Here is a 57,671-nt window from a genome sequence, read left to right on the forward strand (position 1 = left end):
TCTTTTCAGCATATGGGTTATTAAATCCCACGGCTGAAAAAATCAAATATTCACCTTTTTAAAGTTTATGAATTATTCAGGTTAGGCTAAAGTCTGGAATTTATGAGTTACTTAAAATTCGACAAAAGTAGTTTGGTTAACCTGGAGTATTCCCTTTCGCGCGAGGTGCTCCGGTCGAACAGGGCTGGTTCGTACATCAGTACCACCATTTCCGGCTGTAATACCCGAAAGTACCACGGGCTGCTTATTTGCCCTGTACCCGAATTGGGTGGAAAACATGTGCTCCTTTCGTCACTTGATGAAACCGTTGTTCAGCATGGGGCCGAATTTAACCTGGGAATCCATAAATACGAAGGCGATTATTATGAGCCCAAAGGCCATAAATATATCCGCGACTTTGATGCTGAAATGGTGCCTAAAACAACCTGGCGGGTTGGAGGGGTTATTTTGAGCAAAGAACGTTTGCTGGTTGAAAATGAAGAACAGGCACTGGCCCGCTACACGCTTGTTGACGCACATTCGCCAACGGTATTGCGTTTTAAACCGTTTCTGGCGTTTCGCAGCGTACATGCTTTAAGTAAAGCAAACATGTATGCCAACACAAAATATGTCCCCGTGCAAAACGGGATAAAGATGAGGATCTACGACGGTTACCCGTTTTTACATATGCAATTTTCAAAGGAGGCCGAGTTTGTTCCGGTCCCCGATTGGTACAAAAACATCGAGTATCTGAAAGAGAAGGAACGGGGCTATGATTATCAGGAAGACCTGTTTGTACCCGGCTATTTTGAAGTGCCGATAGAAAAAGGGGAAAGTATCGTTTTCTCGGCCTCAACATTTGAGGTAAAACCAGCTTCGTTAAAGACAAAATTTACGAAAGAATGTAACAAGCGCATTCCCCGGATTTCGTTTCTGAATTGTTTATCCAATTCAGCCCGGCAGTTTGTGATGCGGAAGGGAAAAGAAACGGATATTATTGCCGGCTTTCCGTGGTATAACGGAAATACCCGTCAGGCCTTTGTTGCTTTGCCTGGTTTGACCTTGGCGTTGAATGACCGGCAAACATTCGAAGATGTGGCAGATACCCAGTTAAGGCGATTGAAACATGGCTTGTTCCCAAAATCAAACGATGCAGGCGGAAGTTACGCGACAATTGATACGTCTTTGTGGTTTTTTTGGGTCATCCAGCAGCTTTCACACGAAGTAAAAAGCAGTAAATACATTTGGGAGAAGTATGGCCCGGGCATGAAGCAAATTTTATCGGCATATAAGATCGGAGCCAATTACGGGATCAGGATGATGGATGACGGTCTGGTTTATGGTAACGGGGAGACGATTGCTTTGAGTTGGATGGATTCTTTTCTGGACGGCAAACCGGTTGTGAGACGGACAGGCGCCATGGTGGAGGTAAACGCCCTTTGGTATAACGCGATCTGTTTTGCGCTGGAGTTGGCACATGCTGAATCAGACAAGGACTTCATTGCCGAATGGGATCAATGGCCGTCGGTGGTTGCCCAATCGTTTAACCGGGAATTTTGGTCTGATGAGCATGGCTATCTGGCCGACTGGGTGAACGAAACGGAAAAAGACTGGACCGTAAGGCCCAATATGGTGATTGCCACGGCGATGGAATACAGCCCGCTCGACCGGGAAAGGCAAAAGTTAGTACTGAGTGTCGTAAAAAAACAACTGCTGACGCCACGGGGTTTGCGGAGCTTGTCTCCCGAGGATCCACGCTACGAAGGAATGTGTAAGGGGAATGTTTCTCTTCGCGAAAAGGCCGTTCACCAGGGAACAGCCTGGCCCTGGTTGATCCAGTTTTTTGTGGAAGGATACCTGAAAGTACATAAACAAGGGGGCCTGCCCTTTGTGAAGAGCATCGTTGAAGGCTTTGAAGAAGATATGTCGGAGCATTGTATCGGCTCCATTGCAGAAATGTATAACGGTAATCCGCCGCATAGCGCAAAAGGCGCTATTTCGCAAGCCTGGAGCATTGGCTCGGTGTTGAGGGCTTTGAAAATTTTGATGAGTTTTGGTGAATAGAATGTTCAACGAGATAGAACGCTGTATATGAAAGTATTAATGTTTGGTTGGGAATTTCCGCCCCATATTTCCGGCGGATTGGGGACAGCCTGTTACGGTCTGACCAGGGGAATGGCAGAATTCAACGATATGGAGGTCATTTTTGTCGTGCCTAAAGCTTATGGAGACGAAGATCAATCAAACATGCAACTGATCGGGGCAAATAACGTCCCGATAACCAGTAAGGTTGTTCATTTCACTGATCTTCAGCGAAAAATCGAATATTACGAAGTTGAATCCGGCATGGTGCCTTATGTCGATCCGGAAGAATTCTGGAAACTGAGCAGCAAAAAGTATTCGGAAAAAACCAGGTTTATCGAAACCGATGAAGAAGGCAAACTGGAGTTTTCGGGGAAATATGGTAACGATTTGTTGCATGAGATTTATAAATATTCGTTGGTCGCCGAGGTGATTGCCCGCGATAATGAATTCGACCTGATTCATGCCCACGACTGGTTAGCCTATCCGGCGGGGATTGCTGCAAAAGAAATTTCGGGCAAGCCCCTGGTCATTCATGTGCATGCCACCGATTTCGACCGCAGCGGCGGAAGCGTAAACCCGCAGGTATATGAGATTGAAAAACGCGGGATGGATGCCGCCGACCAGATCATCACCGTGAGCAACCTCACCCGGAAGATTGTGATTGAACGTTACGGAATTGATTCGGCGAAAGTAACAACGGTATACAATGCCGTTGAACCGCTCAGCCAGGAAGAAAAGATCAGGCTTAAAAAGGGAGTGAACGAAAAAATTGTGACCTTTTTGGGGCGTATTACCATGCAAAAAGGGCCGGAGTATTTTGTCGAGGCAGCCAACCTGGTTCTTAAAAAAATGAAAAATGTACGTTTCGTGATGGCCGGCAGCGGAGATATGATGAACGCGATGATCAAACGGGCTGCTACGCTTAAAATCACCGACCGTTTTCACTTTACCGGCTTTCTGAAAGGCGACGACGTATTTGATATGTTCCGGATGAGTGATGTTTTCGTGATGCCATCGGTGTCTGAACCCTTTGGCATCGTGCCGCTCGAAGCTATGCAAACCAATGTGCCGGTGATTATTTCCAATCAGTCGGGCGTGTCAGAAATTCTGAAATACGCGGTAAAAATCGACTATTGGGATACGCACGCGATGGCCGATGCCATTTACGGCTTGTTAAATTACCCCTCGATGTGGAATTTGTTTATGAAACACGGAAAAGCCGAAGTAGACAGCCTCCAATGGAAGAACTCGGCTAAAAATGTGCGTGATGTTTATTTAAAAGCTTTGATTAACCAGTAAAAAATGCGAACGATATGAGAGCCATTTGTTTTAATTTCCAGGTACATCAACCTTTTCGTTTCCGCAGGTATCGTTTTTTTGATATTGGTAACGACCACTATTATTACGATGATTATACAAATGAAACCATTTTGCGAAAAGTGGCCGATCATTGTTATTTGCCGGCGAATAAGCTCCTGCTTGAGCTGATAAAAAAATATAAAGGAAAATTTAAAGTCAGTTTTTCAATTACCGGCATTGCCCTCGAACAGTTTGAACTGTACGCCCCCGAAGTGCTCGACTCGTTCAAGGCTTTGGCCGAAACCGGACAGGTAGAGTTTTTGTCAGAAACATACGCCCATTCGCTGGTTGCACTCAAATGCAATGAACTGTTTGCTCAACAGATCAAAAAACACGACGAGCTGATTGAACGTTATTTCGGCCAACAGCCCAAAGTATTCCGAAATACCGAAATGGTTTATTCCGACGAAATTGGGGCCACTATCGCCGGTTTAGGCTTCAAGGCCATGCTGACCGAAGGAGCCAAACATATTTTGGGCTGGAAATCGCCCAATTACCTGTATTGTAATGCAATCAATCCCCGGTTGAAGGTGTTGATGCGTAATTTCCGGCTGAGCGACGACCTGTCATTCCGGTTTTCAAACCAAAACTGGAGCGAATATCCCCTAACTCCGAAAAAATTTGTCGATTGGATGAATACCAATCCCAAAGATGAAATCATTAACCTGTTTTTGGATTACGAAACATTTGGCGAACACCAGCGTGCCGAGACCGGAATCTTTAAATTTATGGAAGAGCTTCCGGCCGCGGTATTCAAACATTCCGATTTTCAATTTGCCACCCCTTCCGAAATCGCCGATCAGTTTCAGCCCATCTCGGCCGTTAGCGTACCTCATCCCATCTCGTGGGCCGATGAGGAGCGCGACCTGACAGCCTGGTTGGGTAACGAAATGCAGCAGGAAGCATTTAATAAACTCTATGAACTGCAAAACCGGATGGAGCGGGTCGACGATCGGGCGCTGAACGAAGATTGGAATCACTTGCAGGTGAGCGACCATTTTTACTACATGTGTACCAAGTTTTTCTCCGATGGAGAAGTGCACAAACACTTTAACCCGTTCGAGAGTCCGTACGAAGCATTTATAAATTACATGAATGTTTTAAGCGACTTTGAACTTCGCCTGAATAGTTTTGTTCCTGAAAGTAAAATTGAAAAAGAGATTGCTGCCCTGACCAGTTTGCTTAAAGAAAAGGATGAAAAACTGAAAAAATACGAAAACGAACTTGTGAGCCTGAAAACGAAAAATACGAAAAAGACTGCTGTCGCCGCTAAACGAAAAACTACCGTAACTAAATCTGCTAAAAAGGATTAAGTTAAACCGGAATCTGACATTGTTTTTGTGTAAAACTTACAATGAGTCGCGATCTTTTGTTTTCTTTGCACTTCTTTGTGTAATGAATGGTGGTCCATCGTAAAGTGGATTATACTCCTAAAAGATGTGTGAATGGAAGGGATAAAAGATGATGTCAGGTTTATAAAACAACTTGTTGTGGAAATGCCAAATTGGAAAAAACTGTTTGTTGAATCAAACATACCTGAGAAATTAGCTCCTCTGAAAGAGTTAAGTAAAAATTTGTGGTGGGTCTGGAATACCGAAGCCCGGGAATTGTTTCAACAGATTGATCCGGAGATTTGGGAAGAAAGCGCCCATAACCCGGTGGTCTTACTGGAAAAAGTGAGCTATCAGCGTTTTTTGGAGCTCGAAAACGATAAATCGTTCATGACCCGGATGACTGAGGTGCTTGCCAGGCTGAAGAAATACCTGGACGCTCGTTCCGCCTTGTCAGGTCCGCAAATCGCGTATTTCAGTATGGAATACGGAGTACACGACAGCCTGAAGATTTTCTCCGGAGGTTTGGGCGTTTTGGCCGGCGATTACCTGAAAGAAGCCAGTGACTCGAAAGTGAATCTGGTGGCTGTTGGCCTGTTGTACCGGTACGGCTATTTCAAACAGACCGTTTCGGCGCAGGGCGATCAGTTGGCCAACTACGAGGCCGAGCAGTTCTCGAAAATTCCGGTACAACCCGCCTTCGATCAGGACGGAAACTGGGTGACGATTGAGGTTGAATACCCCGGACGGGCCCTTGCAGCCCGTGTTTGGGAAGCCAAAGTCGGAGCTGTCAGCCTGTATTTGTTGGATGCCGATTTTGAAGAGAACCGCGATGACGACCGCTTTGTGACTCACCATCTTTACGGAGGAGATAACGAAAACCGGCTGAAACAGGAAATGTTGCTTGGCCTTGGTGGTATTCGTGCCTTGCGCAAGCTGGGATACCAGTCAGATATTTACCATTGCAACGAAGGACATGCGGCCATGATTGGCCTCGAACGGATCAAAGACTATATCGCCGAAGACAGGCTAACCTATGCCGAAGCGCAGGAAGTTGTTCGCGCGTCTACTTTGTTTACCACACATACGCCGGTTCCTGCCGGTCACGATTCTTTTCATCAGGATTTGTTTTTTACCTATATGAGCAAGTTTCCCAAGCAGCTAAGCATGGATTGGGATGAATTTGTGATGCTGGGTAAAACCGCCCGGCACGAAGATCATTTCAATATGAGTTATCTGGCCGCCAACCTGTCGCAGGGAATAAACGGAGTAAGTATGTTGCACGGCGAAGTTTCCAAAGATATCCTGAAACACCTGTATGAAGGTTTCTTTCCCGAAGAACTCAATATCGGTTACGTGACGAACGGGGTACACTATCCTACCTGGGCGGCAAAAGAGTGGAAAGAACTTCATCTGAAATATTTTGGGGCTGATTTTATCGACAACGAACTGGATTTTGATTTATGGGACAAAATTTACAAAGTACCCGATGAGGAAATCTGGACCCTGAAAAAACAGCTGAAGGTAAAACTGATCGATTACATTAAGCAACGCTTTGCCGATACCTGGATCCAACGGCATGAAAACCCGAAACTGATCAACGAGGTTTTGAGCAAGCTCAATCCCAATGCACTGACTATCGGTTTTGCCCGGCGTTTTGCCACCTATAAAAGGGCTCACCTTTTGTTCCGAAACCTCGACCGCCTGTCCCGGATTGTGAATAACCCGAATCGCCCGGTGCAATTCATTTTTGCAGGCAAGGCGCATCCTGCCGACAAAGCAGGGCAGGATTTGATTAAATACATTGTCGAAATATCCAGACGACCTGAGTTTCTTGGGAAGATCCTGTTTGTTCAAAATTACGACATGAACCTGGCCAAAATGCTGCTTCAGGGGGTCGATATCTGGCTAAACACACCGACCCGTCCGTTGGAAGCCTCGGGGACAAGCGGAGAGAAAGGCGTCATGAACGGCACCATTCATTTCTCGGTGCTCGACGGATGGTGGGTTGAAGGTTATAAGGAAAATGCAGGCTGGGCGCTCCCGCTTGAACGGGCTTACGATGTGCAGGACTTTCAGGATGAGCTGGATGCTGAGTCCATCTATAATATTTTCGAGGAAGAAATTATCCCGACGTACTTCAGCCGCAACGAAAAGGGTGTTTCCGAAGGTTGGGTTTCGGTGGTTAAAAATACCATCGCCCAGGTGGCGCCAAACTTTACAACCAGTCGGATGATCCGCGATTACCAGGACCGCTTTTACAAGCCACAGGCTGCTCGGAAAGCCAAGCTGGCTGAAAATGATTATTCGATGGCGCGCGAGCTGGCTGCCTGGAAAAATAAGATTATCGGTGTCTGGGATGCCATTGATGTGAAAGAAATTCAGATTACTGATGGCATTGCCAACGTGTTGCGTATTGGCGAAGAATATCCGGCAAAGGTGGTGCTTGACCTGAATGGCCTTTCGCCCGATGAAATCGGCCTGGAAATGGTGATCACCGAAACATCGCCCGAGGGTAACCACGAGTTTGTGAATGCGATCGAATTTCGTGTCGACCAGGTAAACGGATCGGAATGTACTTACCTGTTAAACCTGCATCTGATGGATCCGGGCGCTTATAACTACGGGTTGCGCTTATACCCGAAAAATGAGAAACTGCCACACCGTCAGGATTTTAAATACCTGCGCTGGATATAGTTAGCATAACAATAATACAAAGCAGCTTTCGGGCTGCTTTTTTTATGCCTGTACTTTCGGATTCCCCGGTATTTAAAACCATTCTTTTCTGGCAGTTACCACTCAAAAGCCCTGCTCCTGAATTTGTGCTGTTTCAAAATAAATTTAAATTTGTGGCTCATCTTAAGAAAAAACCAACATGGCTGAAGAGAAAAACCTTGGATCGAAAATTAAACAAATCAGAACATCGCGGCAAGTAAGTCTGGAAGAATTGGCCGAACGGGCCAACCTGGAAGTTTCGTTGATTAAAAAGATAGAAGATGAAAAAGTAGTGCCTTCACTGGCGCCCTGTTTTCGTCAATGGGACACCTAAATTTCAATTTACAGTTTTGGATTGGATTATAATATCATATAGTTCCTGTTGCTCGCTATCCATTCTTAACATTCGAGCTTTGGTATCTTTCGAGTAGGGTAATTGATAAAGGATTTGGTACATATTGTGCGTTATTTCTTGTGCCCTTTTCAAACTAATGACCGATTTTTTGGCCTTGAGCAATCTTTCCAATTCGAGCATTACCGTATATGCAGTGAAACAGATGCAAATGTGGGCTTCGATCCTGTTATATAGCCGATGGTATATTGGACGTACCCTAAGATCGGTTTTGTTCATACGAAAAGCACGTTCAATAAACCATAAGTTCCTGTAATTTGCGATCACCTGTTTTGCCTGAAGGGCAGTGTTGGTCAAGTATCCTTTTATGCCATCCCAGGCGGCATCGGCATTGAACTTTTCCAAATCAATAGAGATGGTAACTATCCCTTCCATCTTTAAATACTTGTTGTATCCCTTGTTGTTGATGTTTGATTTGGTCAGTTTTCCGCTGTTCAGGCGCTTGGTCAGCCTGTCCAATCCACGTTTGCGGTTATGGGCATCTTTGGACATCCGCTTGTTTGTCCGGGACAAAACCAACCGGGTGGCCCCTGTTTTCTTTATCGTCCGCACATCACCGTCTTTTAAATCAAAGGCAAGAATCTTTTGCTTGATCAAGTCGTTTTCGTTTTTGGGGCGTGCCCCAAGGATATATTCATACCCGTTCTCTTCCAATGCCAAGATGTTTTTCTTAGACAAAAGGCCAGAATCGGCAATGACAACGGGTTTTCCAAGGTTATACCGCTCTTCCATGCGTTGCAGTACCGGGATAAAAGTATTTCCCTCGAAAATATTCCCTTCAAACAGTTCATAACCGATGGGGTTCCCGCCCTGGCCAACCAACAAGCCAAGAAAAATCTGGGGGCATTGATGTTTGCCGTCCTTTGAGAAACCGGTTTTCCGAAGATCGTCTTCGTCGCTTGATTCAAAATAGAGCGTGGTCATGTCGTAGAAAACCACATCGATCTTCCCTCCCAGCACACGAAGCGTATGGGAATAGGAGATATCTTCCACCTGCTTTTTTATGTCGGGGATCCCATCTGGTTGGCTTTCCACTGCCTCCCTGCGGAAGCACAGGTTGTCCAGAAACCGGTAAATCTTACTGATGTTATAGACAACGCCTTGATAACGGAAAAGGTAATCGATCGTTTTCAGCTTGCTGCCCGGATTAAACAGCCGGGTTATAACCAGGTGCCGGAACAACTCATTGTGGATACGGCCATAGCCGATCCGGTCATAAAGTGTCCCAAATATGATTTCAGGGCCTATGACTTGTATCTGTGAGTTGGAAATGGTTGATAGGAAGTCCTCCAGCTTGATTTCATCTTCATCCTCAAAAAGAGACCTGTTTGTTCCGGTAAGTTCGCGTACATGTTGGCGAGCTTTCTCTTCTAAACGGACAACTTCCGCCTCGGTCCTCCCTGCACCCAAACTTTTGATTACCCGGTAACGCCCATGGCTCTTGTCAACAACCTGGACACTGACCGATCCCGTTTTATTTGCTTTGCGACGAACAAACATGCAACAAAAATAGCCATGAGACACCCAAAATCAAAATAAAACAAGCCTATTTTATTCTGCTTCAATTAGATATAAATTATCGGAAAAAAAGTGACGAAAACAGGAAAACCATTCTTTTCTGGCAGTTACCACTCAAAAGCCCTGCTCCTGAATTTGTGCTGTTTCAAAATAAATTTAAATTTGTGGCTCATCTTAAGAAAAAACCAACATGGCTGAAGAGAAAAACCTTGGATCGAAAATTAAACAAATCAGAACATCGCGGCAAGTAAGTCTGGAAGAATTGGCCGAACGGGCCAACCTGGAAGTTTCGTTGATTAAAAAGATAGAAGATGAAAAAGTAGTGCCTTCACTGGCGCCGTTAATTAAAATTGCCAGGTCTCTTGGCGTTCGGTTGGGGACCTTTCTGGATGATGCCGATCATTTTGGGCCGGCGGTAGTCCGGGCCGGCGGGCAGGAACAAGGCATCCGGTTTACTACGCAAGGCAACGGGGCGCGGCAGCACCTCAACTTCTTTTCGCTGGCTTTCGACAAGGCCGGCCGTAACATGGAACCCTTTATTGTTGATATTGAACCCTCGGAACAGTCCGATTACATGCTCTCGTCGCACGAAGGCGAGGAGTTTATCTATGTGCTTGACGGACAGGTTGAAATCAACTACGGAAAGGATGTTTACCTGCTGAATCCAGGCGACAGCATTTACATGGATTCAATCGTTTCGCATAATGTGCATGCAGCCAATAAGCAGACGGCAAAAATTCTGGCTGTTATTTATGCTCCGTTCTGATTGTCAATGAATACAAACAAAAAATCATGCAACTAATTGATTTTACATTTGGAAGCATCCTTGAAAAATATGCTTTTGAAACGCCCGACCAGGAATTTATGGTTTATCCCGACCGGAACCTGCGTTTTACCTACAGCCAGTTTAACGAACGGGTAGACAAACTGGCCAAAGGCCTGATGTATATTGGTGTGGGTGAAGGAAGCAAAGTTGGTATCTGGGCAAACAATGTTCCCGACTGGTTAACCTTTATGTTCGCCTCGGCCAAAATCGGGGCCGTTTTGGTGACCATAAATACCAATTACAAACTGGCAGAGCTGGAATACCTGCTTCATAACGCCGATATCCATACCTTGTGCCTGATTGACAGCTTCCGCGACAGCGATTACGTGAACATGATTTTTGAACTGGTTCCCGAGCTGAAAATACATCCGCGCGGAAACCTGCAATCGGCTAAATTTCCCGAATTGAAGAATGTTGTCTTCATTGGCCCTGAAAAGCACCGGGGGATGTACAACACGTCGGAACTGATCTTGTTGGGCTCACACCTCGACGACCTGGAACTGGAAGAAGCCAAAAACAAAGTAAATACCCACGATGTCGTGAATATGCAATACACATCGGGGACAACGGGCTTCCCGAAAGGGGTGATGCTCTCGCACCACAACATCCTGAACAACGGGTACGCTACCGGCGAGTGCCTGCGTTACACGGCCGCCGATCGCCTGCTGGTCTGTGTTCCTTTTTTTCATTGTTTTGGTTGCGTGCTGGCGCTTTGCGCCATTGTAACACACGGGGCCACCATGGTTATTACCGAAGATTTTGACCCCTTGATGGTGCTGGCTTCCGTTGAAAAAGAAAAATGTACGGCCTTGTATGGTGTTCCCACCATGTTTATTGCCGAGCTCAACCACCCGATGTTCGACCTGTTCGACCTGACCAGCTTGCGCACGGGGATCATGGCCGGAGCGCTCTGCCCCATCGAGACGATGAAACAGGTGATGACCAAAATGCACAGCAAAGACATCATCAGCGTGTACGGGTTAACCGAAACATCGCCGGGGATGACAGCCACCCGTACGCATAACCCGCCCGAGGTACGCGCCACAACGGTTGGTTTTGAATACCCCAACGTGGAAGTGAAAATTTTTGATCCCGAAACCGGCGAAGAATGCCCCGATAATGTGCAGGGCGAAGTATGTTGTCGCGGTTACAACGTGATGAAAGGTTATTATAAAAACGAAGAAGCTACCCGTAAGGCTATCGATGCTGATGGTTGGCTGCATTCGGGCGACCTGGGCGTTCGCAACGAAGACGGCTTTTACCGGATCACCGGCCGGATCAAGGATATGATTATCCGCGGAGGCGAAAACATTTACCCGCGCGAGATTGAAAACTACCTTTTTCAACTGCCGCAAATCGAAGCCGTGGAAGTGGCCGGCATCCCCAGCCCGAAATACGGCGAACAGGTAGGCGTCTTTATTAAATTGAAAAAGGGACAAAGCCTCACGGAAGAAGAAGTTCAGGAGTTCTGCCGCGGACAGATTGCCCGCTATAAAATTCCGAAATACGTCTTTTTTGTCGATGGTTTCCCGATGACGGCCAGCGGCAAAATCCAGAAATACAAGCTGAAAGATATTGGCCTGCAATTGCTGGGGGAAAAAGGCATCGAGGTGGTCTGATACGCGACACCCCGGACCCTACAAGGTATTCCGGGGCGCCTTTCCCCCGGGTGTAATTGGCTATCGTTATACCTGATTTTGAATTACATTCATCTACCTTGTTTCGTTTGGCTTTTTTGATTGCTTTTTGTTTCTTTTTGTGTTTTGCTGTGTTTCGGTTTTTTGTTGTAGCTTCTGCTTTTCGTTTTCCGTTTGCTGGACGTTCGGCTTCGAGGGCAGAGTTTTCATTCTATCGTTCTTAGGCTCTACAACAACCTGTTTCGCTTTATTATCGTCGTTGTTTCGTGGAATCGCCTGTTGTTGTTGTTGTTGTTGCTCACGTTTGTTATCCGGAGAGTTTTCATTCATTCGCTGTCGTGCAGGTGGTTCAATTTCCTTTTTATTTTGTTGTTTGGCATTATTCGGCATATTGTCTCTATGGCTGTCATTTGCAGGGCTTACCTTCCGTTGTTGAATGGTTTTGTTTTGTTCGGGGCTCCGTTTCATATCATCGATGTTGGTGACCTTGCTCGGAGTAGGTTTCCTGCCCTGATCATTGGAGTTTTTCACCTGAGGCCGGTATATTCGTAATTGTCCGTTTCTCAAATCCTGTCCTGGCCGGTTGTTTTCCTGAATAGCAACCTTGCTGACGTTTCGACCGGTCGATCGTTGTACATCGTCCCTGCCTGGTCCCGATATGTAAGTTGTATTTCGGCTGTTATCAACATAGGTGTTGTTGATCACCGTTGAATTCCGGATAATCCGGTCCCGATTCGTCCCGCTGATATGATAACGGCTAATATTTGACCTTTGAAAATCCCTGTCCCTTACAAACATCCAGTGATCGCGGTAATTATTGTAATAGTCATTGCCAAAGCTAAAACTGATGCTAATACCCGGTCGCATGGGTTGCCAGCCATAATAACCATTGGATCTTCGCCAGGTGACCCATGAAGGTCCCCATTCATAATCTGGAATCCAAAGCCAACCGTAATAACCATCGTAGTCCCAACGTCCATAATGGAAAGGAGCCCATCCCCATTCGTATTGAGAGACCCATGTCCAGCCATAGTCAGTATAAATCCACTGGCCTCGGCTGGAGTAAGGCATAAAATCGGATTCTGCATCTGGAATCCAGACATACCCGTAATTAGGATATTCAACCCATTGACCGTAAGGGCTTAATTCGTCATAGAATACTTGCAAGCTCACAGCACCTTGCTGTGCCAATGATTGTTTGGGGCAAATTACTGTTGCCGTAACCAGAATAAACAGCAGTCCAAAAAGTTTAATATTTGTTTTCATCTGTCTTCTTTTCATTAATTAAATTGATTATAGAGTATTAACGAGATTTTTTGTTACCCTTTTTGCCTTGTTTCTGCCAATGGCCAGGTACCCAACGATGTCCTCGTGAAGTTGATTGCCAATGACCGGTCACATAGGTATTATGTTGGCTTGGTTGTTTCCAGTATCCGTTTTTTTGCACATAGGCATTCGTTTGACGCCTGTAAACCCAATCGCTGTCAACCCAAATGTGCAGATCGCTCGGGCGTTGTGGTCTGGAAAATTCCACATGATTAGGTCGGGTCGTAACATAACCGGCAGTGCAGGCATTGAAGAAGAAACCTATTCCTGCCAGGCTGGTTAAAAGAACAATTTTTCTGAACATTTCATTATTTTTCATGGTGTTTCTTTTATGTTGTGAATGAATTATCACAAGAGTATAAATTTGAGCACTTTAATTTCAAAAAGTCTTACACAATTGTATTTAAGAATTACATCTTTCACACATTATTCCTCTGATAATAACAGTTTAATTTCTCCATGAAAACATTGTCTGGCAGCCTGTCGGACGGTGGGACAATGCAGTTATTGGCCAGAAGGAGGACGGCATTCACCAAAAATCCGGTTGAAGAAGGTTCGGTTTTCAGGCAGAACGATAGATGTATCGCTGTATTATTGATTAAGCCAGTAAAAAAGGCAAAAAGGTGATTTGACAATTTGTTTGCCGGGGGAAACCATTTCCCCAATAATTTTTACCTGTTCTAAATTACCCCCCCCCGTTAATATTTCTTATATTAAAGACATTATTTTGTACGATAATGTTTACTTTTGTTTCGCTTGCTTGTCTAAAAATGGAATACCCCGACCGGGGAAAGAAGGAAATCAAACTGAAATTTAAGTAAACGCCTGCCGGTGGCAGGTTGAACCGAGCTACCTATATGCCTCTTTAAAGGGAAAAACCCGGCCCTTTGAAAAGAAACCGGGTTCACTCATTTTGTTTTAACCAGGTTTGGGAAGTTGGAGCTTCCCAAACCATAAACGTTTCAAAAGTATGAAAAAAATTAAATTCTGTGTCATGATGGCATTAGTATTAACAGTTTTTAGCGCTTGTCAGAAAGATGAGCTGCGAGTAGAAGAACAGGATGTATTGGATTCGGTTCTTGAAAAGCCGGATGTATATTATGAAAATGGGTTTCTGGTATTTAAAAGTTATGCAGTTGCTGATAGTGTTAGGGCTGCATTAATAAACCGATCATTTCAGGAGCAAAAAGCATGGGAAAACAGTTTAGGTTTTAATTCAGCAAAAACCTACCGAACTGAGGTGTCCGAGAAGCTAGGCGAAATTGGTGATATCAATAAAGCTGAGGCTTATATATCTAAATTAAAAGATGAAGGCTACTTTAGCATGCAAGATTCCTCCATGTGCTACCCGTTTTACAATCATTCGTGGGATTGTATATTAAATAAAAATGGCATTATAAAAATAGGTGATGTTTTATACTGCTTTCAAAAGGATGCCCAGATTTCCATAATTGATGGTAAAGTGAAAACATTAAACCAATTTCTTAATAATTCCAAAAGTTGTGACACCACTCTTGTAAAAGTATATTCTTCCCCAAAGTTAAAATCAACAATACCGACTAATTATGGGACTGTGGCAAGCGAAAGGATTTATTCTGATGGTGGAGGAGTAAGGTGGACATTAAAATTTTGTTACGACAAAATAACGATGCCGGCACTTGCTCCCAATGGTCAATTAATAACCGTGCAAACAGGTGTTAAATACTACCTGTATTTTCATAAAGAGAAAAAGGGAACATTTGGTTGGCGTGATTCCAAAGGCATTTTTAGCCATCAACATTTAAGTTACAATTTGGGTGGTAATTATGATCCGATTCAAGGTGATTATAGTACAAATTTTACAAATATGACCCCTGCTGCTTATTATACACAACTAAATACTTCAGAACTTTCAAATGTTTACTTAGACGTGAAGGGGTGGATTTTTAATGGCGCGTTATCTCCTATACCTTCTTCCTATCCTGGTCCTGCTCCGATAATAAATAATTTCTCTTGCAACGGCAAACTCAATACGATTTCTACTCCTATAAATTTAACCATCAATTAATTACTTCAAAGGAAGATCAATGCTTTATTGATCTTCCTTTTTTAAAACAGATTTTAAAACAGAAAACATGAAAAAACTACTGATTATTATCATGCTATTGAGTTATATTACAACGTTTAGCTTTTCACAGCAAAAAACCGAATTCGGGATAAGTACCGAGGGGGCATGGTTTATGCCACACCAAACAATTGGTCGCGACTGGGCAGCCAAAGCGGGATTCGGAGCCGGGATTGGTGTTTATGCCTCAAAAAACCTTTTATGGCGGGTTTCGGCGGATGTTGGGTTGGCGTACCGGTTTAAACAAATGCGGCAACATTATGTGGTTTATAGCGAAAATGGCGATGGTTATCATCCCTATGGATATGGGGCGGCTAATATTGAAGGTTGGGACAAACTTCCTTTGCATTATGTCGTTGTTCCCGTTCATCTCCAGATGCTTTTGAGTAAGGACTTTTTTGTCAGGGGAGGCATTGAATCAACCTGGCTAACGAATTACGAAGCAGTGAATGAAAAGCCTGAATTTAACTGGACTATTGGATTTGGGAGCCAGAAGTATAAATTAAAATGGTCGGTCAATTACATTAAAGGCTTTAAAGATCAGGGTTTTGGAGACAGAACGCTGGAGCCCAATGGCCATTACAAAGGATCGATAAACCGTAACAACATGCTTCAGATCAACCTTTCATACCCCATCTGGCAAAAATAATAGCATGCGGTTTAATCTAGTTTTTTTTCTCTTACTTCTATGCACTTCAACAATCGCACAGCAAAAGAGGACTGTTTCGGGCTATATTGCCGATACCCAAACCGGAGAGCGGCTTTATGCTGCCACTGTTTACGAGCAGAATACAGGGATTGGTACCATCAGCAACCGTTTTGGTTTTTTTAGCATTCTCCTTCCTGAAGGAAAAACCGCCCTCCAATTTTCGTTTGTCGGGTATAAGCTTCAATCAAAACAAATTGATTTATATGCCGATACTATGATAAACATTTCGTTAGAATCGGACAACAAGATCGATGAAATAATCATTAAAGGAAAGCCGGGCAACAACATGAGCGACAATAGCAACCTTGGTCACCACAAGCTCTCGGCAAATAAACTCGCCAGGCTGCCCTCACTAATGGGCGAAAAAGACGTGATGAAAAGCCTGATGATCCTTCCCGGGGTTCAACAGGGGAGTGAAGGAAGTGCCGGGATTTTTGTGCGCGGGGGCAGCCCCGATCAGAACCTGATTTTGCTCGATGATGTTCCTTTGTACAACCTATCGCATCTGTTTGGTTTCGTATCGGTTTTTACACCTGAAGCAATCAACAGCATCGATTTTTACAAAGGTGGGTTTCCTGCCCGCTATGGTGGCAGGCTCTCATCAGTAATCGACTTAAGGATGAAAGATGGGAATAAATTCAAGCGTGAAACCAGTATTAATTTCGGACTAATCTCAAGCCAATTTACGACCGAAGGCCCCATAAAAAAAGGTGAATCGTCGTATTTTTTCTCTGCACGAAGAACCTTGCTGGATTTAATCGTCAGGGGAGTTGCCGCAATCGGACAAAAGGGTGCTGAAGAGAAAGTAATCCCAGCCTATGGATTTCACGACATTAACGGGAAAATAAATTTCAAGCTAAATGAAAGAAGCCATCTTTATTGGAGCTTTTATTCGGGGAACGATAAACTGGCTATGGAATATAGCGATCACCTGAAGACGACGCAGAAAGAAGAAAGTCAAAAAACCTCAGGATCCATGCATTGGGGAAACGTGATGACCGCGTTCAAACTAAACTCCCAATTGAATTCCAAACTGTTTTTGAATACCACGTTGAGCGGGAGTATTTTCAATTACGGCAATTTATTTAAAGGAAGTACTGAAACCATTGTTGGCAGCGATGTTTCAAAAAATAATTTCAGGCTCAAATATCAATCACAAATCAGGTCGGTTGGCCTGAAAACCGATCTGGATGTTTACGGCAATTCCAACATTCCATTTCAAATCGGGCTGTTTGCCAATGTAAATAATTATTTGCCTGGTAAACAGCAGGTTGGCAGAAATGAAGGAACAGATGAAAATTCGAGCGAAGAAATATCGAGCCTGGATTACGGGGTTTATCTGGATAAAAAATTCACCCTTGGGGAGGAGGTAAGTTTTACTATTGGCTTGCGTAACGCGTTTTATTCTATTAGCAACCAAAAAACCTATTTCGCTGTTGAACCTCGTTTCATGTCAACATTCAGGCAAAACAAAAACACGAGCTACCACGCTTCATGCGCGGTAATGACCCAAGCCATCCATCTTTTATCGAACGGCAATGTTGGGTTACCTACCGACATTTGGGTTCCATCAACCAAGCTGATACAGCCTGAAACTTCTGACATCCTTTCCGTTGGAATGAAAAAAATGATCCCTTCAGGAATAAAACTTTCACTTGAAGCCTATTACAAACGGTTAAATCATGTGATTTCGTTTACCGAAGGCGATGGTATTCTGGACGTTGACGAAAATTGGGAACACAAAATTGCGGTTGGCAACGGGCGCGCCTGGAGCATGGAAACAGAAGCCAGGTATAACAATTCGAAGCTGGAAGGCTGGATTGGATATACACTTGCCTGGAACGAACGAAAGTTTGACGACATAAACAAAGGCCGCTGGTTTCCTTATCAGTACGACCGGCGGCATAAACTCGACCTGGGAATCATCTTACAATTAAGAAACGACTGGTCGTGTTCTTCCACCTGGACCTATCAATCGGGGGCTCCGGCAACATACACGGGAGTCGATTATCTGGCTTATCCCGAAAATTCAACCTACGAAGATTTCGATTTCTTCACAGGTCGTGCTATTGATCATAGTCGGATTCAATATTACAAAAGGATTAACGGCGTGCGTTTACCAGCTTACCACCGCTTGGATATTGGGTTTACCAAAGAATGGGAAGCGTATGGGAAGAAAAAAGCTCTATCGATAAGTGTTTACAATGTATATTCAAGGCAAAACCCTTTCCTGGTTTTTGCAAAAACAAAGCCCGACGGCTCAACCGGGCTGAAACAATTCTCGTTATTTCCAATCATTCCGTCAATTAGTTATCGCATTAGTTTTTAAGATAGACAAGATGAAAAAGTACTCGATCATTATCGTTTTTCTTTCCATGATTTCATGCACAAAGGATATTGAGCTGACCTTCGAAAAACCAGATCAAACAATGGTGGTAAACTGCCTCTTTTCAGAAGATGAAACATGGAAAGTATTTTTAACAAGGGTCAAATCGTTTCGCGACCAAACAGACTCATTCGTGGAGGATGCCTGCGTAATGATTGTTCCTGAAAATAAGGATACCATTCATTTGGAATATTTAAAAGACGGCATTTATGTATCGAATGAGAAACCAATAAGCGGAATTCAATACAGACTGGTTGTCCGTGATTCCGAAGGGAATACAATCACGGCAACAAGCTCAATCCCGATAATACCAATTATTTCCGAAATAAAGCCATCCACCCGGAATACGATTTATTTCTCGAACGCCAATCTCAGTGATTACCATGTTTTACCTTTAGATTTTAAGATTTCAGCTAACGACCAGGCCAACTTCGTTCGCTTTAGATTATTTACCTTCAATACGGATTTGGGATATAAAAGGTATTTGGTTACTGAAGAAACCATATCGGAACTTCGTGAAGAGAAATTTCCCGAGGATTTTCTAAGCGAACTGGAAAAATTGATCGGAGAGAGTATGAGCAGTTATCAATATGAGACGATGATCCGTGAAATCGCCGGGAAATATGAACTTCCATACAATGGCTTTAATATAGTTATTTCGAAAATAAAAGAAATAAAAATAACAACCCGCTACGACGACTCCTTTCGCTCCGGCTATCTATTCTCGAACTGCATTGGGTTAAACAATGTTTCAACAGACATCTGGAATGTTCTGGGTGAATATCGTGGATTGAAAGAGGTAAGCCTATTTGTTTCTTATATACCGGTGATGAACAAAAATAACCGGACAGACTATGAAGAAGAATACTGGCTTGAAGTAACAGGCATGAGTGAAGATTATTACAAGTACCAGAAAACATACATTAAGCAAGTGGTGAACCAGAAAAACCCCTTTGCATCGGTCATTGAAGTTTATTCAAACATTCAAAACGGGATTGGAATCTTTGCCGGGTATCATAGACAAATGATCCATCTGATTACTTACTAATAAATTTAAATCCAACCAGTCCACGCTTTTTGTCATCCCTGACGAAGGAAATTAATCCGGAGATGTCCCAGGTTACGGCAGCTATGGTTGCATGGTTATGAGCGCCAGTAACCGGATGCTTTTGATGAACTTGGTTTTCCCGATTTGGGAGAAGTAAAGGTTGCGCAATAAGACCCTTTAACTCCTGAAAAAAACAAGGGGGTGAAGTGGTTTGACAAACTTATTGCCATATCTACGATCAATTTTGCAATAGTTTAGACCTGTTCTAAATTACCCTGTTTATCCATATTTCTCATACCAATGACATTATTATGTTTTTTAATGTTTACTTTTGTTTCGCTTGCTTGTCTAAAAATGGAATACCCCGACCGGGGAAAGAAGGAAATCAAACTGAAATTTAAGTAAACGCCTGCCGGTGGCAGGTTGAAGGGAACTATTATATACCTCTTTGAAGGGAAAAACCCGGCCCTTTGAAAAGAAACCGGGTTCACTCATTTTGTTTTAATCCGGGGTGGGTGGTTGGAGCTGCCCATCCCTAAAACGTTTCAAAAGTATGAAAAAATTTAAGTTTTTTGCCATGATGGCTTTAATGTTAACAGTTTTTAGCGCTTGTCAGAATGATGAGCTTGCCGTTGAGCAGCCACAAGCTGTTGCCATGGTTGAGGAGATACCGGATGTTTATCTGGAAAATGGCTACCTGGCCTTTAAAAGCCTTGACGTAGTGGATAGTGTGGTGAACGTGTTTGCAACGATGACCAGGGAAGAAAGAGATGCCTGGGATACTCAATTGGGTTTTCAATCGGCCAGAGCCGACTTTGAAAAGCTTTTTGACGAATATGAACAACTCGCTACCATGGAGGAGTTCCTTACATTTAAGCAGAAGTCCCAGGGCCGTTTGACGTTCAATGATGCTGACCCGGAAGACAATTCGATTGATTACCCGTTTGTTTCAACACCCCTGACACCTCTCTTAAACAGTGAAGGAGTAATTAAAATCGGGAAAAGCCTGTTTCAGTACACCAAATCGGGACGGAATGGGGTGTATGATGGTGACTTGAATAAATTAAAGAATATAGCGCAATTCTGCGGTGACGACATGGTGGAAATACAAATGCAGACAAAGTCTACAGAAACAAATGTGATCAATGATTTTGCGAAGTGCCATCCTCGCTATCCGGCAGTAGAAAATCGTTGGTGGGAGTTTGGGAGCAAAAGATTAATCAATGAATTTATGGTTGAAAAATGGCGAATCTGGTATCACGATAATGTATGGCAAAGGCGAAATACATACTTTCTTCGCCAGCGGGGACAAAAGAAGGGAACCTTTGGGTGGAATGATTACCGGACTGTATATACGTTTTCTGATATGTATTTTAAATATGGAACACTAAATACAGCTTACGGCCCGGGAGATACAAGCAATGAGCTCCAAACTGCCTATGTTACATTATATGCAGACCCGATAACTGAAATTACTTATCCAACAAACCAGACTCCTCCGTACCTTTCTCTCGAAACAGTTAGTTTGAAATGTTATGTTGGTTTCAGGGGAACAAGCGAAGGCCCATTCCCGATTATCCATAAAGAGCACAGTACTTTTCCCGGATCATCCTTGATATCTGTAAATTTCCATTATAATTAACCAAGTAATTCGGCCTCCCCAATTAGCAGTTGGGGGGCCGGTTAAAAAAGACTAAATGCACCGCGATGAACAGGTTTTTCTTTTTTTTATTACTAATAGCTGCATTTTTTTCCTGTGAGGAGGTGGTTGAGCTCGACTACCGCCCCGAACGAAAAATATGCTTAAACTGCGTGCTTAACCCCGATTCGCTGGTGCGGCTTAGCCTGCATGATACCCGCCCGCTGGACGATAACAACGGCTTTGTTCCTGTTGAAAATGCCCGTATTCTCTTGTATCAAAACGGGGAGGAGTGGGGAGCTGTCAGTTATCTTGGAAACGGAAACTATGGAATCAACCAATACCCGGCTATCGGGAAAACCTACCGGCTTATAGCTGACATTGACGGGAACCTGCCTTTAAGCGCTGAAACAACCGTGCCCGGACGACCGGATATTGATACAACGATCGTATCCAAGGTCCGGTACAAACATTGGAGCGATTATGAACCGATTTCCCAATTTTATATACTGGAGGTTGATTACCGGATTAACGACCGGCCGGGTAAGGATTATTACTGGAACTATGACCTTGTCTGGTATATACCTTGGGGGAAATATAATTTTGGAGATCAGATCGCTTACTTTAGCCCTTATGCTGATAATTTTAACCGCGAAATAGATGCTGAAACGCAGCTTGGTTTCTACTACCATTTGTATGTCCGCCAAACCGACGAGGGGGTTGACGGACAAACGCTGAGGTTCAGTAAACAACTAAACACCCGGATGATTGATGTCTTTTTTAATACCGACGAGCATTACGACCGCTATATGAAAAGCTCGGTACAGTCGTGGCTGATTGAGGAATGGGAAGAGTTGCCATTTAAAGAGCCGGTGCAAATTTACTCGAATATCGAAAACGGGACGGGGATTTTTGGCTCGGCTTCGTTCACCTATATCAGTTACCGCGATGAATAGGCTGCTTTTTTTTCTGTTGCTCCTTCCCCTGTACGGGGTGGGGCAAAAACAGTACCGGCTAACCGGTTATATTCAGGATGCCCAAAGCGGCGAGCGTTTAATCGGGGCTACTGTTTACCACCCGGTCAATCAAACCGGGACAAGCGCCAACAGTTACGGTTATTTCAGCTTGCCGCTTCCGCCCGGTACACACCGTTTGCAGGTACAGTTTGTAGGCTATAAAACATTAAGCCTGGAGATAAACCTGCAACGCGACAGTTTAATCTACCTGAATTTACAGCCGGGGGTCGAAATTGACGAAGTGCAGGTAAAAGGCACAACCGCACGGAGCCATCCCGAACTATCGTCGCTCAACTACAGCCGGTTGAATTTAGCCCAAATCCGTCAACTACCGGCTTTCCTGGGCGAAACCGATGTGCTGAAGGCCATACAGTACCTGCCGGGTGTAAAAGGCGGACGCGAAAATACGGCCACCTACAACGTTCGCGGAGGCAGCGGCGACCAGAACCTGATTTTGCTCGACGGCGCCCCGGTTTATAATATTTACCATGCTTTTGGCTTCTTCTCTACCTTTAACAGTTATGCCATAAAAGATGCTGCCTTCTATAAAGGGGGTATCCCGGCCCGTTACGGGGGGCGGCTGGCCTCGGTACTGGACGTAACTGCCCGCGATGGGAACATGAAAGAGTCACGCGGCGTTTTCTCCCTTAGCCCCATCAGCGGACAAGTGACCTGTGAAGCCCCGATAAAAAAAGACACGGCTTCATTTTTAATTGCCTTTCGTCGTTCGTTTATCGATTTACCCATGATACTGATTCAAAAAGCTACGGATTCTGATCAAACCTTTGGTTATAAGTTTTACGATCTGAACGCGAAAAGTAACTGGATGATCAACGATAAAAACAGGCTTTATTTTAGCATATATGCCGGTCGCGACCGGCAGTTTTACCGCTCCACCGACAGTGGTACAAACACCCGCAATCACTACCAGTGGGGCAATTTCACCAGCGTGCTTCGCTGGAACAAACTTTTCGGTCCAAAGCTGTTTGCTAACTTTTCGCTTTACGCCAGCCAATACCAATACGAACAATACAGCAAAAGCGAGTCGGACGACAGCTTTACCCGATTTGTTACCAGTTCAAAATTAAGTGATTACAGCCTGAAATCTGACGTTGAATATTATCCGGCTTCCAATTACACCTGGCGTGCAGGAATGCAAGTCAGTTACCTGAAGTTTGCCCCCGGAATATTCCAGGTAAAGTCGAACGATTTTACCAGCGACTTTAACCGGCAGAACCAAAACGCTGCAGGACTGGCTGCAGCTTATACCGAGAACCACCTGCAATGGAACCGTTTCAACCTGAACGGGGGCGTCCGCCTGTCGGCTTACCTGCACAAGGGAGACTGTTACCTTTATGTACAGCCCCGACTGGCTGTTTCAGCCGATTTGGGAAACAGCTATTCCCTTTCAGTCTCTTACATGTTTATCAGCCAATACTTGCATTTACTCACCAACTCGTCGATGGGCCTGCCCACCGACCTGTGGGTAGGTTCAACCAATAAGGTAAAACCGGAAACCGGACAACAGGTATCGCTGGGGCTCGAAAAGCAAATTAACAGCTCCTACCGAGCAGGTATCGAAGCTTATATTAAAAATATGAACCGCGTGATCCGTTTTAAAGAAGGCGAGACCTTCGTGGACACCAAAGGCGATAGCTGGGAAAACGCCATACTGACCGGAAAAGGGCGGGGTTACGGCGCCGAGCTGTTTGTTGAAAAACAAAGCGGACGGTTAACCGGCATGCTTTCTTATACCTTATCCAAATCGGAACGTCAGTTTGACGCACTGAATAAAGGACAGTGGTTTCCTTTTAAATACGACCGCAGGCACGACCTTTCGCTGAACGGCGGGTACCGGTTGCCTGCCCCGTCGCAAAAAGAACGAAATTTATCCTTTGGCTTTACCCTGCAATCGGGTAATCACCTCAGCATCCCCGACACGGAACAGCCGGGGCTGATGCTGCCGGGGACGGATAAGTACCTTGGTTCCGGAATGCCTTGGTTTTTAACCCGGAAAACCTACGATCACCCAAATAACTTTAAGATGCCGGCTTTTCACCACCTCGACCTGGGCTATTCCAGTACAAAAAAGAAAACAAACGGGCATAGCCGCACCTGGAACTTCTCGGTGTACAACGTTTATAACCGCCTAAATCCCTGGTATTATTATAAAAAGAAGGGCGAAGTGAGGAAAGTGAGTATTTTTCCGGTAGTCCCTTCGGTAACTTATACATACAGTTGGTAATATATTTTGTCATGAATAGCAATATCTAAAAACAGAAAACCATGAAACAAGTAATCTTAATCCTCGTCGCCTGTTTATCATTCGTCGCTGCCTTAGCGCAAAACACACCGCTCCAACTCCGCCTTTACGGGGAAAGCGGTTATTACTTCCCCTCTGCGAATAATTCGTCTTTTAAGACAATCCGGGACGGTTACTCCGCGGGGTTCGGAATATCGGGTTTAGCACCCGTATATAAAAAGTGGGGGCTTGTAACGGGGCTTGGCTACCGCTACCTGCACAACGGAACAACAACCTCGATTTACGACACCGAAAGTGAGAGTGGATATGGCTATGGTTCCAACACCCCGGCCTACACGCTGTTTGAGGATTACCCCAAGCATTACCTGCTTGTTCCGCTTAAGCTTCGTTACACAACTAACCGTAAACTCTTTTTTGAATCAGGGATCGAAACAGCCTGGTTAATAAATTACAAGTACACCACGAAAAAAACAGAATTTAACTGGGCATTTGGAACAGGAATTTCTGTGGGCAAGATGGATTGGTCGGTTCAATACAGTCAGGGATTAGGCGAGCAGTCTATTGGCGGAGCTGTTGCCGGAGGCCCATGGGAGCAGGAAGAATTTAAAAACCGAAATTTGAGTGTACAGGTTTCTTGCCCTGTTTGGAGCATCGGGAAGAGGGCAAAGGGTAATTAACGGAAACCGAAGACGGGAGAAAGTTTCAGTATTCAGTTCCAGTATTCAGTACCAGTATTCAGAATTCAGGCGCGGTTCTACGGAGGTTACCTTTTAGCTGCAAGCCGAAAATTTCAAGTTCCAAATTCCAAGCTGCAATGACCAATGACCAATTATCCAATGACCAAATGACAAGGCCTGAAAAAAAACCGCAATCTTACTTTGGTACTTAGGTGCTCAGGTGCTTTTTGCGCTTCAAGTCGCAAACTCCTCTCTGGCCACTGTTTATCGAAGAACCGGAGACTGAAGACCGGAGAGAGTCTCAGTCAGTATTCAGTCTCCGGAAATAATAACCGGGTTATTATTCTTTTTCCAGCAAAATTGTTTGCGCCCTGTTGGGGCCAACCGAAGCAATGGTAACCGGGAGGCCGGTTTCTTCTTCAATGAAGGCGATGTAGTTGTTGAATTCTTCCGGAAATTCATTTTCATGCGTCAGCCTGGTCAGGTCGGTTTTCCATCCGGGCAGCTCGGCATACACCGGTTTCACATCGTCGTTCAGTTCAAAAGGAAATTTGTCGGTTACTTCTCCGTTCATTTCGTAACCGACGCAAATTTTGATGGTATCGAAATCATCCAGCACGTCGGCTTTCATCATGAACAGTTCGGTAACGCCGTTAATCATGATTGAATATTTAAGGGCTACCAGGTCGAGCCAGCCGCAACGGCGGGGCCTCCCGGTGGTAGAACCGTACTCGCGGCCAGCATCGCGCAGTTTCTGTCCGGTCTCGCAAAGCAGTTCGGTTGGGAACGGGCCCATTCCCACGCGGGTGCAATAGGCTTTGAAAATGCCGAATACGCGGCCGATTTTTTGCGGGGCTATGCCCAAGCCGGTGCATGCGCCGGCACAAATGGTATTGGATGAGGTAACGAACGGGTATGAACCAAAATCAATATCCAGCAGGGTCCCCTGCGCGCCTTCTGCCAACACGGATTTCTCGTCCATCAGCAGGTCATTGATCAGGTGCTCGCTGTCGACAATTTGGAATGATTTCAGCACTTCAACGCCTTCCATCCATTCTTTTTCCCATTCTTCCAGCAATTGTTTGTAGTCGAAGTTGTAAAATTTCTCGAGCATTTCTTTGTGTGCGTTGACGCGGCTTGAATACTTTTCTTCAAAATTTTCAAACAGGTCGCCTACACGTAGTCCGTCGCGGCCAATTTTGTCTTTGTATGTCGGGCCGATACCTTTCAGGGTCGAACCGATTTTTGTTTCACCTTTGGCTGTTTCCGACGCCGCATCGAGTAACTTGTGCGTAGGCAAAATCAGGTGCGCTTTTCGTGAGATAAACAGGTTTTTGTGCAGGTCGATCCCGTATTTCCGGATTCCTTCGATTTCTTTTTTGAAAACGATGGGATCGAGCACAACACCATTTCCAATGATGTTGATTTTATTTTCATGAAAAATTCCTGACGGGATCGTATGCAGTACGTGTTTAAAGTCATTAATTTCGAGTGTGTGGCCGGCATTTGGGCCGCCCTGAAAACGGGAAATGGCATCGTATTTTGGCGTTAACACGTCAACAATTTTTCCCTTTCCCTCATCTCCCCATTGGAGTCCTAAAATGACATCTACTTTCATGATATGTGGTTTACAGATTTCCAGACATAGTAAACCGCGGAATTCAGGTATTTTTACATGGCTGATTTCCACGGTGCCGGTTTGAATTTCATTTGGCAGATAAAATTACAAATTATTTTCGCAACAGGCATAAAAAAATCCTCATTCAACAGAGGATTTTAATATTATTCTAAATGGTTTGATTCAATTATCGGTCGATCTGTTCGCCGTAAATATACAAGGCGTGGTGTGACAGCTTGAAATTATACTTCAAACAGGCTTCTTCGATGATTTCGCGGATCCGGGGATCGAAGAATTCGTGTACATTTCCCGTGTTGATATCAATCAGGTGGTCGTGCTGTAAGGTGGCAAAGGTTTTTTCGAATTGAGCAATATTTTTACCGAACTGGTGTTTCACCACCACTTTGCACTCGAGCAAAAGATCAATGGTATTGTATAGCGTAGCCCTGCTCACCCGGTAATTCTTATTCTTCATCGAGATGTAAAGCGATTCAATGTCGAAATGGCCCTCACGCGAGTAAATTTCATCTAAAATAGCAAAGCGCTCAGGCGTTTTCCGGTGATTGTTTCTCTCCAGATATTCTGTGAACATGTTCTTCACAGTTTCTTTCGTCTTAGGGCTATTCATATTTAAACCAATTTTAAATAAAGCCCAAAAATAGAAATTTTTTCAGATAGTTTAGTCTAAATAAAAATTAATCATCGATTTTTTCGATGCGTTCAATCGTGTCTATTCCTTTGATTTTCATGAGGCGGGCGATGAGATTGTTCAGGTCGTCGACGTTGTGGATATAAAGATATAGTTCACCTTCAAAAATGCCGTCGTGGGTATCGAACATAACGGTGCGCATGTTGATGTTATTCAGTTTCGAGATCACATTGGTGATTTCGCTGACGACACCTACACGGTCGAACCCGTTTAATTTTAACCGGGTGAGATAAGAACGTTTTTTGAATTTTGTCCATTCGGCCGTAATGATGCGGTCGCCTTGTTGCGACATCAGTTTATTGGCTTCGGGGCAATTGCGTTTATGAATAACGACGTGATTGGTCGATGTGAGGTAACCCAGCACATTGTCGCCGGGAATTGGCTGACAACATTTTGCCAGCGAGTAGTTGGCTTCTTCCGGGTCTTCTTTTAGAATGAAGGTGTTTTTTTTATCGATGCTCTTGTCCGGGATTTCAAGTTCGAGTTCATCGTCTCCCGTGTCTTTTTTCCAGTTGAAGCTTAATTTCCAGTATTTGGCCAGCTTGTTTTGCCTGCGCGATTTCAGAATATTTTCCAGATCGTTGAGATCGATGAAACCCATTCCTGCCTGGGCGTAAAGCTGGTCTTTGTTCGAGAGGTTGTAATAAGCCGTCAATTTCTTCAGTGTGTCCGACGATGGGGTGATTTTGTATTCTTTCAGTTTATTATCAATCAGGTCGCGACCTTGTTCCAGGTGACGTTTTTTATCCAGTTTAAAGGCCTGTTTAATTTTGGTTTTCGCTTTGGCAGTTACAATAAACTTCAGCCAGTCGATATCCGGCTTTTGTGTTTTGGATGTCAGAATTTCGACCTGGTCGCCGCTTTCGAGCTTATGGCTTACCGGCACCAGTTTGTGGTTGATTTTTGCCCCAATGCAATGGTTTCCCAAATCGGTGTGTATTTCGTAAGCGAAATCAATAATAGTCGATCCTTTGGGCAAGTTGACCATTCTCCCTTTCGGGGTGAATACGACGATCTCGGATGCATAGAGGTTCATCTTAAAGTCATCGAGAAACTCAAGTACATCAGATTCCGGGTTTTGCAACATTTCCCTGATTTTCTCCAGCCAGCGGTCGAGTTCCGATTCGGGCGACTGGATTCCTTTGTATTTGTAGTGGGCTGCAAAGCCGCGTTCGGCAATGGCATCCATTCGTTCGGTCCGGATTTGTACTTCCACCCATTTTCCCTGCGGTCCCATGACGGTTACGTGCAGCGCTTCGTAGCCATTGGCTTTCGGGATGGTAATCCAGTCGCGTATCCGGTCGGGTTTTGGTTTGTAAATATCGGTGATCAGCGAGAGGATGTCAAAACATTGTCGTTTTTCCGAAACGCCTTCTTTTGGTTTAAAAACAATCCGGATGGCCAGCAGATCGTAGATCTCATCAAATGAAACCCCCTTTGTTTGCATCTTGTTCCAGATGGAGTAGATGGATTTCAGCCGTTCGGAGATGCTGAATTCAACGCCTTCCTTTTCCAGTTCTGTCTTGATGGGTTTAATAAATTCTTCAACCAGGTAATCCCGGCGTTCTTTCTGGTTGTGCAGGCGAAATTTAATCAGGTTGTAGGTTTCCGGTTGTTTATATTTCAGGCTGAGATCTTCCAGTTCGGTTTTTATAGCATACAAACCGAGGCGGTGGGCAAGCGGTGTGAAAATGTAAAGCGTTTCGGCGGCAATTTTCAGTTGTTTGTGAGGGGGCATGCTTTCGAGGGTCCGCATGTTGTGCAGGCGGTCGGCCAGTTTGATCAGGATCACCCGCACATCGTCGGACAAGGTCATCAGCATTTTCCGGAAATTAGTTGCTTGCCGGGAGTCGTGTTGCGAGGTGATCTCGTCAGATAATTTCGTTAAGCCATCTACGATCACCGCCACTTTCTCTCCAAAAAGATTTTCGATGTCATCCAGGGTATAATCCGTATCTTCAACCACATCGTGCAAAATGGCGGCCAGGATGGAGGTTACGCCCAGCCCGATTTCTCCGGAAACAATGTTGGCCACAGCCAGGGGATGAATTATGTAAGGTTCTCCTGTTTTTCTTTTTATACCGGCGTGGGCGCTGTTTGCAAACTCAAATGCTTTCCTGATCCGCTCCCGTCCTTCTTCCGAAATCCGTTGGTCGAACGAACGTGTCAGATCGTCATAATAATCAGCGATTAAGCGTTGATCTGCCTTGGTTTGTAATTTACTGATCCCGTCCTGCATTTCTTAGCCTGTAATTGAATTGTAATCGGTAAATATAATCGATTTCAGGTAGATTTGTATTTTATGAGCCGATTTGCCTGTAAACAGTTAAAAATGCGTCGACCAGGTTGGCCCAGGAGAATTTCGTCTTTTCCTGAATGATGTTTGCCTCAAATGCTGTTTGCCTGTTGTTCTGATAAAAATCGACCAGGGCGTCGGCGATTGATTTTTCGTTTGGTTCAACCACGTAGCCGACTTTCTGATCAGGAATAATTTCGGACAGACCGCCGACATTTGTTACCAGCATGGCTTTTTCAAAATGATAGCCGATTTGGGTAACGCCGCTTTGTGTTGCACTTTTATAGGGTTGAACAACCAGGTCGGCGGCGCTGAAATACCTGTTCACCAGTTGGTCGTGAATAAAATCGGTATGGAGGATGAGCCGGTCTTTCAGCTTCAGCTCGTCGATCAGCTTCAGGTAAGGCTCGGGGTTGGTGTAAAATTCCCCGGCTACAATCAGTTTTACCGGTAGTTTTTTCAGCCGTTCATCGGCAAAGGCTTTCAGCAGGATATCCAGCCCCTTGTAATCGCGGATAAATCCGAAAAAAAGCAGATAACTGGTGTTGGGTTCAAGACCAAGTAAAAATTTGGCTTCGGCCCGGTCGAGTTTTTCCCCGTAATTGTCAAATAAGGGATGGGGACAAAGCGCCCGGGGCAGTTTGGCCCGAAACAGGTCCATGTCGTTTAAAACCGATTGCGACATAGCCACCATGCCGTCGATACTTTTCAAAAAATAACGGGTCAGGAAGGCATCTCCCGGTCGTTTTTCGTGGGGAATGATGTTGTCGGCAAGGCAAATGACGCGTGTGTGTTTGTTTTTACGAACCAAACGGCAAATACTTCCCAGTACCGGCGACATAAACGGAAGCCAGTAGCGCACCAGTAACAAATCGGGTTTTTCTTTCCGGATTCGTAAGCCTGTTTTTAACCAGTTAACCGGATTGATGGAATTGACTGTTCGTTTGACCGGCAGGTCGGCCGGCGGAGGCCCGTCGACATACTGCGTTTTCCCGGGGAAAAGCAGGTTCGGGTATTGGAGGGTGAATGTTTCCAGATCGACCAGGTATCCCTGTTTGACGAATTCGCGGGCCAAACGTTCGTTGTAACTGGCAAGGCCGCCCCGGTAAGGATAAGCAGGCCCGATGATTTTTATTGTTCTGATAGCTTGTTTCATGAGCAGGTTCATTCCGGATGTTTAATCAAATCGCGGGCGATTTGTATATTTTGATTTGTTCTTCAGCAAAGTTAATCATCATTCATGCTTTTGGTTTAGTTTGTTCTGAATAAACCGGATGATTTCAGGTTCATCGTCGGGTGTAAACCAGTTGATGGACTGATCTTTCCGAAACCAGGTGAGTTGTTTCCGGGCATAATGTCTCGAATTCCGTTTGATCAGTTCAATGGCCGTCTCCCGGTTTGTTTCTCCGTCAAACCACGAAAATAATTCTTTATAGCCTACCGTATTCAGCGAATTCAGGTGCCGGAGCGGATAGACCTGTCGGGCTTCTTCTTCCAGCCCCGCTTCCATCATCTTGTCAACGCGAAGGTTGATGCGGGCATAAAGTTTTTCCCGCTCGCAGTTTAAGCCGATCTTCAGGATGTTGAACGGGCGTTTTTTTACTTGCTCGGTTCTGAACGAAGAGTATGTCCGTCCGGTTGCCAGGCAAATCTCCAGGGCGTGTAATAGGCGCTTGTGATTTTTCAGGTCAACTTGTTCGTAGTATTGCGGATCGAGTTGTTTCAGTTGAAGCCTTAAATGTTCAATGCCTTTTTCTTCGTATTCGGCAACCAGTTCGGCCCGTAGTTTGGGGTCGGCATCCGGAATATCGTCGATTCCTTTGCAAACAACATCGATGTATAACATGGAACCACCGGTCATGATGGCCAGGTCATTCTCTTTTAAAATGGTATCCAAAATTTGCAGGGCGTCTTTTTCGAAACGGCTTGCGCTGTAGTAGTCATGAACGGAATGACTATGAATCAGATGGTGTTTGACGGTTTGCAGGTCGTGCGGGGGAGGGACAGCGGTTCCGACAGAAAGCTCGCGATAAATCTGCCGCGAATCGGACGAAATAATGTCGGAATGAAAATATTTTGCCAGCCGGATGCTGATATCGCTTTTCCCGATTCCTGTTGGCCCCAAAAGTACAATTAGCGTTTTCATTTTAAATTACCTATGGGGCAAAGGTAGGGCTTTTCAAAAAAAAAGGAAGGGTTTATGACCCTTCCATCCAATCTTCCATTTCACCAAAAATTTCGGTATAATCATCTACATCACCGTAATCAAATCGCTCGTCCGGATAAAGCGCCTCATAGGCTTGTACTTCTAACTCTTCTTCCAGTACCTGAGAAGGAGCATTTCCATTCACCGAAATGACTGAAGGTTCTAATTGATTTTGTCCCATAGATATTTGCGTTAATTCAATATAAAAAGATCTGTCATGAAAAAAGTCGAATACGTAGAGCATACGCTGGTGTTCTCCCTTTAGAACATCGTCTATGCGGGTTCTTGCCATCGTATAACCGGCGGCATCGTCAATTCCCATATCCAGTAACGTAATTTCAACTTGTTTGCCCCAATTTTTACCAGCCTGAAAAAATGATGCCAGTTGGTCGGGGCTGTAACTACAAGCATGTTGTATACAGTGGTGGAGGTCAGCAAACGTATGTTGACCATCCAAAGCTACATTCAGCATAAATCCGGGTTCTTCTACAGCTGTAATTTTGAAATGGTGAATCATACGTTAAATATTCATTGCATTGTTATGTAAGATATTGCTCGGTTTACACATACAGGCATGTTTAACGGCGATGTTTGGGAAAGGTTAGGTAATAAATGTTAAAAAATATTAACTAAAAAAATGCGAATTTCAAGTATTTGGGAGTGTGGGCTTTAAGATTGTATTTTTTATGAACAGATGGCTTGTATGTTTAGAATAAAATTCGTATACGTTCATTTATTCATGAACTTTTTGAATGGCCGAATGCGAATGTTCGAACAAGTCAGGCGGGGCAGGGCCATCGTCTGTGGCTTTCTTTGTTTTAATCCTTTTATCACAGCTGAAGAAACCGGCTCTTGTTAATCCCGTAATTATTTAAGAACTTAACTTGCCAATTCAATGAAAACTTAAGTATGCGGTATACAACCCTGTTTTTTGAAAATTTGCGGATTGCTTTGGTTTCAGTACGAACAAATTTGTTAAGGAGCATTCTCACCGTATTGATTATTGCCGTGGGTATTACCGCCCTGGTTGGAATTTTAACAGCCATTGATTCGATTAAAGCATCGATAACCAAAGAATTTACGTTCATGGGGGTGAATACCTTTACCATTACTTCCCGCGGGATGCGTGTTGATATTGGAAATCAACGGTATCGTACAAAGAATTACAGCTACATCAATTATTATCAGGCAAAAGATTTTAAAGAACGGTTTGATTTTCCGGCGATGGTGTCGGTGTCGGTGAATGCAACCGGAACGGCCACTGTAAAATACCGGTCGAAAAAATCGAACCCAAACGTTTCGGTGACCGGAATCGATGAGAATTACATTTACACATCGGGTTTTGAGATCCAGTCGGGCCGGAATTTATTGGCTGAAGATGTTCAGTCGGGGCGTAATGTGGTTTTGTTGGGCGACAGGCTGGTCAGACGGCTGTTTGACCCGGGTGAAAATCCGTTGGAAAAGGAAGTAACGATCGGCAATGGCCGCTACCTGGTTGTTGGTACCCTGAAGTCGAAAGGAGGAGCTTTTGGCGGAGGAGGCGACGAGATCTGTCTGCTGCCGTATTCAAATGTCCGCTCCTACTTTTCGCGGCCCAAAATGAATTTTAATATTCAGGTGAAGGTCGATCAAACGCAGCTGGTTGATGCCGCTATCGGCGAGAGTGAAGGAGTTTTCAGGATTACACGGGGCTTAAGCCCGACCGACGAATCGGATTTTAATATTGAGAAAAGTGACAGACTGGCAAAAATGTTACTGAATAATATCAAAAAAATCACCCTGGTCGCCACGATTATCGGCATCATTACCTTACTGGGAGCCGCCATTGGGTTAATGAATATTATGCTGGTTTCGGTCACCGAACGCACCCGTGAAATCGGGGTACGAAAAGCAATCGGGGCCAATTCGCGGCTCATCAGGCAACAGTTTTTGATTGAGGCGGTGGTTATCGGGCAATTGGGGGGCTTGTTGGGGATTGTGCTCGGAATCCTGATGGGAAACGTGGTCTCGATGATTATTGGCAGTTCATTTATTGTTCCCTGGCTTTGGATTTTGGTTGGCGTGGTGTTGTGTTTTTTGGTCGGGATCGTGTCGGGATATTATCCGGCGCAGAAAGCTGCCCGGTTCGATCCGATTGAAAGTTTGAGATACGAATAAATGGCGTGTTTTTCTCAGTCTTTTTTATTATTGACCTGGCTGGAACAAAAAAAGGCGCTACATCTGTAACGCCTTTTCATATTGTTCGATCTCGTTCCGTTCCTTTTCGGGAAGGACCGGGAGCTAATTATTTTACTGAATCCATATATTGGATCAATTCGCAAACTTTTGCAGAGTATCCCATTTCGTTGTCGTACCATGATACTACTTTCACAAAAGTAGGAGACAACTGGATACCAGCGCCTGCATCGAAGATAGAAGTGCGGGTATCGCCAATGAAGTCATTGGAAACCACCTGATCTTCGGTGTAACCCAGGATACCTTTCAATTCGCCTTCAGAAGCTTCTTTCATGGCAGCGCAGATTTCAGCGTAAGTCGTTGGTTTTTCCAAACGGGCAGTCAGGTCAACCACTGATACATCAGGAGTCGGAACGCGGAAAGCCATACCGGTCAGTTTGCCATTCAACGAAGGAATTACTTTACCTACAGCTTTAGCAGCGCCTGTTGAAGAAGGGATAATGTTTTGTCCGGCGCCACGGCCACCTCTCCAGTCTTTAGCCGAAGGGCCATCAACTGTTTTCTGAGTTGCAGTAGTTGCGTGAACGGTAGTCATCAGACCTTCCAGAATGCCGAATTTGTCATTCAGCACTTTAGCGATAGGAGCTAAACAGTTGGTGGTGCATGAAGCGTTGGAAACAAAGTTCATGTCGTTTTTGTATGAAGTGTGGTTAACACCCATCACGAACATTGGCGTATCGTCTTTTGAAGGAGCAGAGAAGATCACTTTTTTAGCGCCGGCGTCGATATGACCCTGAGCTTTGGTTTTTTCAAGGAACAAACCTGTTGATTCAACAACGTACTCAGCGCCAACAGCTCCCCAGTTGATGTCAGCCGGATTGCGTTCAGCCGTAACGCGAATGGCTTCTCCGTTTACGATCAGTTTACCGTCTTTTACTTCAACATCACCTTTAAATAAACCGTGAGTAGAATCGTATTTTAACATGTAAGCCATGTAATCTACATCAATCAGGTCGTTGATGGCAACTACCTGTATTGTACCTTTTGCAATAGCCTGACGGAAAACGAAACGACCGATACGGCCAAATCCGTTGATACCGATTTTAATTTTTGACATAGTTGATAGTTTAATAATTAATTGAAAGATTTATTCTTTGATTTATCAGCCTTAATTTTTTTAGCCACACAAAATAACGAACTATAATCTGTACCGTCAAATTTTTTGTTTTCCTTTTATTTTTTTTAAGAAGAGTTTAAAATTTAATTAATGTTGCACAACAAGACCGCTTTATCCGGCGGGTAAGCGGATAAAACACAAAAATGAGCCGAATACGCATTATTACAAACAGCGAAGGGAATTTATGTTTAGAAAAACCAGATTATGATAAAGTTTCGTCCGATTCAATGATGGCCGGAGTATGGCCGGGTGTTGATTGAATCTCCGGGATGTTTTTTTGCTGTGAATATGCCGGGCATTCGCAAATTTTGCAGGAAACCATAAACATACCTGAAATACATGCCGCTAATAAAATTACTTTTACATTCTTCTTCATACTTTCTCGGTAATTGTCCCCTAAATAACGAGTCGGGCTATCCATTTATTACATGTGCCTGAAATTCTTGTTTGCAGCCGGTAAAAATCGTCATTCTTTTCCCGATCCGTTTATTAAAACCCGGAAATACGGCCTTCGTTTGGAGAAATAAAACGATACAATAAAAAATAATTAGTGTAAATAATATACTGCAATCGTTCTGAAAATAAGGTTTTTATATTTTTCATGAACAGTTTGCGGTTAATAAATGATCGTTTGAAAGTGCGAAAGGGCTTGTATATATTGTTTAAAAGAATTAGGTTTGTGCTTAACAGCGGTAGACTTGTACGAAGGTTTTTTATCATTTTCGTAGTGATACGACAAGAAAGAAAAGACAATTTTGATGAGGTTTCTTTTCGGACAGGACACATAAAGGTATTTATATGATAAAAATCTCTACTCAGCTTTTATCTGTTTTTATATTGTGTGCGGGCATGGCTAAACCATCTGCCCCGGACATTTCCCTTCAGAAGGACACGAAGACGCCTGTTGTTTTATCCTTGTTGTCCGAGCAACTCCCGATGGACAGTAATCATCCCGGTTTTGTTTTTACTTTCGATGAAACGATTGAATTAACCGCTGCCGGCGGGAATATTACAATCGTTCCGGCAGTGGGTTCAGGGCCGACGCTGAAGGTTCCGGTTAGCCCGGATATGATCAGCGGAAATGTGCTGACTATTCCCGGCGCCTGTTTCCAGAGAAACGGCGGTTTGAAGGATCATTCGACTTACCGCGTGACGATGGATCCCGGAGCTGTTCAGGACTTGTCGGGGAATAGCTTTGAAGGGATTTCGGCTTCCGGAGCCTGGACGTTTACCACGGCCGGCGGAAAAGCCGTCGAGGCAGACGACCCCGCTTCCCGGGTCAACGACTTTAATGTGTTTCCAAACCCTTTCGTTAATCAGATTACGGTGACGAATGCTGATAAGCTGACATCGGTGATCATGACCAATGTGATCGGTCAGCGGGTGAAAACAATTGACCGGCCTTCAGGCCAGATTGACACCAGTGATTTGAAAAATGGGATATACTATATTACCCTGGTCACCGATAACCAGGTGGTTATTGATACAAAACGATTAGTAAAACGGTAGTTTAAAATTGATTACCTTTGCTGTCCTTAAAACTTCATTGCACAAAAATATGGATATTTTGTTCCGACACCGCTCCATCAGGAAGTTCAAAACGGATGAAGTTTCTCCTGAAATTCTTGATCGGATTCTGGAGGCAGGCACCCGAGCTTCGAATACCGGAAACATGCAGCTTTACAGCATTATTGTAACGCGCGATCAGGAGAACAGGACCCGGATGGCGCCTTTTCATTTTAACCAGCCGATGATAACCCAGGCTCCGGTATTGCTGACCATTTGCGCCGATGTTCGCCGCTTTAACCGTTGGTGCGAATTCAGGGAGGCAGATGCCGGCTATGATAATTTGTTGTGGCTGATGAACGCGACGATTGATGCCATGCTTTTTGCCCAGAATATTTGTATTGCAGCCGAGTGGCAGGGATTGGGTATTTGTTACCTGGGAACCGCGCTGTATAATGCCGATAAAATTATTGAAACGCTGAACCTGCCCAAAGGTGTGATGCCGGTTACCGCGATCAGCCTCGGATACCCCGACCAGGAGCCGGGCTTAACCGATCGCCTGCCATTGCGGGCGGTGGTACACGAAGAGAAATACCGCGACTACTCGCCCGAATGGATCGACGAGTTATACCGCGAAAAGGAAGCCTTGGAAAGTTCGGTCGGTTTTGTAAAAGAAAACGGGAAAGAAAACCTGGCACAGGTTTTTACAGATGTCCGTTATAAAAAGGCCGATAACCGGTTTTTCTCCGAAAAGCTGCTGAAGGTCATCCGGGAACAAGGTTTTGAGCTTTAGCCTCAGCGCCGGCTCCGGTTTTTTTTATTTGACAAAGCGCTGTTCAATCAAATCGTTAAATGCCTGGCGGAAATTGTTGCCGACGGGGAGTTTGTGTTTCCCGATTTCAACCAGGTTTCCCTCGATAGAGAGAATACGGTCGAGGCGAATGATGAAGGATTTGTGGATGCGGAAAAACTCGCCGGCAGGCAATAGTTCTTCCATTTTCTTCATCGACAGGTTGGTGACCAAGTGGCTGTCTTTCAGGTGAATTTTTATATAATCGCCTAATCCTTCAATGAAACTGATGTCCCCGATGTCGACCCGGATGGCTTTTTTATTCGATTTGATGAAAATGTATTTCTGCTCATTTCCGGGCGCAGGCGCCTTCGCAAGCAAGGCCAGCTGTTCTTCGGCTTTTTGAAAGGCCTTAAAAAAGCGGTCGAATCCAAAAGGTTTTTTCAGATAGTCTAAAATGTTTAACTCGTAACCTTCCAGAGCATAATCGGTATAGGCCGTTGTTAAAATAACCAAAGGCGGTTGTTTCAGGTTTTTCAGAAAATCCAGTCCCGAAAGCTTGGGCATATTCACATCGAGAAACATCAGGTCGACTTGTTTTTCCCGGATCGCCTGATTGGCTTCCAACGCGTTGTTGCAGGTGCAAACAATTTCGAGGTTGGGAATATCCCTGGCATATTGCATAATCACCTGCCGGGCCAGGGGTTCGTCGTCGACGATCATTGCTTTCACATTCATAAAGCTGAAATTTTCGGGTTATTTGAGTGTTAGCCTTAAACGAACTGTAAATATATTCGCTTTTTTGCTGATGTCTAAATCGTATTCTTCATTTTTATAAAGACAGGCGAGTCGCTGGCGTACATTCTTCAGCCCGATCCCGTGCGCGTTGTCTGTTTTCTCCAGGTTTTGCTCATCGCAACTGTTGCCCACTTCAAAAAACAGCTGTTCCCGGTCAATTGTGACGGAGATGTGGATAAACGCGTTGTCGTTTGAGCATCGCGGGCCATGTTTAAACGCGTTATCAATAAACGGTTCAAACAGGAGCGGAATGATTAACTGGTTGCCCGCTTCGCCGTTTACCTGAAAACGGATATCCGTTTTTTCGCTTAAGCGGATACGCTGAAGATCAATGAAGTTCCGTACAAATTCAATTTCCTTTTTTAGCGGGATAAAGTTTTCGCGCGATTCGTATAAAACATGTCGCATCAAATCGGAAAGCTTCAGGATGAGTTGAGGCGTTTTTTCCGAGTTGACCAGCGACAGCGAATAAATATTATTCAGGCTGTTGAACAGGAAATGCGGGTTAATCTGGGCCTTCAGCGTGTTCAGTTCAGCCTCCAGTTTTTCCCGTTCAACCTTATGGTACCTTAGCGAAATGTCCTGAAGTTCAATCCAGTCGGTCAGGAATTTTGCCAGCGAAGTTATGGCCACGTAGGCTGTTGATGTGAAAAAGTGCGTAGAGAACAGATGCTTTGAGAAAGCCTGGTGCTTCAGGATGAAGAACAGCGAAATAATCAGCAAGGAAGAGGCCGCGAGGGTGATAATCAGCCAGAAGATGTAAAAAATATAGTTCTTCTTTTTCAGGAACCTGGGGATGAGCACATAAAAATTGGCGTAAACGGCAAAAGCAAAACCCAGGTTGATGATGACCGACCGGGCGATGATTCCCGGCGTGATTCCCAGCTTATGCTCAGACACCACGTAAAAGGCCGAAAGGGCAAAGCCGAGGCTGCACAGCCAAAACAACAGGTGCCCGGCATTTTTTAATCTACGGTATTTTTTACTGAGCGTCATCGTGTTTACAGGTCGGGGTAAAGTAATCAATCATATCATCAGAATTGAACGTATAAAGGTAAAACCATTTCTTTTACGGGCTCAAAGCGAAACTATCTGGTCATAAACCGCGTGCAATTGTTGGGCGGTTTTTTCATCTGAAAAACGTTGCACATATTGCCTGCCTTTTTCAGACATGGAGGCCGACAGTTCGGGTGTATTCAATACCAAATTAATCTTTTCGGCCAATGCTGCATGATCGTCAGGATGGATATACAGCGAATCTTCTCCCCCGGCCTCTTCCAAACACGAGCCGGTAGCGGCAATAACCGGGGTTCCCGAAGAGAGGGCCTCGATGACCGGAATTCCAAATCCTTCGTACACCGAAGGCAAAACAAAAACACCGGCCAACTGATAAAATGCGGGTAACTCATCAAACGGGACCCGGTTTAAAATGAATACCCGGTCGGACAGATGGTTTTCCGCGACAAATTGTTCAACTTTTTTCTGATAGGATGTTTTCCCCCCGATAGCGATCAGGCAGACATCGGGATCAACATTTAAAAGCGACTGAGCCGCCAGCAACAGATTTTTCCGGATGACAATACTTCCTACATACAAAATGAATCGATCAGGCAGGTGGTATTTCTTTTTTATTTCTTCCTTTTTTTCAGCTGATGCCGGTTTGGCAAAATCAGGATGGCAACCCTGGTAAACGACCGCAATCTTATCGGCCGAGATGTTGAAGAACGAAACAATATCTCGTTTTGTACATTCACTGACGGCGACAACTTTGTCAGCATGGATGCAGGCGTACCGGTACTTCCACAACTTCCAGCGGTGAATCAGCCGCTCTACCGGTTTGTAGTGTTTGGGAAAGCGGATGAAGATCAGATCATGAATGGTTACAACCGATTTTATGCCCGTTTTTCCGATTCCGAAGGGCAATTCATTGCTTAATCCGTGGTAAATGGCAATGGATTGGTCTTTCAGGTCAGATTTTATGGATGACACTCTCCAGAACGAAGAAAAGAATTTCCAGATACCCGAAGGAAACAGAAAACGAACATTCGTTTTCGATTTTAAAACACCCAAGCGGGAGTTTTCTTTTTTACGCGGCGAAAAAAGGACGTAATCGTTTTGAGGATAATAATTGGATAAGGTTTCGATGACATACCTGCTGTAATTACCTAAGCCGGTGCTGTTCTGAACGGCCCGTTTCGCGTCGAATCCAATCTTCATAGGCGTATTTTTATTGGTAAAAAAACTTTTGTGTTATACGGTTAAAGTCGATTGCCAGGTTCCGAACAAAGATAATCAGGAACTGATTTGAAAAATATTTTTTTTGATTTTTCCCCGTTGTTTATAGAAAGTCAGTTAATTCTTTCTATTTCCTTTTATATTTGCTCCTTTAAACAAAACTATTCCAATGAATTATTTTACGATACAACTCTACCGGATTCTGGTACCCAAATACTTCCGCCGAAAAATTCTGAGAAAGAGGCTGCCATTATCAATTTTTAAATATTATCAAAAATTTCCGGAGATAGCCGGCACAGAGGAAATAGCTCCCATACTCGACTACTTAAAGACGAATCCGGTCACGATGCTTCCGTATCCGTTTCAGGACCGTTACCTGGCCGATGAAATTGAGGTGTTTGAGGATTCTGGAGTTGGGCTGAGGTATGTTTTACTGGACGGAAAAAAGCTCTATTTCAAAAAGAGATGGGGCCATAAAAAAATTCAAAAAGTATATAACGACCTGTTAAAAGAGCAGGATATTCAAAGTCCGCACAGGTACCTGAGCGAGCAGTTTCAGTTTAATGAAGGCGACGTATTGGTTGATGCAGGGGCGGCTGAAGGTTATTTTGCCCTTAGTATGGTTGAAAAGGCATCGCAAATCATCTTGTTTGAGCCGGACAGGGAGTGGATTGAACCTTTACAGGCAACCTTTGAACCCTGGAAGGATAAAGTAAAAATTATTCATAAATTTATCGGTGATGTTACCCTGGCGAAGCAAATTGCACTTGATGACGTCATTTCACCTAGCGACCTGGGCTTGTTTGTTAAAGTGGATGTGGAGGGCGCCGAACTGCGTATGCTAAAAGGCGCAGGAAAGTTACTGGCAGAACAGAAATCGATTAAATTATCGGTTTGTGCCTATCACAAAGCCGAAGATGAAAAAGAGCTGACTGAATTACTGCTGTCGTATCACTTTGATGTTGCCCCGTCAAAAGGTTATATGCTTCCAATATTTGATAAACGAATAAAAGCGCCCTATTTCAGGCGCGGGCTGATTCGGGCGAAAAAATAAAATAGTCAACATATTAAACGGATCGTATTATGAAAATAGAAGTTTCCAACGGAGAGATTGTTGATAAATTAACAATCATCGAAATCAAGCTTGAAAACATAAAGGATGAACAAAAACTGGTTAATCTGAAAGCTGAGTTTGACGTGCTCGACCAGGCTGTAAAATCGATTATCGCCAAAGATCATCCGTTCTACCGCGAGTTGCTGAACATCAATAAACAATTATGGGATATCGAAGACCGGATCAGGGAATTGGAAAAAGCCAAAGACTTTGGCGCCGAATTTATTGAAGTGGCGCGTTCAGTCTACTTCACCAACGATAAGCGCTCCGAGGTAAAACGGCAAATCAACCAGTTGACGAACTCGTCGTTGATGGAGGAAAAATCATACGAAGATTACGCTTAATGATGACCAGAATTTTGGTTTACCGGTTTTCGGCTATGGGCGATGTGGTGATGCTGCTGCCCGTGTTAAAAGGTCTTTTGGCATCGAATCAGGAGGTCGAAATCTATTTGTGTACTCCGGCTTTCCTGTTCCCGGTTTTTCAGGGAATAGAGCGTCTGCATTTGATTGGGGTCGATTTTAAAGGGCAACACAAGGGGCCAGTGGGTCTCTTTCGCCTGTTTAAACAGCTGAAATCGGAGGTAAAACCCGACCTGGTGGTCGATCTTCACCAGGTGATCCGGACCTATATGCTGAATACCTGTTTCCGGATGGCCGGTTACCGGGTCATTGGTTTTAACAAGGGGCGGAAGGAAAAAAAGCTGGCTATTAAAACAAAATCACGGGAACCGCTCCTGTCAACATTCGAGCGGTATGCCGCCGCCTTTGAGAAAGCAGGCCTCCGTTTCTCCCTGGCTGTCCCTCCTTTGTTCCCGAAAACGGAAAGAGAAGACGCGTTAACATTGCTTGGATTAGATCCTTCGGCTGCTCATACCTTAATTGGCATTGCCCCTTTTGCCAAACACCGGCAAAAAGTATGGGGACAGGAAAAGACGGAGATCCTGATCGGCGAACTGACAAAAACCGATGCCCATACCGTGGTTTTATTTGGCGGTGGAAAAGCCGAGCTGGATATCCTGGATCAATTAGCGGCAAAATATCCGAATTGCCTGGTTGCCGCTCATTACCTGAAGTTTGCCCTGGAAATACAGGTTTTGCCCCATCTGGATCTGATGGTTTCGATGGATTCGGCCAATATGCACCTGGCATCGATGGCCGGCGTTCCCACCATTTCAATATGGGGGGCAACTCATCCGTCGCTGGGCTTTGTGCCTTACCATCAAGCTGAAGAAAACAGGATTCAATACGAAGGGAACGATCTGGCTTGCCGGCCTTGTTCGGTATTTGGCAATAAAAAATGTATCTACGAATCGGTACGGTGTATGGATTATATTCCGGTTGAACGGGTTTTAGCCCGCGTTAATCAACTGTTGGATCAGTCAAAAAAAAACAGGCGGGAAGATTGATTCCCGCCTGTTTTTTTTATTATTCAGTCTGAAAGACCAAATTAAATTTCTGTGCCAGTTGTTGCAGGTCTTCCACCACGGCGCTTTGCAGCGGGATGCCGTTTTTTAACCGCTCTTCGGTCATTTCGCGTTCGGGGTCGCCGGGAATCAGCACTTTTTCTTCACCATCCACCACTTCGGCCTGGCGGAATGTACGGATCCAGTTGTCCATGTGTGCTTTAAATTCGTTGGCAGGGCGGAAGGCGTCAACCCGGAAGGCGCCCAGGAAATGGCCAATCCCATCGCCCACCGGGTTGGCCGGCGGTTCGAGGAAGGCCACAAAGGGCGGCACCCACGGGCCGTAATTGGCTCCCGACAAAACGGCCGAAAAAATATCGACCATGGCGCCCAGGCAGTAGCCCTTGTGTCCGCCATGCAGGCGGCTGCCACCCAACGGAAGCATCGACCCACCCTTTTTCAGGATAAACGCGTCGGTGGTTGGTCGGCCGTCTTTATCCTGTGCCCAGCCTAAAGGCGCATCTTCACCTTTGCGTTGCAATACTTCCAGTTTCCCGTTGGCCACCGTGGTTGTGGCCATATCAATCACAAAGGGAGGTTCTTCGAGCGCCGGAATGGCCACGGCAATGGGGTTGGTACCCAAAAAGCGGCTTTTCGAAAAGGTGGGCGAAACCAGCGGGCTGGCATTGGTCAGCGAAATGCCGATCATGTCTTCACTGAGCGCCATCATGGCATGGTAGCCTGCAATCCCGTAATGATTTGAGTTTTTTACGGCTACCCAGCCGCTACCCACATTGCGGGCCTTGCTCATGGCAATACGCATGGCTTCGGGGGCGGTCACCAGGCCCAGCCCCAGGTCGCCGTCGAGCACGGCGGTTGAGGGTGTTTCGTGGACGATCTTCATTTGAGGTGCGGCATTCAGCCTTTTCTTTTCCCACAGGCGGACATACCCGCTTAGGCGCGCTACTCCATGCGAATCAACTCCCCGCAGGTCTGCCTGGTTCAGGCAATCTGCCGCTTCTTCGGCCTGCCCTGCCGGGCAGCCCATCTGTTCAAAAACTTGTTTGGTAAATTCTTTTAAATAGGACGCTGAAACATTCATCTTACTACTTACTACGTATTACTTACTACTATTCCCTGACAATATCACGCGCTGAAGCCTGCGCTGCGGGCATGATCAAAATATCGTCGATGTTTACATGGGCAGGCCGCGAGAGCACAAAGTAAATACTTTCAGCTATGTCTTTTGCATCGAGCGGCGTAAAACCTTCATACACTTTACCGGCTTTTTCCCGGTCGCCTTTAAACCGTACCAGCGAAAATTCGGTTTCCACGGCGCCCGGGCTGATGGTGCTGACTTTGACGTGATGAGGAGCCAGTTCGATACGCATGGCTTTGCTGATGGCATTTACGGCGTGTTTGGTGCCGCAGTATACCGAGCCCATCGGGTATGCCTCTTTGCCGGCAATCGACGAAATGCTGATAATATGCCCTTGTTTCCGGGCAATCATCCATCCCGAGACTGTTTGCGAAACATAGAGCAGCCCTTTTACGTTGGTGTCGATCATCGTTTCCCAATCGTTTACATCGGCGTGGGCCACGGTATCGAGGCCGGCAGCCAGGCCCGCGTTGTTGATCAGCACATCAACGGCTTTCCATTGATCCGGAAGCGAGTTGAGCGCCTGGTCAACCTCCTGTTTCGAACGGATGTCGAAATTTAACAGATAAATTTCGGCGCCCTGCTGTTCCAGTTCTTTTTTCAGTTTTTCGAGCCGGTCCCGGCGGCGTCCGGTTAAAATCAGGGAGTAGTTATGTTGGGAGAGGATACGTGCTGTTTCCAGACCAATTCCGGCTGTTGCCCCGGTAATTAATGCAATTTTTTTGCTCATGGTTTCACATTTTATGGTTGAACGTACAAATTTAAATTCCCTTTTAGTATGGAAAAATCGACTACTTGACTATTTTTGTTTTCATTATTCAAGCTTTAAACGAAACGATATGGCCGAAGTGATTGAAAACAAAGAAGTCTTTTCGATTGAACAGATTGAAGAGCCCAAAGATATCCATGATATTGTTTTTAACCTAATGGTAAACCCAAATTTGGCGCCGGTTAATTATTTCAATGATTTTAGTGAACAAGGATTTGAGCTTGAAAACCTGGCCAATGATGACACCGACGACGCGGGCATTTTTACCACCGATAGCGGACAGGTGATGTCAATGACCACTCATGCATTTCATCACCACCTGGTAAACGACCCCAAAACGGCTACCGAGATCCTGATCAGCCGGGCAGCCCGCCGCATGGTTTGTTACGGGGCAAAACCACAGGCCGTCAGCGCTTTTTTATATCACATCAATATTGCCGATCCCAACGGACAGTTTATCGCCTCGGGAGCTAAAAAAGGGCTTGAAAATGCCAGCGCCAAATACGGCTTGAGGGTATCGGACCGCAAAATCCGTTTTGATTATTTTTCCGGTCACGGGCCGGTGTCGCCAACCATCATCATCAGTATGGTAGGAAGTGTTGACCATAAGGAAAAAGTGATTACCCATCAGCTAAAAACCAAAGGAAACAATATTTTCATGATCGGCCATTCGTACGATGATATTAATTTGTCGGAGTACCTGGAGTTTTATCACCAGGTTAACGATTCTCAACTGCCGGTTTTTGATATCGAGATCGAAGCGCGCCTGCACAGGGTCATGGCTGATTTGATAGACAAGGGGTTGATATCATCGGCAAGTCCTGTTGGAAAAGGCGGCTTGTTCTTTTCGTTGCTGCGGGCCGGTATGCCCGCAGGTTTAGGCTTCGATATCACAACCGATGCGGAAATCCGCCGGGACGCTTTCCTGTTTGGCGAATCGATGGGGCGCCTGATTGTGGGTGTTCCGAAAAAGAACGTCGACGATTTTGTAGATTATATGCGGACCACCAAACTGCCGTTCTTCACACTTGGCCATGTAACCAGGGGGGAAATCCGGATTGACGATGAATCATTCGGTTTTATTGATAAAATGATACCCAACGTTTAATGACAGTAGCTCCTTATCAGGATTCAGATAAAAATAAAAAACAGCAAGTCGAGCAGATGTTCGACCAGATTGCCCCCAAATATGATTTCCTGAATCATTTTCTGAGTTTGGGTATCGATAAGCTTTGGCGCAAAAAAGCCGTCCGGATTTTAAAAACCTTTAAACCGGAACAGGTGCTCGATGTGGCAACCGGTACGGGCGATTTTGCCATCGAAACCGCCAAAATCGGACCACGGGAAATTATTGGATTCGATCTGTCGGAACAAATGATCCGGGTGGGGGAAGCCAAAGTAAAACGGCTGAAACTGGATAAAATGATTCATTTCAGGAAAGGGGACTCCGAAAATATGCCCTTTAGCGACAGTTCGTTCGATGCCATTACCGTTGCTTTTGGCGTGCGGAATTTCGAGAACCTCGAAAAAGGGCTGGCTGAGTTCAGGCGGGTGTTGAAGCCAGGCGGGCTTGCCGTCATCCTGGAATTTTCGAAACCCAAATATTTCCCGTTTAAACAGTTTTACCGGTTTTATTTCTTTCGCATATTGCCGTTCATCGGAGGTTTGGTTTCGAAAGACGCTGCGGCCTACAGCTATTTGCCCGAGTCGGTCATGGCTTTCCCCGATGATCAGGATTTTTTGGAGATTCTGAAAAAAGCAGGCTTTTCAAGCGCCAGGCAGTGGCGCAGAACTTTTGGTATCGCCACCATCTACCTGGCTGAAAAATAAATGATGGATTTGTTGCTGAATCCAGACAATAATTTTGACATATTGTTGTTTTGAATTAAGATACAAACGGAAATCAGGTGAAAAAGCAAATTAGTACAGTATTGTTCATTTTTTTAAGTCTGCAAATATTTGCACAATTACCGCGTGTCAAAAATCTGACAACTTTTGATGATAAAAAGCTTCATTTCGGTTTCACCATCGGGATGAACATGATGGATTATCGCCTGGAGCATTGGTCGCCGATTGGCGCAAATCCCGCTTTTGTACAGAAAAACTGGGGCAATGCCGACGGACACGACATTGCGATGACGGATACAGTTCGCTCCGATATTCCCAAGCTGGTTCCCGGACTAACGGTGGCGATTGTGACCAATTTGCGTTTAGGCGAGTATTTCGACCTGCGTTTTTTACCGGGACTGTCGTTTGGCGAACGCCGGTTGGTTTATAATGTGCCGATTTACGATAATAATATTGGCGTGGAGCCCCTCGAAAATTATTCCATCAAGGCTACCTACATTGATTTGCCTGTCCTGGTGAAATATAAATCCAGCCGGTTGAATAACCAACGGCCGTATTTGATTGGCGGGGGAGCCATGCGTATCGATATCTCAAAAACCGGGGTTGAAGACCTGATCAGACCGGGAAAGGCCGATTTTTTTATCGAAGCCGGTGTCGGACTTGACAGTTACCTCCGTTTCTTCAGGTTCTCAACCGAATTGAAAGTGAGCCTTGGCTTGGCTAATTTAATTGGGAATAAGATACCCGACGAGACACAGCGCGCTTATTACACCTATGCCCTCAAAGAAATGACATCCCATATTTTTACGCTGAGTTTTCACTTTGAGTAAGCTGTTTTTTATCATTCATGAAAAAAGAACTTAATTTATCCCTTACTCCCAAACAGGCGTCTGATGAACAGTTCTATCGCCCCTTAGCCGCTTCGAAACTTGGAATAAATCCGGAAGAAATAACCGCGGTTGTTGTTCGTCGCCGGTCGATTGATGCCCGGCAGCGTCAAATCAAAATAAACCTGGGCATCATGGTGTATGTCGGTGAAGAACCCGGAGTTCAATCCACAACCTATCATTACGGTGACGTGGGTACAAAACCGCCGGTTGGAATTATTGGCTCCGGTCCGGCAGGTTTGTTTGCCGCATTGCGTTTGATTGAGCTGGGGTATAAACCGGTTATCTTTGAGCGGGGAAAGAATGTCAGCGACCGAAAACGGGATATTGCCAAAATCCACCGGGAACATTTAGTGAATCCGGATTCGAATTATGGCTTTGGCGAGGGCGGAGCCGGAACCTTTTCCGACGGGAAATTGTATACCCGTTCGAAAAAGCGCGGGAACGTTCAAAAGACACTCGACATTCTGGTTCAGTTTGGAGCAGACCCTCAAATTTTAATTGATGCGCATCCTCATATCGGCACCAACAAACTGCCGGGAGTGATCACCCGGATCAGGGAACAGATCCTGGCGTCGGGCGGCGAAATTCATTTTAACAGCCGTGTGACCGATCTCATCCTGAAAAATGATGCGTGTAAAGGCCTCGTTCTGGCCGATGGCAGCCGGTTCGATTGTGTTTCGGTCATTCTAGCGACCGGCCACTCGGCCCGCGATATTTACGAAATGCTTTACCGGAACGGCGTCAACCTCGAAGCAAAATCATTTGCGATGGGTGTCCGCGTGGAGCATCCCCAGGCGTTGATTGATACCATTCAATATCACCAGGACAGCAGAGGGCCGTATTTGCCTGCCGCGACCTACTCGTTCGCCGAACAGGTTAACGATCGCGGCGTGTACTCGTTTTGCATGTGCCCGGGAGGTTTTATCGTGCCCGCGGCTACTGCTCCCGGCGAGCTTGTGGTAAACGGCATGTCGCCATCACAACGAAATTCGCCTTTTGCCAATTCGGGTTTGGTGGTTGAAATTCGCCCCGAAGACCTGCGCGAGTTTGCCCATTTAGGGGTGTTTGCGGGCCTGGAGTTTCAGAAATCGGTAGAAAAGCTGTGTTATGAGCTGAACGGACATACCCAGTTTGCCCCGGCGCAGCGGTTGACCGATTTTGTTGCCGGGCGTAAATCGGCGAATCTGCCGGATTCGTCGTATAAACCGGGATTAATTTCGTCTGCATTACACGACAAACTGCCTAAGCGGATCTCAACCCGGCTGCGCGAAGGGATTCTGCAAATCGATCATAAGGCCCGGGGTTTTCACAGTGAAGAGGCCGTAGCCGTAGGCGTCGAGTCGCGAACATCTTCTCCTTTACGTATTCCGCGCGACGAAAATACCATGCAACATATCCGCATCGCCGGTTTGTATCCTTGCGGCGAAGGAGCCGGCTACGCCGGAGGAATCGCTTCGTCGGCCATCGACGGAGAGCGTTGTGCCGAGGCTCTGGTTCAGAACCTGAAAGCCTGATATTGGTTGACCCTTACCGTTTGAAACTATTCTTTCAATTGTTGTTCGTGGGCTATTTCAATCTTCTTCTGAATTCGGAGCAGCAAATAGCGGTTGCAATGGCCACGTTGAGCGATTCGCTGCTTTGCTGATGCGGGGGATAGGACGGAATGTGAATGCTTTCGCTGATCGTTTTGGCTACTTCGGACGAAATACCATTGCCTTCGTTTCCCATGACCAGGATGCCGTTTTTACTTAGCGGATGTTCGTAGATATTTTCACCTTCAAGAAAAGTTCCGTAAACAGGCAGGCCCGACTGAGCCGCCCGGGACAATGTTTGAGGCAGGTCGAGATAATGGACCTGTACCCGGAAAACGGCGCCCATGCCCGACTGAACCACTTTGGGATTATAACAGTCAACCGTGCTTTCGGAGCAAAGGATATGCTTAATCCCAAACCAGTCGGCGATACGCATGATGGTTCCCAGGTTGCCGGGGTCCTGAATGGAGTCGAGGGCGAGCGAAAATTCGTTGATCACGAAATCAGGCGAAAAACGATGCCCGGGCATTCTGACCACGGCCAGCGCTTCCTGTGGCGATTGCAGTAAACTGGCTTTTTTGATTTCTTCGGGAGATACTTCCAGTACCTCGTTTGCGGCCAGATGATCAATTTTGTTTTCTTTCAGGAAATCGGCTGTACCGCAAAGCAGTTCAATGGCATATCCAGACTTCAGCGCTTCGGCTACGAGCTTGTTTCCTTCGGCCAAAAAAACATTTTCGGCATCCCTGGTTTTTTTCCGGGCAAGCGAAAGAATAAATTTTATTTTATTTTTACTGAGCATGATAAGTTTCGGCAAACAATTTGTAAAAATAAAAAGCCTGAATGATTTGTTTGCTATGAGGAGCGCTTATTTTTGTGAAACAAACAGGTGATTCGATCCCGGGCAGCGGAATAATTGAAACAACGGGAGATTTAGCTGAAAATTTAGGGACAATTCTTTTATGAGAAAAAAATTGGTAAATACAGATGTGCGGTTGGCGCTTTTATTCATGGCAGCGGTTTTTGTCAGCGCATGTTCATCAACAAAGTATGTACCCGAGGGAAAATACTTGTTAAATAATGTCACGGTTCGTGCTGATCAAAAGCAAATCAGCAGGGAAGGTTTAAAGGGGCAGGTGAGGCAGGAAGGCAACCTCAAAATCATCGGCTTTTTGAAATTTCACCTGGCTATGTATAACTTGTCGTCCTCCAAAAAGGATGATGGTTGGTTAAAGCGTATTGGCGAAGCTCCGGTGATCTATGAAGAATGGCAGAAAGCCAAATCCATGGAACAGTTGTCCATTTATTTGCAGAACAAGGGGTTTTATGATGCTGTGATTATCGATTCCTTAACCTTTCATCCGAAAAAACCGAAGGTAAACCTGAGTTTTAACATCCAGGCCGGAGAACCTTACCGGGTACGGACCTATTTGTACCAGATTGACGATCCCCGGATCAGTCAGGTGATTCTGGCCGATACCAGCCGTCAGGTAGTGAAAAAGAATGATATTTTTGATGTAGATCAGTTAAATGCCGAACGGGAACGTTTAACCGTTTTGTTGAGAAACCGGGGGTATTATGGTTTTTCAAAAGACTTCATCCGGTTTGTCGCCGACAGCAGCTTAAACCGGAAACAGGTGGACCTGACGGTTGTTGTCTCCGATGCCGATTTGGCCGAGGTGTCCGATGTGTTAGTCCCTCACCGTAAGTTTGTGATCCGAAACTATCGGGTGAATCCGGATTATATTCCCCCGCAAGTTGCATTCACAAAAGAACTGGCAAAACCCGACACCATTTTTGAGCCGCCCTATACTTATTTTTACCGGGGAAACATGAAGTACAAACCGGAATTGTTTGAGCGGTTAAACCGGGTGAAGGACAGTACCTATTATTCGCTGCGAAATGTTGAAAAAACATTTCGCTCGCTGAATCAGCTGCAACAGTTTAAGGTGGTCAATCTTAATTTTGATGTCGTTGATTCGCTGGGGAATGATTCCATCGGGGTACTGGATTGTAATTTTTTGATGACCCCTTTGCAACGACAAGGATTTTCAGTTGATGTGGAAGGAACCAACTCATCGGGAAACCTGGGGGTGGCAGGCAATCTGAACTATCAGCACCGGAATCTCTTTCGCGGGGCGGAGATTATCAATGTGACCCTGAGAGGGGCTTTTGAACGTCAGCAGGCCGTTGTCAGCGACAGTCGGCTAAACTTCAATACGCGTGAATACGGACTGGAAAGTTCCCTGGTGCTCCCCAAGTTTTTAAGTCCGTTGGACGACCGGCATTTCTTTCATTACCAGGTGCCGCAAACGAGTTTTACACTGGGATATAATTATCAGAGACGTCCGGATTATACGCGGACCATTACCACGTTTAAATATGGTTACACCTGGAAAAGTAAGCCGTTCCGGACGAACTATTTGAATGTGGTTGATTTGAACTATGTTAATCTGTCGGAGTTTAACCCCGATTTTATCAATTCAATCGAAGATTTATACATCAAAAGCAGTTTCACCGATCACATGATCATGGCATTGAATTATACCCTGGTGGACAATACCCGCATTCTCGGGCTGAAGGATAACTATCACTATTTCAGGTGGTCATTCGAATCGTCGGGAAATCTGTTGTCGGCCTACACCCGGTTGATCGGGAAAAGCAAAGTGAAGGAGCAGGACCCGGTGACCCATGTCGAAACGGAATATTATAAAGTATTCGGGACCCGTTTTGCGCAGTACCTGAAAACCGATCTTGAATATCGTTATGGTTTTATGCTCGACAAAGCAAACTCCCTTGTCGGGCGTGCATTTCTCGGGATAGGCCTGCCTTACAGTAATTTTGACGTATTGCCGTTCGAGAAGAAGTATTTTACCGGAGGGGCCAATGGAATCAGGGCCTGGCAGGTCAGGACTTTGGGCCCGGGCACATATAAAGCGTCGGAAGACGCTTATCCGAATCAATCCGGAGATATCAAGCTGGAGGGCAACCTGGAATACCGTTATCCGCTTTTGGGATTACTCGAAGGCGCTTTTTTTCTGGACGCCGGAAATATCTGGGCCATCAATGACAAGGATAACCGGGAGGGGGCCCAGTTTAAGCTCGACCAATTCTACAAGCAAATGGCTATTGGCACCGGCACCGGATTCCGGTTCGACTTCACCTATTTTGTTTTCCGGTTTGATTTGGGCATGAAACTTCGCGATCCCTCGCTCGAACCGGGCAAACGTTTTATCATCGGGAACTATCCGATCAAAGCCGAACATTTTAGCCTGTCGTTTGCTATTGGTTATCCGTTCTGATGCATGAAAAAAGGATGACCACCGGCCATCCTTTTCAGTATGAGTTTTACCTGAAGTTAAGCTTGGTTAGCAGAACCAAGCACTTCGATGTTCTTGTGTTTGTATAATTTTTTCAATTCTTCGCGGGCTGGTCCCAGGTATTTACGCGGATCGAACTCGCCGGGCTGTTCCGTGAAGACTTTGCGGATAGCGGCAGTCATCGCCAAACGACCGTCAGAGTCGATGTTGATTTTACAAACAGCTGATTTAGCTGCACGACGTAACCATTCTTCAGGAATACCGACTGCATCTTTCATTTTACCACCCAATTCGTTGATGGCAGCAACATATTCCTGTGGAACTGAAGAAGAACCATGCAGTACGATCGGGAAACCGGGGATGCGTTTTTCGATTTCTTCCAGGATGTCGAAACGCAACATTGGCGGGATTAAAACGCCATCTTCGTTGCGGGTACACTGAGCCGGGGTAAATTTGTTGGCGCCGTGAGATGTACCAATTGAAATGGCCAGTGAGTCAACACCGGTTTTTTTCACGAAATCTTCTACTTCTTCCGGTTTGGTGTAGGATGAATGTTCAGCGACCACATCGTCTTCAACGCCGGCCAGCACGCCTAACTCGCCTTCAACCGTTACGCCGTGGGCGTGCGCGTATTCGACCACTTTTTTAGTCAATGCAACATTTTCTTCGTATGAGTGGTGTGAACCGTCGATCATGACTGAAGAGAATCCGTTGTCGATACAGTCTTTGCAAAGCTCAAAGGTATCACCGTGGTCGAGATGTAAAACGATTGGAATTTCGCAACCCAGTTCTTTTACATATTCAACAGCTCCGCGGGCCATATTACGCAACAAAGTAGCGTTGGCATATTTACGTGCGCCTGAAGATACTTGCAGAATTACAGGAGATTTTGTTTCAACACAAGCCTGAAGAATAGCTTGCATTTGTTCCATGTTATTGAAGTTGTATGCAGGAATTGCATATCCGCCGTCAACAGCTTTTTTGAAAAGCTCTTTTGTGTTAACAAGCCCTAAGTCTTTATAACTAACTGCCATTTGATTAAAAATTAGTTGATAATAATGCTTAAAAGTCGGTTTTTTTAGGTTTTCCAGTCAGATGTTGGAGGTGCAACTTCACCATTTTCAATCCTTTTGGTAAAACCGCGACAATATTAGGAATAAATCAGCACTTGCAGGCACATTCGGCGGGTGGAGTTTTTTATTTTAAAAAAACCTTAACACATTGTGTGAACAATTTGTCCTCTTGCCAGTTTTTTTGGTGTAGTTGATTACTAAAAATGATTTACAACAATGGGAAAAATTTCTGATAAAATTAAGGTTGGGGTCGTTACCGGCTCTGACTTGCAGTTGCTTTTTAAGATTGCAAAAGAAGATCAATTCGCTATGCCGGCTGTTAATGTGGTGAATTCGAGCTCGGTGAATGCCGTTTTGGAGGCAGCTAAACTGGCCGGTTCGCCTGCCATTATTCAATTTTCGAACGGGGGAGCCCAGTTTTATGCCGGGAAAGGATTGAAAATGGAGGGGCAGGGGGCCCAGATTGCGGGTGCAGTAGCCGGTGCAAAATATATTCATCAGATGGCTGAGTTGTATGGCGTGCGTATTGTTTTACATACCGACCATGCTGCAAAAAAACTACTGCCCTGGATTGACGGATTACTGGATGCCGGCGAAAAACATTTTGCAGAAACCGGGAAACCGCTGTTTTCATCTCACATGCTCGACCTGTCGGAAGAACCAATCGGGGAGAATATTGAGATCTGCAAAAAATACCTGGAGCGTATGAACAAAATCGGGATGACGCTCGAAATTGAATTGGGAGTTACCGGCGGCGAAGAAGATGGCGTGGATAATACCAGCGTGGACAATTCGCTGCTTTACACGCAGCCCGAAGAGGTGGCTTACGCGTATGAAGAATTGCTGAAAATCAGCCCGAGCTTTACCATTGCCGCTTCATTCGGGAACGTGCATGGCGTTTACAAACCGGGCAACGTGAAACTGACTCCGAAAATCCTGGATGCGTCTCAAAAGTATATCGCCGAAAAATACAAAACAGCCGATGCAAAACCGGTGAACTTTGTGTTTCACGGCGGATCCGGCTCCACCGTGGCAGAAATCAGGGAAGCGATTTCTTACGGAGTGATTAAAATGAATATCGACACCGATACCCAGTGGGCCTATTGGGATGGGGTACGTGCTTATGAAGCTGCTAATCGTTCGTATCTTCAGGGACAAATTGGCAACCCGGAAGGAGAAGATAAACCGAACAAGAAATTTTACGATCCAAGGGTTTGGGTTCGTAAAGGAGAAGAATCGATGATTGCACGGTTAACATCAGCCTTTGAGGACCTGAATTGTATCGGAAGAAATTAAATACGTAATATTTTTGGTAAAAGCCCTTTTGTTGAAGAGGGCTTTTTTTATTTTTAGCCCCGGAAAAATACGTTTGCTTTTTCGTCGGACGTTTAAAGCTGATTTTTGTAAAAGAAAAACTGGAGATTTAACGATATGTCAGGAACACCAGCGGGCAGGGATTCATTTGGAAGTAAATTTGGCGTGATTGCTGCAACTGCAGGATCGGCCATCGGGTTGGGAAACATTTGGCGATTCCCTTATGTCGCGGGCGAAAACGGGGGAGGAGCTTTTCTGATTGTCTACCTTGCCTTTATTTTGGCAATCGGTATCCCGGTCATGTTGTCCGAATTTATTATTGGCCGGAGCTCGCAACGAAATGCCTTTGGCGCGTTTAAGCGCCTGGCCCCGGGCAAACCCTGGTATTTGGTCGGACTTATGGGCGTTGTGGCTGCATTTATGATCCTGGCTTTTTACACAGCCGTTGCCGGATGGACGCTGGAATACATTTACCAGTCGCTGACCAACGGTTTTTCAGGAAAGTCGTCAACCGAACTGGCTGATATGTTTATCGATTTCAGAAGCAGCAACTGGCGCCCATTGATCTGGTTTCTGGTATTTATGGCATTAACGGCCGGAATTATTGTGGCCGGAGTTAAAAACGGCATTGAAAAATATACTAAAATTCTGATGCCGCTCCTGCTAATCATTCTGATCATCTTGTGCGTCCGTTCATTAACCCTTCCGGACGCGGGAAGCGGCTTGTCATTTTTGTTTAAGCCCGATTTTTCAAAAATAACCACAACGTCTATGCTCGAAGCCTTGGGACAGGCGTTCTTTTCGCTAAGTATCGGGATGGGCACTTTAATTACCTATGCTTCCTATATTCAGAAAAAGGAAAACCTCGGAACAACGGCCGTTTCGGTTGCATTGGCCGATACCATTATTGCAGTTCTCGCGGGGGTTGCCATTTTTCCTGCCGTATTTGCTTTCGGCATAGAACCGGGTTCAGGCGAAGGGCTGGTGTATATCACCTTACCGGTTATTTTCCAGCAAATGGCGGGAGGCTACATCTTTTCGCTCATGTTTTTCCTTTTACTGGGCGTTGCTGCGCTTACATCAACCATTTCTGTGTTGGAAGTGATTGTGGCTTATTTTGTTGAAGAACTGAAAATGACCCGAAAAAAAGCAACCTGGATTGCTACGGTGTCGGTTTCGGTTTTGGGTGTGATGTGCGCGTTGTCGTGGGGAGTCATGGAAGATATTCAGATTTTCGGGATGAACGTGTTCGGCTTGCTGAACTTTACTTCTGCAAATATCCTGTTGCCCTTGGGCGGTTTATTGATTGTTATTTTTGTCGGTTGGTTCCTGGGAGCACAAAAAGCCCGGCTTGAGATGTCAAACGAGGGAAAACTCAGGCTCAGGTATTTTCCGGCGTTTATTTTTATTGTGAAACTGGTGGCCCCGCTGGCAATTGCTCTTGTTTTTCTGCAACAAATAGGCTTACTCGGACTTTAGCGGCAGATTCTGAAATGGGTTTGAAGATCATTCAAACAAAAATACGGGTTAACAGGTGTTTCCGAAACAGGAATTTATTTGTATTTTGCATATGCAAATACCTGTTAAGTGAAATTAAGTCAAGTCATTCGCGAATACTTTACATTTAACAGGGCCGAACGGGTTGCCCTGGTTGTTTTAATCATTCTGATCGGTTTTTTCCTGATCGCCAATCAGGTGATTTTTTACTTCGAGAAACCAGGTGTAGCCGATCAGGAGCAATTCGAACGTTTTCTGGCTGAATGGGCGAAAACCAAAGAACTGCCGTCGTCTGAATCCGAATTGTTTCCGTTCGACCCGAATACTATCGATTCATTAACCCTGGCACGACTGAATTTGCCGGCTTCGGTAAAGCGGAACCTTCTTCGTTACCGCAGTTCCGGCGGCCGCATTAAAACAAAAGAGCAATTCCGGAAAATTTACGGGATGACCGATTCCGTTTACGATGCAGTCGCCGGATTGATCAGCCTGCATACCGAAGAATTTGTTTTGCCTGAAAAATCTGCTGTACCGCTGGTTATGAGAAGAGAGATGGCGGTCGACGAAGCTATTCAGCAGGAAGAGCAGGCCGGCGTTTTTATCCCGGAAATGATTGAAATTAACCAGGCGACAGCGGAAGATTTGAAACGGATCAGGGGGATTGGCGATGTTTTGTCAGCGCGTATCGTGAAATACCGCGACTTGCTTGGCGGTTTTTACAGCCTCGATCAGTTGGGCGAGGTGTACGGGCTTAAACCGGAAATGCTTAGTCAGCTAAAGATGGAGTTGACCATTGGAGGGCAGCCGGTGAAACAGATCAATATCAACTTTGCTGATCTGGACGAATTGGCGGCTCATCCCTATTTGAGGAGAGAAAATGCCGCTAAAGTGATGTCTTATAAAACCAGGAACGGGTTTATCTCCGATAAAATAATTTTATTGGAAGATTCAGTGCTAACAGCTGAAATATACCGGAAAATTTCGCCATATTTAAAAACCAAAAACTGATTTTTTTTGTTCTTTATTAGCAGGTCTTTGGGCAGGTTTGATATTTAGATTCTAAATTTGTTGTGATATATTTGATTGATAAAATAGAATTCATAAATTTGCGGCTCAAAAAATTAACAGACAAAAATTAAAACAATGATCGTTATTCCGGTAAAAGAAGGCGAAAATATCGAAAGAGCCCTTAAGAGATTCAAAAGAAAGT

The 57,671-nt window shown here is 45.1% G+C and carries 47 protein-coding genes (1 of these 47 running past the window's edge); 30 read left to right on the top strand and 17 right to left on the bottom strand.

The features are described 5' to 3' along the window. Window positions 1–102: 102 nt before the first annotated feature. The 5 genes from AC6H3C_RS05860 (at window position 103) to AC6H3C_RS05880 (ending at window position 7,803) form a co-directional block, all read left to right on the top strand. Window positions 103–2,043 carry an amylo-alpha-1,6-glucosidase gene (locus AC6H3C_RS05860; protein WP_497519745.1) on the top strand — a complete coding sequence of 647 codons (1,941 nt, stop codon included), beginning with the start codon at window positions 103–105 and terminating at the stop codon, window positions 2,041–2,043. Between the two features lie 27 nt (window positions 2,044–2,070). Beyond that, complete coding sequence (locus AC6H3C_RS05865; protein WP_497519747.1) at window positions 2,071–3,363, top strand: glycosyltransferase family 4 protein; 1,293 nt, start codon at window positions 2,071–2,073, stop codon at window positions 3,361–3,363. Window positions 3,364–3,377: 14 nt separating this feature from the next. Further along, entirely contained in the window at window positions 3,378–4,736 is a 1,359-nt protein-coding gene (locus tag AC6H3C_RS05870; protein ID WP_497519748.1) for a glycoside hydrolase family 57 protein, read from the top strand. Window positions 4,737–4,868: 132 nt separating this feature from the next. After that, window positions 4,869–7,451: an alpha-glucan family phosphorylase gene (gene glgP / locus AC6H3C_RS05875; protein WP_497519749.1), complete on the top strand. Its 2,583-nt coding sequence runs from the start codon at window positions 4,869–4,871 to the stop codon at window positions 7,449–7,451. A 178-nt stretch (window positions 7,452–7,629) separates the two neighbouring features. Continuing rightward, a complete protein-coding gene (locus AC6H3C_RS05880) occupies window positions 7,630–7,803 on the top strand; it encodes a helix-turn-helix domain-containing protein (RefSeq protein WP_497519751.1) in 174 nt (57 codons plus the stop codon). Between the two features lie 3 nt (window positions 7,804–7,806). Here AC6H3C_RS05880 and AC6H3C_RS05885 read toward each other — a convergent pair whose 3' ends face one another. Beyond that, on the bottom strand, window positions 7,807–9,381 hold the full coding sequence (locus tag AC6H3C_RS05885) for an IS1634 family transposase (RefSeq protein WP_497516599.1): 1,575 nt from the start codon (window positions 9,379–9,381) through the stop codon (window positions 7,807–7,809). Window positions 9,382–9,589: 208 nt separating this feature from the next. On the opposite strand from AC6H3C_RS05885, the gene AC6H3C_RS05890 reads away from it, so the two are divergent. Together AC6H3C_RS05890 and AC6H3C_RS05895 are read left to right on the top strand one after the other, a co-directional pair. After that, complete coding sequence (locus AC6H3C_RS05890) at window positions 9,590–10,165, top strand: helix-turn-helix domain-containing protein (RefSeq protein WP_497519752.1); 576 nt, start codon at window positions 9,590–9,592, stop codon at window positions 10,163–10,165. Window positions 10,166–10,191: 26 nt separating this feature from the next. Continuing rightward, a complete protein-coding gene (locus AC6H3C_RS05895) occupies window positions 10,192–11,844 on the top strand; it encodes an AMP-binding protein (protein WP_497519753.1) in 1,653 nt (550 codons plus the stop codon). Window positions 11,845–11,937: 93 nt separating this feature from the next. Here the strand turns inward: AC6H3C_RS05895 and AC6H3C_RS05900 are convergent, their stop codons facing one another. After that, on the bottom strand, window positions 11,938–13,128 hold the full coding sequence (locus tag AC6H3C_RS05900; protein ID WP_497519754.1) for a DUF6600 domain-containing protein: 1,191 nt from the start codon (window positions 13,126–13,128) through the stop codon (window positions 11,938–11,940). Between the two features lie 37 nt (window positions 13,129–13,165). Further along, complete coding sequence (locus tag AC6H3C_RS05905) at window positions 13,166–13,507, bottom strand: hypothetical protein (RefSeq protein WP_497519755.1); 342 nt, start codon at window positions 13,505–13,507, stop codon at window positions 13,166–13,168. A 651-nt stretch (window positions 13,508–14,158) separates the two neighbouring features. Here AC6H3C_RS05905 and AC6H3C_RS05910 point away from each other — a divergent pair. The 8 genes from AC6H3C_RS05910 to AC6H3C_RS05945 all read left to right on the top strand — a co-directional run bounded on the left by AC6H3C_RS05910 (window position 14,159) and on the right by AC6H3C_RS05945 (window position 25,030). After that, window positions 14,159–15,235, top strand: a complete 1,077-nt coding sequence (locus AC6H3C_RS05910) for a hypothetical protein (RefSeq protein WP_497519756.1) — start codon at window positions 14,159–14,161, stop codon at window positions 15,233–15,235. Between the two features lie 67 nt (window positions 15,236–15,302). Continuing rightward, window positions 15,303–15,941, top strand: a complete 639-nt coding sequence (locus AC6H3C_RS05915) for a hypothetical protein (protein WP_497519757.1) — start codon at window positions 15,303–15,305, stop codon at window positions 15,939–15,941. A 4-nt stretch (window positions 15,942–15,945) separates the two neighbouring features. Beyond that, window positions 15,946–18,330, top strand: a complete 2,385-nt coding sequence (locus AC6H3C_RS05920; RefSeq protein ID WP_497519759.1) for a TonB-dependent receptor — start codon at window positions 15,946–15,948, stop codon at window positions 18,328–18,330. Window positions 18,331–18,340: 10 nt separating this feature from the next. Next, entirely contained in the window at window positions 18,341–19,435 is a 1,095-nt protein-coding gene (locus tag AC6H3C_RS05925) for a DUF4249 family protein (RefSeq protein ID WP_497519760.1), read from the top strand. Between the two features lie 553 nt (window positions 19,436–19,988). Further along, window positions 19,989–21,077, top strand: coding sequence for a hypothetical protein (locus AC6H3C_RS05930; protein ID WP_497519762.1), 1,089 nt, complete (start codon window positions 19,989–19,991; stop codon window positions 21,075–21,077). Window positions 21,078–21,142: 65 nt separating this feature from the next. After that, a complete protein-coding gene (locus tag AC6H3C_RS05935) occupies window positions 21,143–22,030 on the top strand; it encodes a DUF4249 domain-containing protein (protein WP_497519763.1) in 888 nt (295 codons plus the stop codon). After that, entirely contained in the window at window positions 22,023–24,335 is a 2,313-nt protein-coding gene (locus AC6H3C_RS05940) for a TonB-dependent receptor (RefSeq protein WP_497519764.1), read from the top strand. Before AC6H3C_RS05935 ends, AC6H3C_RS05940 begins: the two co-directional genes overlap by 8 nt. A 41-nt stretch (window positions 24,336–24,376) precedes the next feature. Next, window positions 24,377–25,030 (top strand): porin family protein, encoded by a 654-nt coding sequence (locus tag AC6H3C_RS05945; RefSeq protein ID WP_497519765.1) that lies wholly within the window; start codon window positions 24,377–24,379, stop codon window positions 25,028–25,030. A 340-nt stretch (window positions 25,031–25,370) separates the two neighbouring features. Here the strand turns inward: AC6H3C_RS05945 and AC6H3C_RS05950 are convergent, their stop codons facing one another. The 6 genes from AC6H3C_RS05950 to AC6H3C_RS05975 all read right to left on the bottom strand — a co-directional run bounded on the left by AC6H3C_RS05950 (window position 25,371) and on the right by AC6H3C_RS05975 (window position 32,376). Then, window positions 25,371–26,648 carry an adenylosuccinate synthase gene (locus AC6H3C_RS05950; protein ID WP_497519766.1) on the bottom strand — a complete coding sequence of 426 codons (1,278 nt, stop codon included), beginning with the start codon at window positions 26,646–26,648 and terminating at the stop codon, window positions 25,371–25,373. Between the two features lie 187 nt (window positions 26,649–26,835). Continuing rightward, entirely contained in the window at window positions 26,836–27,276 is a 441-nt protein-coding gene (locus AC6H3C_RS05955) for a Fur family transcriptional regulator (RefSeq protein WP_497519767.1), read from the bottom strand. Between the two features lie 67 nt (window positions 27,277–27,343). Beyond that, window positions 27,344–29,596: a RelA/SpoT family protein gene (locus AC6H3C_RS05960; protein WP_497519768.1), complete on the bottom strand. Its 2,253-nt coding sequence runs from the start codon at window positions 29,594–29,596 to the stop codon at window positions 27,344–27,346. Between the two features lie 61 nt (window positions 29,597–29,657). Continuing rightward, window positions 29,658–30,809, bottom strand: a complete 1,152-nt coding sequence (locus tag AC6H3C_RS05965; protein WP_497519769.1) for a glycosyltransferase — start codon at window positions 30,807–30,809, stop codon at window positions 29,658–29,660. 78 nt (window positions 30,810–30,887) lie between these two features. Continuing rightward, a complete protein-coding gene (miaA, locus tag AC6H3C_RS05970) occupies window positions 30,888–31,799 on the bottom strand; it encodes a tRNA (adenosine(37)-N6)-dimethylallyltransferase MiaA (protein ID WP_497519770.1) in 912 nt (303 codons plus the stop codon). Window positions 31,800–31,851: 52 nt separating this feature from the next. Then, complete coding sequence (locus AC6H3C_RS05975) at window positions 31,852–32,376, bottom strand: IS1096 element passenger TnpR family protein (RefSeq protein WP_497519771.1); 525 nt, start codon at window positions 32,374–32,376, stop codon at window positions 31,852–31,854. 455 nt (window positions 32,377–32,831) lie between these two features. Between AC6H3C_RS05975 and AC6H3C_RS05980 the strand changes: the two genes are divergently transcribed. After that, window positions 32,832–34,016, top strand: a complete 1,185-nt coding sequence (locus tag AC6H3C_RS05980) for an ABC transporter permease (RefSeq protein WP_497519772.1) — start codon at window positions 32,832–32,834, stop codon at window positions 34,014–34,016. A gap of 127 nt (window positions 34,017–34,143) precedes the next feature. Here the strand turns inward: AC6H3C_RS05980 and gap are convergent, their stop codons facing one another. Next, window positions 34,144–35,151: a type I glyceraldehyde-3-phosphate dehydrogenase gene (gene gap / locus AC6H3C_RS05985; RefSeq protein WP_423129052.1), complete on the bottom strand. Its 1,008-nt coding sequence runs from the start codon at window positions 35,149–35,151 to the stop codon at window positions 34,144–34,146. 909 nt (window positions 35,152–36,060) lie between these two features. Here gap and AC6H3C_RS05990 point away from each other — a divergent pair. Both AC6H3C_RS05990 and AC6H3C_RS05995 read left to right on the top strand, forming a co-directional pair. Continuing rightward, window positions 36,061–36,720 (top strand): T9SS type A sorting domain-containing protein, encoded by a 660-nt coding sequence (locus AC6H3C_RS05990; RefSeq protein ID WP_497519773.1) that lies wholly within the window; start codon window positions 36,061–36,063, stop codon window positions 36,718–36,720. 49 nt (window positions 36,721–36,769) lie between these two features. After that, on the top strand, window positions 36,770–37,510 hold the full coding sequence (locus tag AC6H3C_RS05995; RefSeq protein ID WP_497519774.1) for a nitroreductase family protein: 741 nt from the start codon (window positions 36,770–36,772) through the stop codon (window positions 37,508–37,510). 24 nt (window positions 37,511–37,534) lie between these two features. Here the strand turns inward: AC6H3C_RS05995 and AC6H3C_RS06000 are convergent, their stop codons facing one another. The 3 genes from AC6H3C_RS06000 to AC6H3C_RS06010 all read right to left on the bottom strand — a co-directional run bounded on the left by AC6H3C_RS06000 (window position 37,535) and on the right by AC6H3C_RS06010 (window position 40,522). Further along, window positions 37,535–38,245: a LytR/AlgR family response regulator transcription factor gene (locus AC6H3C_RS06000; protein ID WP_497519775.1), complete on the bottom strand. Its 711-nt coding sequence runs from the start codon at window positions 38,243–38,245 to the stop codon at window positions 37,535–37,537. Between the two features lie 18 nt (window positions 38,246–38,263). Then, window positions 38,264–39,301, bottom strand: coding sequence for a sensor histidine kinase (locus tag AC6H3C_RS06005; RefSeq protein WP_497519776.1), 1,038 nt, complete (start codon window positions 39,299–39,301; stop codon window positions 38,264–38,266). Between the two features lie 81 nt (window positions 39,302–39,382). Beyond that, entirely contained in the window at window positions 39,383–40,522 is a 1,140-nt protein-coding gene (locus AC6H3C_RS06010) for a glycosyltransferase family 4 protein (protein WP_497519778.1), read from the bottom strand. Window positions 40,523–40,709: 187 nt separating this feature from the next. Here AC6H3C_RS06010 and AC6H3C_RS06015 point away from each other — a divergent pair, with 187 nt between their 5' ends. From AC6H3C_RS06015 to AC6H3C_RS06025, 3 genes are read left to right on the top strand one after another with little or no spacing between them, the layout of a single operon-like run. Then, window positions 40,710–41,594 (top strand): FkbM family methyltransferase, encoded by an 885-nt coding sequence (locus AC6H3C_RS06015; protein ID WP_497519779.1) that lies wholly within the window; start codon window positions 40,710–40,712, stop codon window positions 41,592–41,594. A 29-nt stretch (window positions 41,595–41,623) separates the two neighbouring features. Beyond that, on the top strand, window positions 41,624–41,998 hold the full coding sequence (locus AC6H3C_RS06020) for a DUF6165 family protein (protein WP_497519780.1): 375 nt from the start codon (window positions 41,624–41,626) through the stop codon (window positions 41,996–41,998). Next, entirely contained in the window at window positions 41,998–43,062 is a 1,065-nt protein-coding gene (locus tag AC6H3C_RS06025) for a glycosyltransferase family 9 protein (protein WP_497519781.1), read from the top strand. Before AC6H3C_RS06020 ends, AC6H3C_RS06025 begins: the two co-directional genes overlap by 1 nt. Before the next feature lie 19 nt (window positions 43,063–43,081). Here AC6H3C_RS06025 and AC6H3C_RS06030 read toward each other — a convergent pair whose 3' ends face one another. Both AC6H3C_RS06030 and AC6H3C_RS06035 read right to left on the bottom strand, forming a co-directional pair. Further along, window positions 43,082–44,161 carry an Ldh family oxidoreductase gene (locus tag AC6H3C_RS06030; RefSeq protein ID WP_497519783.1) on the bottom strand — a complete coding sequence of 360 codons (1,080 nt, stop codon included), beginning with the start codon at window positions 44,159–44,161 and terminating at the stop codon, window positions 43,082–43,084. 28 nt (window positions 44,162–44,189) lie between these two features. Continuing rightward, window positions 44,190–44,948 carry an SDR family NAD(P)-dependent oxidoreductase gene (locus AC6H3C_RS06035; protein ID WP_497519784.1) on the bottom strand — a complete coding sequence of 253 codons (759 nt, stop codon included), beginning with the start codon at window positions 44,946–44,948 and terminating at the stop codon, window positions 44,190–44,192. Between the two features lie 109 nt (window positions 44,949–45,057). Between AC6H3C_RS06035 and AC6H3C_RS06040 the strand changes: the two genes are divergently transcribed. The 4 genes from AC6H3C_RS06040 (at window position 45,058) to AC6H3C_RS06055 (ending at window position 49,239) form a co-directional block, all read left to right on the top strand. Further along, window positions 45,058–46,095 (top strand): AIR synthase-related protein, encoded by a 1,038-nt coding sequence (locus AC6H3C_RS06040; RefSeq protein WP_497519786.1) that lies wholly within the window; start codon window positions 45,058–45,060, stop codon window positions 46,093–46,095. Beyond that, complete coding sequence (gene ubiE, locus AC6H3C_RS06045) at window positions 46,095–46,817, top strand: bifunctional demethylmenaquinone methyltransferase/2-methoxy-6-polyprenyl-1,4-benzoquinol methylase UbiE (RefSeq protein ID WP_497519787.1); 723 nt, start codon at window positions 46,095–46,097, stop codon at window positions 46,815–46,817. The genes AC6H3C_RS06040 and ubiE overlap by 1 nt, the downstream gene beginning before the upstream one ends. 77 nt (window positions 46,818–46,894) lie before the next feature. Next, window positions 46,895–47,665: a type IX secretion/gliding motility protein PorT/SprT gene (gene porT, locus AC6H3C_RS06050; RefSeq protein WP_497519789.1), complete on the top strand. Its 771-nt coding sequence runs from the start codon at window positions 46,895–46,897 to the stop codon at window positions 47,663–47,665. A gap of 17 nt (window positions 47,666–47,682) precedes the next feature. Continuing rightward, window positions 47,683–49,239: an NAD(P)/FAD-dependent oxidoreductase gene (locus AC6H3C_RS06055; protein ID WP_497519791.1), complete on the top strand. Its 1,557-nt coding sequence runs from the start codon at window positions 47,683–47,685 to the stop codon at window positions 49,237–49,239. Window positions 49,240–49,291: 52 nt separating this feature from the next. On the opposite strand, the gene AC6H3C_RS06060 is transcribed toward AC6H3C_RS06055, so the two are convergent. Beyond that, complete coding sequence (locus tag AC6H3C_RS06060; RefSeq protein WP_497519792.1) at window positions 49,292–50,059, bottom strand: TrmH family RNA methyltransferase; 768 nt, start codon at window positions 50,057–50,059, stop codon at window positions 49,292–49,294. Window positions 50,060–50,219: 160 nt separating this feature from the next. Between AC6H3C_RS06060 and tamL the strand changes: the two genes are divergently transcribed. Next, on the top strand, window positions 50,220–52,559 hold the full coding sequence (gene tamL, locus AC6H3C_RS06065; protein ID WP_497519794.1) for a translocation and assembly module lipoprotein TamL: 2,340 nt from the start codon (window positions 50,220–50,222) through the stop codon (window positions 52,557–52,559). Window positions 52,560–52,615: 56 nt separating this feature from the next. Here tamL and AC6H3C_RS06070 read toward each other — a convergent pair whose 3' ends face one another. After that, complete coding sequence (locus tag AC6H3C_RS06070; RefSeq protein ID WP_497519795.1) at window positions 52,616–53,611, bottom strand: class II fructose-bisphosphate aldolase; 996 nt, start codon at window positions 53,609–53,611, stop codon at window positions 52,616–52,618. A 255-nt stretch (window positions 53,612–53,866) separates the two neighbouring features. On the opposite strand from AC6H3C_RS06070, the gene fbaA reads away from it, so the two are divergent. The 4 genes from fbaA to rpsU all read left to right on the top strand — a co-directional run. Beyond that, window positions 53,867–54,946, top strand: a complete 1,080-nt coding sequence (gene fbaA, locus AC6H3C_RS06075; protein ID WP_497519797.1) for a class II fructose-bisphosphate aldolase — start codon at window positions 53,867–53,869, stop codon at window positions 54,944–54,946. A gap of 135 nt (window positions 54,947–55,081) precedes the next feature. Next, on the top strand, window positions 55,082–56,443 hold the full coding sequence (locus tag AC6H3C_RS06080; protein ID WP_497519799.1) for a sodium-dependent transporter: 1,362 nt from the start codon (window positions 55,082–55,084) through the stop codon (window positions 56,441–56,443). Window positions 56,444–56,551: 108 nt separating this feature from the next. After that, a complete protein-coding gene (locus AC6H3C_RS06085) occupies window positions 56,552–57,469 on the top strand; it encodes a helix-hairpin-helix domain-containing protein (protein WP_497519800.1) in 918 nt (305 codons plus the stop codon). A 135-nt stretch (window positions 57,470–57,604) separates the two neighbouring features. Then, window positions 57,605–57,671: the 5' portion of a 30S ribosomal protein S21 gene (gene rpsU, locus AC6H3C_RS06090; protein WP_497519801.1), read on the top strand. Its footprint extends 125 nt past the window's final position; 67 of the gene's 192 nt are visible here — the first part of the coding sequence; it begins with the start codon at window positions 57,605–57,607; the stop codon falls past the right edge of the window.

It is taken from the genome of Gaoshiqia sp. US2, from assembly GCF_059705485.1.

What these genes read in the sequence shown, in the direction of transcription:
- AC6H3C_RS05940 (WP_497519764.1), top strand. Translation starts at nt 22,023, where the DNA reads ATGAATAGGCTGCTTTTTTTTCTGTTGCTCCTTCCCCTGTACGGGGTG.
- AC6H3C_RS05920 (WP_497519759.1), top strand. Translation starts at nt 15,946, where the DNA reads ATGCGGTTTAATCTAGTTTTTTTTCTCTTACTTCTATGCACTTCAACA.
- fbaA (WP_497519797.1), top strand. Translation starts at nt 53,867, where the DNA reads ATGGGAAAAATTTCTGATAAAATTAAGGTTGGGGTCGTTACCGGCTCT.
- AC6H3C_RS05925 (WP_497519760.1), top strand. Translation starts at nt 18,341, where the DNA reads ATGAAAAAGTACTCGATCATTATCGTTTTTCTTTCCATGATTTCATGC.
- AC6H3C_RS05955 (WP_497519767.1), bottom strand. Translation starts at nt 27,276, where the DNA reads ATGAATAGCCCTAAGACGAAAGAAACTGTGAAGAACATGTTCACAGAA.
- AC6H3C_RS06030 (WP_497519783.1), bottom strand. Translation starts at nt 44,161, where the DNA reads ATGAATGTTTCAGCGTCCTATTTAAAAGAATTTACCAAACAAGTTTTT.
- AC6H3C_RS05965 (WP_497519769.1), bottom strand. Translation starts at nt 30,809, where the DNA reads ATGAAACAAGCTATCAGAACAATAAAAATCATCGGGCCTGCTTATCCT.
- AC6H3C_RS06005 (WP_497519776.1), bottom strand. Translation starts at nt 39,301, where the DNA reads ATGACGCTCAGTAAAAAATACCGTAGATTAAAAAATGCCGGGCACCTG.
- AC6H3C_RS05945 (WP_497519765.1), top strand. Translation starts at nt 24,377, where the DNA reads ATGAAACAAGTAATCTTAATCCTCGTCGCCTGTTTATCATTCGTCGCT.
- gap (WP_423129052.1), bottom strand. Translation starts at nt 35,151, where the DNA reads ATGTCAAAAATTAAAATCGGTATCAACGGATTTGGCCGTATCGGTCGT.
- ubiE (WP_497519787.1), top strand. Translation starts at nt 46,095, where the DNA reads ATGACAGTAGCTCCTTATCAGGATTCAGATAAAAATAAAAAACAGCAA.
- glgP (WP_497519749.1), top strand. Translation starts at nt 4,869, where the DNA reads ATGGAAGGGATAAAAGATGATGTCAGGTTTATAAAACAACTTGTTGTG.
- miaA (WP_497519770.1), bottom strand. Translation starts at nt 31,799, where the DNA reads ATGAAAACGCTAATTGTACTTTTGGGGCCAACAGGAATCGGGAAAAGC.
- AC6H3C_RS05880 (WP_497519751.1), top strand. Translation starts at nt 7,630, where the DNA reads ATGGCTGAAGAGAAAAACCTTGGATCGAAAATTAAACAAATCAGAACA.
- AC6H3C_RS05900 (WP_497519754.1), bottom strand. Translation starts at nt 13,128, where the DNA reads ATGAAAACAAATATTAAACTTTTTGGACTGCTGTTTATTCTGGTTACG.
- AC6H3C_RS05865 (WP_497519747.1), top strand. Translation starts at nt 2,071, where the DNA reads ATGAAAGTATTAATGTTTGGTTGGGAATTTCCGCCCCATATTTCCGGC.
- AC6H3C_RS05890 (WP_497519752.1), top strand. Translation starts at nt 9,590, where the DNA reads ATGGCTGAAGAGAAAAACCTTGGATCGAAAATTAAACAAATCAGAACA.
- AC6H3C_RS05990 (WP_497519773.1), top strand. Translation starts at nt 36,061, where the DNA reads ATGGCTAAACCATCTGCCCCGGACATTTCCCTTCAGAAGGACACGAAG.
- AC6H3C_RS05860 (WP_497519745.1), top strand. Translation starts at nt 103, where the DNA reads ATGAGTTACTTAAAATTCGACAAAAGTAGTTTGGTTAACCTGGAGTAT.
- AC6H3C_RS06000 (WP_497519775.1), bottom strand. Translation starts at nt 38,245, where the DNA reads ATGAATGTGAAAGCAATGATCGTCGACGACGAACCCCTGGCCCGGCAG.
- AC6H3C_RS05930 (WP_497519762.1), top strand. Translation starts at nt 19,989, where the DNA reads ATGAAAAAATTTAAGTTTTTTGCCATGATGGCTTTAATGTTAACAGTT.
- AC6H3C_RS05915 (WP_497519757.1), top strand. Translation starts at nt 15,303, where the DNA reads ATGAAAAAACTACTGATTATTATCATGCTATTGAGTTATATTACAACG.
- AC6H3C_RS05895 (WP_497519753.1), top strand. Translation starts at nt 10,192, where the DNA reads ATGCAACTAATTGATTTTACATTTGGAAGCATCCTTGAAAAATATGCT.
- AC6H3C_RS05870 (WP_497519748.1), top strand. Translation starts at nt 3,378, where the DNA reads ATGAGAGCCATTTGTTTTAATTTCCAGGTACATCAACCTTTTCGTTTC.
- AC6H3C_RS06060 (WP_497519792.1), bottom strand. Translation starts at nt 50,059, where the DNA reads ATGCTCAGTAAAAATAAAATAAAATTTATTCTTTCGCTTGCCCGGAAA.
- tamL (WP_497519794.1), top strand. Translation starts at nt 50,220, where the DNA reads ATGAGAAAAAAATTGGTAAATACAGATGTGCGGTTGGCGCTTTTATTC.
- AC6H3C_RS05950 (WP_497519766.1), bottom strand. Translation starts at nt 26,648, where the DNA reads ATGAAAGTAGATGTCATTTTAGGACTCCAATGGGGAGATGAGGGAAAG.
- AC6H3C_RS06035 (WP_497519784.1), bottom strand. Translation starts at nt 44,948, where the DNA reads ATGAGCAAAAAAATTGCATTAATTACCGGGGCAACAGCCGGAATTGGT.
- AC6H3C_RS05885 (WP_497516599.1), bottom strand. Translation starts at nt 9,381, where the DNA reads ATGTTTGTTCGTCGCAAAGCAAATAAAACGGGATCGGTCAGTGTCCAG.
- AC6H3C_RS06020 (WP_497519780.1), top strand. Translation starts at nt 41,624, where the DNA reads ATGAAAATAGAAGTTTCCAACGGAGAGATTGTTGATAAATTAACAATC.
- AC6H3C_RS05995 (WP_497519774.1), top strand. Translation starts at nt 36,770, where the DNA reads ATGGATATTTTGTTCCGACACCGCTCCATCAGGAAGTTCAAAACGGAT.
- AC6H3C_RS05905 (WP_497519755.1), bottom strand. Translation starts at nt 13,507, where the DNA reads ATGAAAAATAATGAAATGTTCAGAAAAATTGTTCTTTTAACCAGCCTG.
- AC6H3C_RS05910 (WP_497519756.1), top strand. Translation starts at nt 14,159, where the DNA reads ATGAAAAAAATTAAATTCTGTGTCATGATGGCATTAGTATTAACAGTT.
- AC6H3C_RS06070 (WP_497519795.1), bottom strand. Translation starts at nt 53,611, where the DNA reads ATGGCAGTTAGTTATAAAGACTTAGGGCTTGTTAACACAAAAGAGCTT.
- AC6H3C_RS06040 (WP_497519786.1), top strand. Translation starts at nt 45,058, where the DNA reads ATGGCCGAAGTGATTGAAAACAAAGAAGTCTTTTCGATTGAACAGATT.
- AC6H3C_RS05975 (WP_497519771.1), bottom strand. Translation starts at nt 32,376, where the DNA reads ATGATTCACCATTTCAAAATTACAGCTGTAGAAGAACCCGGATTTATG.
- AC6H3C_RS06025 (WP_497519781.1), top strand. Translation starts at nt 41,998, where the DNA reads ATGATGACCAGAATTTTGGTTTACCGGTTTTCGGCTATGGGCGATGTG.
- AC6H3C_RS06015 (WP_497519779.1), top strand. Translation starts at nt 40,710, where the DNA reads ATGAATTATTTTACGATACAACTCTACCGGATTCTGGTACCCAAATAC.
- AC6H3C_RS05935 (WP_497519763.1), top strand. Translation starts at nt 21,143, where the DNA reads ATGAACAGGTTTTTCTTTTTTTTATTACTAATAGCTGCATTTTTTTCC.
- AC6H3C_RS06055 (WP_497519791.1), top strand. Translation starts at nt 47,683, where the DNA reads ATGAAAAAAGAACTTAATTTATCCCTTACTCCCAAACAGGCGTCTGAT.
- AC6H3C_RS06010 (WP_497519778.1), bottom strand. Translation starts at nt 40,522, where the DNA reads ATGAAGATTGGATTCGACGCGAAACGGGCCGTTCAGAACAGCACCGGC.
- AC6H3C_RS06080 (WP_497519799.1), top strand. Translation starts at nt 55,082, where the DNA reads ATGTCAGGAACACCAGCGGGCAGGGATTCATTTGGAAGTAAATTTGGC.
- AC6H3C_RS05960 (WP_497519768.1), bottom strand. Translation starts at nt 29,596, where the DNA reads ATGCAGGACGGGATCAGTAAATTACAAACCAAGGCAGATCAACGCTTA.